At 56.4% G+C, this 56,307-nt stretch carries 56 protein-coding genes (2 of these 56 running past the window's edge); 36 read left to right on the forward strand and 20 right to left on the reverse strand.

Going from position 1 to position 56,307, the window contains the following annotated elements; genetic code table 11:
* Nucleotides 1-189: the start of a TetR family transcriptional regulator gene (locus AC0L7R_RS07475; RefSeq protein WP_473659987.1), read on the reverse strand. 351 nt of this gene lie to the left of the window's left edge; 189 of the gene's 540 nt are visible here — the first part of the coding sequence; the start codon lies at nt 187-189; the stop codon falls past the left edge of the window.
* A 112-nt stretch (nt 190-301) separates the two neighbouring features.
* Here AC0L7R_RS07475 and AC0L7R_RS07480 point away from each other — a divergent pair, with 112 nt between their 5' ends.
* From AC0L7R_RS07480 to AC0L7R_RS07490, 3 genes are all read left to right on the forward strand, one after another.
* Nucleotides 302-1,318, forward strand: a complete 1,017-nt coding sequence (locus AC0L7R_RS07480; RefSeq protein WP_473659989.1) for an NAD-dependent epimerase/dehydratase family protein — start codon at nt 302-304, stop codon at nt 1,316-1,318.
* A gap of 330 nt (nt 1,319-1,648) precedes the next feature.
* A complete protein-coding gene (locus AC0L7R_RS07485) occupies nt 1,649-2,467 on the forward strand; it encodes a hypothetical protein (protein WP_473659991.1) in 819 nt (272 codons plus the stop codon).
* A gap of 54 nt (nt 2,468-2,521) precedes the next feature.
* The gene (locus AC0L7R_RS07490) at nt 2,522-3,058 is read left to right on the forward strand and encodes a hypothetical protein (protein ID WP_473659992.1); all 537 of its coding nucleotides are present in this window, start codon (nt 2,522-2,524) and stop codon (nt 3,056-3,058) included.
* 3 nt (nt 3,059-3,061) lie between these two features.
* On the opposite strand, the gene AC0L7R_RS07495 is transcribed toward AC0L7R_RS07490, so the two are convergent.
* The gene (locus tag AC0L7R_RS07495; RefSeq protein ID WP_247128187.1) at nt 3,062-4,066 is read right to left on the reverse strand and encodes a Hint domain-containing protein; all 1,005 of its coding nucleotides are present in this window, start codon (nt 4,064-4,066) and stop codon (nt 3,062-3,064) included.
* A gap of 151 nt (nt 4,067-4,217) precedes the next feature.
* Here AC0L7R_RS07495 and AC0L7R_RS07500 point away from each other — a divergent pair, with 151 nt between their 5' ends.
* The 3 genes from AC0L7R_RS07500 (at nt 4,218) to AC0L7R_RS07510 (ending at nt 7,261) form a co-directional block, all read left to right on the forward strand.
* The gene (locus AC0L7R_RS07500) at nt 4,218-4,997 is read left to right on the forward strand and encodes an SDR family oxidoreductase (RefSeq protein WP_473659995.1); all 780 of its coding nucleotides are present in this window, start codon (nt 4,218-4,220) and stop codon (nt 4,995-4,997) included.
* 1 nt (nt 4,998) lies between these two features.
* Complete coding sequence (locus tag AC0L7R_RS07505; RefSeq protein ID WP_473659997.1) at nt 4,999-6,117, forward strand: hypothetical protein; 1,119 nt, start codon at nt 4,999-5,001, stop codon at nt 6,115-6,117.
* 67 nt (nt 6,118-6,184) lie between these two features.
* Entirely contained in the window at nt 6,185-7,261 is a 1,077-nt protein-coding gene (locus AC0L7R_RS07510) for an ATP-binding cassette domain-containing protein (RefSeq protein ID WP_473659999.1), read from the forward strand.
* On the opposite strand, the gene AC0L7R_RS07515 is transcribed toward AC0L7R_RS07510, so the two are convergent.
* The 3 genes from AC0L7R_RS07515 to ccmI are packed head-to-tail and all read right to left on the reverse strand — an operon-like array spanning nt 7,258 to nt 9,154.
* Nucleotides 7,258-7,491, reverse strand: coding sequence for a DUF1289 domain-containing protein (locus AC0L7R_RS07515; protein WP_247128183.1), 234 nt, complete (start codon nt 7,489-7,491; stop codon nt 7,258-7,260). The genes AC0L7R_RS07510 and AC0L7R_RS07515 overlap by 4 nt on opposite strands.
* The gene (ruvX, locus tag AC0L7R_RS07520) at nt 7,488-7,964 is read right to left on the reverse strand and encodes a Holliday junction resolvase RuvX (RefSeq protein ID WP_247128182.1); all 477 of its coding nucleotides are present in this window, start codon (nt 7,962-7,964) and stop codon (nt 7,488-7,490) included. Before ruvX ends, AC0L7R_RS07515 begins: the two co-directional genes overlap by 4 nt.
* Entirely contained in the window at nt 7,961-9,154 is a 1,194-nt protein-coding gene (ccmI, locus tag AC0L7R_RS07525) for a c-type cytochrome biogenesis protein CcmI (RefSeq protein WP_473660001.1), read from the reverse strand. The genes ruvX and ccmI overlap by 4 nt, the downstream gene beginning before the upstream one ends.
* Nucleotides 9,155-9,359: 205 nt before the next feature.
* Between ccmI and AC0L7R_RS07530 the strand changes: the two genes are divergently transcribed.
* The 7 genes from AC0L7R_RS07530 to AC0L7R_RS07560 all read left to right on the forward strand — a co-directional run bounded on the left by AC0L7R_RS07530 (nt 9,360) and on the right by AC0L7R_RS07560 (nt 15,966).
* Nucleotides 9,360-10,604 (forward strand): sarcosine oxidase subunit beta family protein, encoded by a 1,245-nt coding sequence (locus AC0L7R_RS07530; protein WP_473660003.1) that lies wholly within the window; start codon nt 9,360-9,362, stop codon nt 10,602-10,604.
* 163 nt (nt 10,605-10,767) lie between these two features.
* Entirely contained in the window at nt 10,768-10,947 is a 180-nt protein-coding gene (locus AC0L7R_RS07535; protein WP_473660005.1) for a hypothetical protein, read from the forward strand.
* 144 nt (nt 10,948-11,091) lie between these two features.
* Entirely contained in the window at nt 11,092-11,421 is a 330-nt protein-coding gene (locus AC0L7R_RS07540) for a sarcosine oxidase subunit delta (RefSeq protein ID WP_348108583.1), read from the forward strand.
* Complete coding sequence (locus tag AC0L7R_RS07545) at nt 11,418-14,423, forward strand: sarcosine oxidase subunit alpha family protein (RefSeq protein ID WP_473660007.1); 3,006 nt, start codon at nt 11,418-11,420, stop codon at nt 14,421-14,423. Before AC0L7R_RS07540 ends, AC0L7R_RS07545 begins: the two co-directional genes overlap by 4 nt.
* Nucleotides 14,416-14,982: a sarcosine oxidase subunit gamma family protein gene (locus tag AC0L7R_RS07550; RefSeq protein ID WP_473660009.1), complete on the forward strand. Its 567-nt coding sequence runs from the start codon at nt 14,416-14,418 to the stop codon at nt 14,980-14,982. The genes AC0L7R_RS07545 and AC0L7R_RS07550 overlap by 8 nt, the downstream gene beginning before the upstream one ends.
* Nucleotides 14,983-15,072: 90 nt before the next feature.
* A complete protein-coding gene (locus AC0L7R_RS07555) occupies nt 15,073-15,672 on the forward strand; it encodes a superoxide dismutase (RefSeq protein WP_348108580.1) in 600 nt (199 codons plus the stop codon).
* Between the two features lie 114 nt (nt 15,673-15,786).
* Complete coding sequence (locus AC0L7R_RS07560; protein ID WP_348108579.1) at nt 15,787-15,966, forward strand: hypothetical protein; 180 nt, start codon at nt 15,787-15,789, stop codon at nt 15,964-15,966.
* 42 nt (nt 15,967-16,008) lie between these two features.
* Here AC0L7R_RS07560 and AC0L7R_RS07565 read toward each other — a convergent pair whose 3' ends face one another.
* Nucleotides 16,009-16,569, reverse strand: a complete 561-nt coding sequence (locus AC0L7R_RS07565) for a TIGR00730 family Rossman fold protein (protein ID WP_473660012.1) — start codon at nt 16,567-16,569, stop codon at nt 16,009-16,011.
* A 111-nt stretch (nt 16,570-16,680) separates the two neighbouring features.
* On the opposite strand from AC0L7R_RS07565, the gene AC0L7R_RS07570 reads away from it, so the two are divergent.
* From AC0L7R_RS07570 to AC0L7R_RS07580, 3 genes are read left to right on the forward strand one after another with little or no spacing between them, the layout of a single operon-like run.
* The gene (locus AC0L7R_RS07570; protein WP_473660014.1) at nt 16,681-17,937 is read left to right on the forward strand and encodes a LysM peptidoglycan-binding domain-containing protein; all 1,257 of its coding nucleotides are present in this window, start codon (nt 16,681-16,683) and stop codon (nt 17,935-17,937) included.
* Between the two features lie 57 nt (nt 17,938-17,994).
* Nucleotides 17,995-19,818: an ABCB family ABC transporter ATP-binding protein/permease gene (locus AC0L7R_RS07575; protein WP_473660016.1), complete on the forward strand. Its 1,824-nt coding sequence runs from the start codon at nt 17,995-17,997 to the stop codon at nt 19,816-19,818.
* 24 nt (nt 19,819-19,842) lie between these two features.
* Nucleotides 19,843-20,442 (forward strand): exopolysaccharide biosynthesis protein, encoded by a 600-nt coding sequence (locus AC0L7R_RS07580; RefSeq protein WP_473660017.1) that lies wholly within the window; start codon nt 19,843-19,845, stop codon nt 20,440-20,442.
* A 35-nt stretch (nt 20,443-20,477) separates the two neighbouring features.
* Here AC0L7R_RS07580 and AC0L7R_RS07585 read toward each other — a convergent pair whose 3' ends face one another.
* Both AC0L7R_RS07585 and AC0L7R_RS07590 read right to left on the reverse strand, forming a co-directional pair.
* The gene (locus AC0L7R_RS07585; RefSeq protein ID WP_473660019.1) at nt 20,478-24,263 is read right to left on the reverse strand and encodes an efflux RND transporter permease subunit; all 3,786 of its coding nucleotides are present in this window, start codon (nt 24,261-24,263) and stop codon (nt 20,478-20,480) included.
* Nucleotides 24,260-25,510, reverse strand: a complete 1,251-nt coding sequence (locus AC0L7R_RS07590) for an efflux RND transporter periplasmic adaptor subunit (protein ID WP_473660020.1) — start codon at nt 25,508-25,510, stop codon at nt 24,260-24,262. The genes AC0L7R_RS07585 and AC0L7R_RS07590 overlap by 4 nt, the downstream gene beginning before the upstream one ends.
* Before the next feature lie 291 nt (nt 25,511-25,801).
* On the opposite strand from AC0L7R_RS07590, the gene AC0L7R_RS07595 reads away from it, so the two are divergent.
* The 3 genes from AC0L7R_RS07595 to der are packed head-to-tail and all read left to right on the forward strand — an operon-like array spanning nt 25,802 to nt 29,320.
* Nucleotides 25,802-26,464 (forward strand): hypothetical protein, encoded by a 663-nt coding sequence (locus tag AC0L7R_RS07595; protein ID WP_473660021.1) that lies wholly within the window; start codon nt 25,802-25,804, stop codon nt 26,462-26,464.
* Between the two features lie 42 nt (nt 26,465-26,506).
* Nucleotides 26,507-27,805 (forward strand): outer membrane protein assembly factor BamB family protein, encoded by a 1,299-nt coding sequence (locus AC0L7R_RS07600; protein ID WP_473660023.1) that lies wholly within the window; start codon nt 26,507-26,509, stop codon nt 27,803-27,805.
* 36 nt (nt 27,806-27,841) lie between these two features.
* Nucleotides 27,842-29,320 (forward strand): ribosome biogenesis GTPase Der, encoded by a 1,479-nt coding sequence (der, locus tag AC0L7R_RS07605; RefSeq protein ID WP_247128166.1) that lies wholly within the window; start codon nt 27,842-27,844, stop codon nt 29,318-29,320.
* Here the strand turns inward: der and AC0L7R_RS07610 are convergent.
* The gene (locus AC0L7R_RS07610) at nt 29,265-29,987 is read right to left on the reverse strand and encodes a hypothetical protein (protein ID WP_473660025.1); all 723 of its coding nucleotides are present in this window, start codon (nt 29,985-29,987) and stop codon (nt 29,265-29,267) included. The two genes, der and AC0L7R_RS07610, sit on opposite strands and share 56 nt — an antisense overlap.
* 108 nt (nt 29,988-30,095) lie before the next feature.
* Here AC0L7R_RS07610 and AC0L7R_RS07615 point away from each other — a divergent pair, with 108 nt between their 5' ends.
* Nucleotides 30,096-31,286: a phospholipase effector Tle1 domain-containing protein gene (locus AC0L7R_RS07615; protein ID WP_473660027.1), complete on the forward strand. Its 1,191-nt coding sequence runs from the start codon at nt 30,096-30,098 to the stop codon at nt 31,284-31,286.
* Here AC0L7R_RS07615 and serS read toward each other — a convergent pair.
* Entirely contained in the window at nt 31,283-32,572 is a 1,290-nt protein-coding gene (serS, locus tag AC0L7R_RS07620) for a serine--tRNA ligase (RefSeq protein ID WP_473660029.1), read from the reverse strand. The two genes, AC0L7R_RS07615 and serS, sit on opposite strands and share 4 nt — an antisense overlap.
* A 212-nt stretch (nt 32,573-32,784) precedes the next feature.
* On the opposite strand from serS, the gene yajC reads away from it, so the two are divergent.
* The 8 genes from yajC to AC0L7R_RS07660 are packed head-to-tail and all read left to right on the forward strand — an operon-like array spanning nt 32,785 to nt 38,838.
* The gene (yajC, locus tag AC0L7R_RS07625; protein WP_247128162.1) at nt 32,785-33,066 is read left to right on the forward strand and encodes a preprotein translocase subunit YajC; all 282 of its coding nucleotides are present in this window, start codon (nt 32,785-32,787) and stop codon (nt 33,064-33,066) included.
* A gap of 51 nt (nt 33,067-33,117) precedes the next feature.
* Nucleotides 33,118-35,751 carry a protein translocase subunit SecD gene (gene secD / locus AC0L7R_RS07630; RefSeq protein ID WP_473660031.1) on the forward strand — a complete coding sequence of 878 codons (2,634 nt, stop codon included), beginning with the start codon at nt 33,118-33,120 and terminating at the stop codon, nt 35,749-35,751.
* Between the two features lie 12 nt (nt 35,752-35,763).
* Entirely contained in the window at nt 35,764-36,117 is a 354-nt protein-coding gene (locus AC0L7R_RS07635) for an MTH938/NDUFAF3 family protein (RefSeq protein ID WP_473660033.1), read from the forward strand.
* Nucleotides 36,117-36,734 (forward strand): heme ABC exporter ATP-binding protein CcmA, encoded by a 618-nt coding sequence (gene ccmA, locus AC0L7R_RS07640; RefSeq protein ID WP_473660035.1) that lies wholly within the window; start codon nt 36,117-36,119, stop codon nt 36,732-36,734. The genes AC0L7R_RS07635 and ccmA overlap by 1 nt, the downstream gene beginning before the upstream one ends.
* Before the next feature lie 10 nt (nt 36,735-36,744).
* Nucleotides 36,745-37,401 carry a heme exporter protein CcmB gene (ccmB, locus tag AC0L7R_RS07645; protein ID WP_473660037.1) on the forward strand — a complete coding sequence of 219 codons (657 nt, stop codon included), beginning with the start codon at nt 36,745-36,747 and terminating at the stop codon, nt 37,399-37,401.
* A gap of 33 nt (nt 37,402-37,434) precedes the next feature.
* Complete coding sequence (locus AC0L7R_RS07650; RefSeq protein WP_247128416.1) at nt 37,435-38,163, forward strand: heme ABC transporter permease; 729 nt, start codon at nt 37,435-37,437, stop codon at nt 38,161-38,163.
* A complete protein-coding gene (gene ccmD, locus AC0L7R_RS07655) occupies nt 38,160-38,306 on the forward strand; it encodes a heme exporter protein CcmD (RefSeq protein ID WP_473660039.1) in 147 nt (48 codons plus the stop codon). The genes AC0L7R_RS07650 and ccmD overlap by 4 nt, the downstream gene beginning before the upstream one ends.
* Nucleotides 38,299-38,838: a DsbE family thiol:disulfide interchange protein gene (locus tag AC0L7R_RS07660; RefSeq protein WP_473660041.1), complete on the forward strand. Its 540-nt coding sequence runs from the start codon at nt 38,299-38,301 to the stop codon at nt 38,836-38,838. The genes ccmD and AC0L7R_RS07660 overlap by 8 nt, the downstream gene beginning before the upstream one ends.
* Before the next feature lie 192 nt (nt 38,839-39,030).
* Here AC0L7R_RS07660 and acnA read toward each other — a convergent pair whose 3' ends face one another.
* Nucleotides 39,031-41,721 carry an aconitate hydratase AcnA gene (gene acnA / locus AC0L7R_RS07665; protein WP_473660043.1) on the reverse strand — a complete coding sequence of 897 codons (2,691 nt, stop codon included), beginning with the start codon at nt 41,719-41,721 and terminating at the stop codon, nt 39,031-39,033.
* A gap of 233 nt (nt 41,722-41,954) precedes the next feature.
* On the opposite strand from acnA, the gene AC0L7R_RS07670 reads away from it, so the two are divergent.
* Nucleotides 41,955-42,659 carry a DUF1223 domain-containing protein gene (locus tag AC0L7R_RS07670; RefSeq protein WP_473660045.1) on the forward strand — a complete coding sequence of 235 codons (705 nt, stop codon included), beginning with the start codon at nt 41,955-41,957 and terminating at the stop codon, nt 42,657-42,659.
* Here AC0L7R_RS07670 and AC0L7R_RS07675 read toward each other — a convergent pair.
* Genes AC0L7R_RS07675 through AC0L7R_RS07700 form a run of 6 tightly spaced genes read right to left on the reverse strand, consistent with a single transcriptional unit; the run spans nt 42,652 to nt 46,472 of the window.
* Nucleotides 42,652-43,545 (reverse strand): LpxL/LpxP family acyltransferase, encoded by an 894-nt coding sequence (locus AC0L7R_RS07675; RefSeq protein WP_473660047.1) that lies wholly within the window; start codon nt 43,543-43,545, stop codon nt 42,652-42,654. The genes AC0L7R_RS07670 and AC0L7R_RS07675 overlap by 8 nt on opposite strands.
* A 5-nt stretch (nt 43,546-43,550) precedes the next feature.
* Entirely contained in the window at nt 43,551-44,195 is a 645-nt protein-coding gene (nthA, locus tag AC0L7R_RS07680) for a nitrile hydratase subunit alpha (protein ID WP_473660049.1), read from the reverse strand.
* Nucleotides 44,185-44,478: an SH3-like domain-containing protein gene (locus AC0L7R_RS07685; protein WP_348109162.1), complete on the reverse strand. Its 294-nt coding sequence runs from the start codon at nt 44,476-44,478 to the stop codon at nt 44,185-44,187. The genes nthA and AC0L7R_RS07685 overlap by 11 nt, the downstream gene beginning before the upstream one ends.
* Complete coding sequence (locus AC0L7R_RS07690) at nt 44,471-44,818, reverse strand: ScnB-like protein (protein WP_473660051.1); 348 nt, start codon at nt 44,816-44,818, stop codon at nt 44,471-44,473. The genes AC0L7R_RS07685 and AC0L7R_RS07690 overlap by 8 nt, the downstream gene beginning before the upstream one ends.
* A 57-nt stretch (nt 44,819-44,875) precedes the next feature.
* A complete protein-coding gene (locus AC0L7R_RS07695) occupies nt 44,876-45,934 on the reverse strand; it encodes a FliG C-terminal domain-containing protein (RefSeq protein WP_473660053.1) in 1,059 nt (352 codons plus the stop codon).
* A gap of 43 nt (nt 45,935-45,977) precedes the next feature.
* Complete coding sequence (locus AC0L7R_RS07700; protein WP_473660055.1) at nt 45,978-46,472, reverse strand: autoinducer binding domain-containing protein; 495 nt, start codon at nt 46,470-46,472, stop codon at nt 45,978-45,980.
* A gap of 137 nt (nt 46,473-46,609) precedes the next feature.
* On the opposite strand from AC0L7R_RS07700, the gene AC0L7R_RS07705 reads away from it, so the two are divergent.
* Together AC0L7R_RS07705 and AC0L7R_RS07710 are read left to right on the forward strand one after the other, a co-directional pair.
* The gene (locus tag AC0L7R_RS07705) at nt 46,610-47,221 is read left to right on the forward strand and encodes a helix-turn-helix transcriptional regulator (protein WP_247128149.1); all 612 of its coding nucleotides are present in this window, start codon (nt 46,610-46,612) and stop codon (nt 47,219-47,221) included.
* A 142-nt stretch (nt 47,222-47,363) separates the two neighbouring features.
* Nucleotides 47,364-48,017: an acyl-homoserine-lactone synthase gene (locus tag AC0L7R_RS07710; RefSeq protein WP_348109167.1), complete on the forward strand. Its 654-nt coding sequence runs from the start codon at nt 47,364-47,366 to the stop codon at nt 48,015-48,017.
* A 336-nt stretch (nt 48,018-48,353) separates the two neighbouring features.
* Here AC0L7R_RS07710 and purB read toward each other — a convergent pair whose 3' ends face one another.
* Nucleotides 48,354-49,655 (reverse strand): adenylosuccinate lyase, encoded by a 1,302-nt coding sequence (gene purB / locus AC0L7R_RS07715; RefSeq protein WP_348109168.1) that lies wholly within the window; start codon nt 49,653-49,655, stop codon nt 48,354-48,356.
* Nucleotides 49,656-49,763: 108 nt separating this feature from the next.
* Here purB and AC0L7R_RS07720 point away from each other — a divergent pair, with 108 nt between their 5' ends.
* Together AC0L7R_RS07720 and AC0L7R_RS07725 are read left to right on the forward strand one after the other, a co-directional pair.
* Nucleotides 49,764-50,174: a DUF6314 family protein gene (locus tag AC0L7R_RS07720; protein WP_473660058.1), complete on the forward strand. Its 411-nt coding sequence runs from the start codon at nt 49,764-49,766 to the stop codon at nt 50,172-50,174.
* An 81-nt stretch (nt 50,175-50,255) separates the two neighbouring features.
* Nucleotides 50,256-50,861, forward strand: a complete 606-nt coding sequence (locus AC0L7R_RS07725) for a biotin transporter BioY (RefSeq protein WP_473660060.1) — start codon at nt 50,256-50,258, stop codon at nt 50,859-50,861.
* A 159-nt stretch (nt 50,862-51,020) separates the two neighbouring features.
* Here AC0L7R_RS07725 and AC0L7R_RS07730 read toward each other — a convergent pair whose 3' ends face one another.
* On the reverse strand, nt 51,021-52,223 hold the full coding sequence (locus AC0L7R_RS07730) for an alpha/beta fold hydrolase (RefSeq protein WP_473660062.1): 1,203 nt from the start codon (nt 52,221-52,223) through the stop codon (nt 51,021-51,023).
* Between the two features lie 147 nt (nt 52,224-52,370).
* Between AC0L7R_RS07730 and AC0L7R_RS07735 the strand changes: the two genes are divergently transcribed.
* The 3 genes from AC0L7R_RS07735 to AC0L7R_RS07745 all read left to right on the forward strand — a co-directional run bounded on the left by AC0L7R_RS07735 (nt 52,371) and on the right by AC0L7R_RS07745 (nt 55,013).
* Nucleotides 52,371-53,096 (forward strand): heme-dependent oxidative N-demethylase subunit alpha family protein, encoded by a 726-nt coding sequence (locus tag AC0L7R_RS07735; protein WP_473660064.1) that lies wholly within the window; start codon nt 52,371-52,373, stop codon nt 53,094-53,096.
* A gap of 62 nt (nt 53,097-53,158) precedes the next feature.
* Complete coding sequence (locus AC0L7R_RS07740; RefSeq protein WP_473660066.1) at nt 53,159-54,361, forward strand: threonine ammonia-lyase; 1,203 nt, start codon at nt 53,159-53,161, stop codon at nt 54,359-54,361.
* Nucleotides 54,362-54,443: 82 nt separating this feature from the next.
* Nucleotides 54,444-55,013 carry a hypothetical protein gene (locus AC0L7R_RS07745; RefSeq protein ID WP_473660068.1) on the forward strand — a complete coding sequence of 190 codons (570 nt, stop codon included), beginning with the start codon at nt 54,444-54,446 and terminating at the stop codon, nt 55,011-55,013.
* A gap of 133 nt (nt 55,014-55,146) precedes the next feature.
* On the opposite strand, the gene glnA is transcribed toward AC0L7R_RS07745, so the two are convergent.
* Nucleotides 55,147-56,307 carry the 3' portion of a type I glutamate--ammonia ligase gene (glnA, locus tag AC0L7R_RS07750; protein WP_348394438.1) on the reverse strand. The gene runs 246 nt beyond the window's last position, so the window shows 1,161 of its 1,407 coding nt (coding positions 247-1,407); its start codon lies beyond the right edge, outside the window — the gene reads right to left on this strand; it ends in the stop codon at nt 55,147-55,149.

Here is a 56,307-nt window from a genome sequence, read left to right on the forward strand (position 1 = left end):
TAATTCATCCAAGATGGATGCAACAACTGCCTGAAAAACCGCGTTCTTATCCTTGTAACGGCTGTACAGGGTCGGCTTGGCGATACCGGCGGCATCCGAAATGGCAGCCATCGTCGTCGCACGCAGCCCCCGTTCAAAGAACAGGGCCCTCGCGGCGTTAAGTATCTGGTTTTGTCGTTCATCTTTCATAGGGGCAACATCGGTTTCTCTTGGGCTGGCGTCAATTGCAGAAAATAGACTGCAACGGGTTGAATTTACGATATGAACGAATACTGTTCAAATCGTAAGTTTGGAGAGAGCAATGAAAACAGTACTTCTTACGGGCGTCACAGGATTTCTGGGCGGTCATATCGCGGTGGCCTTACTGCGCGCTGGCTATAAGGTTCGCGGCAGCTTGCGGACGCCCTCGCGCAGCGGTGAGACAAAAGAAGCCATCAAAGCTGCAGGCGTCGATGTCAGTCATCTTGAGTTTGTCGAGCTTGACCTGACTAAAGATGCAGGCTGGGCCGAGGCCTGCAATGGCGTGGATTATCTGGTTCACGCGGCATCGCCATTCGTGACGTCCATGCCCAAGGACAAGGCCGAGCTGATCACCCCAGCGGTTGAGGGTACGAAGCGCGCGCTATCCGCAGCCCGTGATGCGGGTGTTGCACGGATCGTATTGACGTCATCGATTGCGGCGATTGTGCCGGGGCGGGGTAAATCAGGGCCAAGCCATTTGGATGCCTCTGACTGGGCTGATCCGGACGGGGACGTGAATGCATATGTGGAAAGCAAAATTCGCGCTGAACAAAAGGCATGGGAGATCCTTAAACCAGGCGCGGGTAAGACAGAGTTGGCCGTGATCAATCCGGCCTTTATCGTCGGGCCATTGCTGGATTCTGATCCGGGAACGTCGGGTGCGTTGTTTCAGCGTTTTTTGCGCGGCAAAGCGCCAGTCGCGCCGCATCTATATTTGCACTCCGTTGATGTGCGTGATTTGGCGGATATGCATGTCGCAGCACTTACTGACCCTGCGGCCGCCGGCGCGCGCACGATTGCCAGCTTTGACTCGTATTCGATACTGCAGATGGCGAACTGCCTGAAAGAGCCGTTCCCTGCCTACAGCAAAAAGATGCCAAAGTTTCAGGCACCCGATTGGTTCATCCGGCTTGTCGCTTTGTTTGATGCAGACATGCGCGCAGGCCTTAAAGAGCTGGGCTATAACCCAACTTTGGACGAAGCACCCGGCCGCGCGCTATTGGGCCGCACGCCAATCCCTATTGCGGACAGCTACGTCGCGACTGCGCAAAGTTTGATTGAGCGGAATTTGGTTTGATACGCCAAGTTTGAGAATTGGGGTGTGGCCCATATAGGTGTGCCACACCTCAAGTCTTCGTTGAAAAGTATCTGTAGTTGAACGACCGAAACCGGTCATTGGTGTGGCCGCAGCAAAAGACCGCTTTGTCCGCGAAGCTGACATCTCCAACAAAAAAATCCACATCCACTTGCTTTCGCGCCAGTATTTAGCGCGCCCTAATGTGTCGCATTCCTTCCATCGCATTTTCAGCCCCGACAGGCGTGGAAACGACGCGTGGCGTTGCGATGGCGCTTGCCACAGGCGTACGATTCCGAAATGCTGATTGGCAGTAATCTAACGAGGTATCAGATGTTCACAAAACTCCGTCTCTTTTTGCAGGCGTTCAAAGCTGTCCGTAGCGGCGATCCCAACCAAATCGACGCCGTCACCCGTGCAGCCATGGCAGGTCCAAAATCGTCGCTAAGCGAGGCTGCACAAGACACGCTGTTTTCGCCGTCCTCAGACCTTTTGTACCCGGTCGCACCTCAATTGACGGACGACCACATCGCAATGATCCGCCGGATGCGACTGGATTGGAACGGCACGGAATCCGGTGCGCCGCAATGCGTGCCATCGCAAAGCTTTACGGGGGGCAAAGCGCCTGACCTGATCCGGACCTTGATCGGTGACGCAGACGACATCGCGATCGCGCACTTTATGGTGGCTTTGCGACCGGCTTTGTCGATCTTCATGGACAAGGCAGAGCTGAAACCGGGGACATATCCATTGTCCAATATGGATGCAGATGGGCTTGCAAGCACCCAACGCGGACTGGATGATGCCGACACGCTTTTTGCGATTGCGCCTGACATGACGATGACCGTCACGGACGCTGACATCGCGCTTGCGAAAGCCGCCCAATGGGAATGGCCGGACGAAGACGATATGTATAGCGCGTTTGAAGCGGGGGACATCGCAGGGCCAACCGTTGATCCCAAACGGCCCTATGGCGACATGACTTATATCGCGCTGGATATGCACCGCGTGCTTGGGTGGCCAATCGAGGAACGCACCGAAAGTGGCCACATCGGTATCTCTGACGCACAAGAGGCCGAAGCAACACGGCTTCACTTCCGTCAACTGGGAACAATGCAAGCATTCTTGGAACATGCGACGGTGACGGATTGATGGGGCGTCGTCACAACGTAAGGATTTGTTAACCAAAATACCCGACCAAGAGGTATGCGGTATCTGACACTTCCTCTCATCCTTCTCTTAACAGCCTGCAGCGGCGGCGGTGGCAATTCGGTCGTTGATCCGATCGACGAACTGCCGAAGGTCATTGAACCCGAACCTGATCCGACACCCACTGGGACCGCCTCTTATCGGGGCCCCACCACGCTGGCCTTTGTGCCCGTATTATCGACTGCCGTAAATTTAACTGGCACCATGTCGCTCGACGTCGACTTCGATGGGGGGGCAGAGCCGGTCACGGGTTTCGCATCAGGTTTTGAAACGGCATCGGGGGCGGCGGTCACAGGGCAACTTTTTCTGAGCGGGGGCAGCCTAAACGACACCGATACGGCCCTTTTGATGTCCAGCCAGTTGTCAGGATCACTTCGGTCCGGAACCGATAGCTATCTTATTTCGGGCCAGATGACCGGTGAAGTTTTAGAAGACAACCAAAGCGCTATCGCAGGACGCATTACCGGCATTGCACAGCAACTTGGTCGCAACGCGCCATTGTCGGGCAGTTTTCAAGCGGGGCGGGTGCCCTGAACGCTAGTCCGAGGACGCCTTGCGCAATAATTCGACGGCATCCGGTTGCGATAGCAAGCCTTCCTGCACTTCGTAATCCAGATGCGGGCGATGCGCGTGACCAGCACCAGACGGGTTCACACCTTCCGGTAAAGCAGCCCGTGTTCTGGGATCAATCAACAGGGATTCCGCAGCAATCCCTTCGGCATAAATGATCTGGTGATTTTCGAACAACAGCTGGAAATAGTCCACAAAACCATCGTCTTTTTGATATACGGTCTCGCCGTTGATTAAATGACGGACCTTCACCAGCACCTCTGACCGACCAGCGCCCAGACGATCCTGACGTTGATACACAAACAGCCGATGGTCAGGGCTGACAATCAGATCGTTTTCGTTGTGCAAAACGCCCTTCTTGATCACGACAGGGGCGTAGCGGCCAATGGCACGCAATGTGGTCTGGCTGATCCACTGAATTTCTTGCGGGCCATCGTCACGAGTTAGAACCTTGTCGCCGGCCTTCAGGTCTTCGATCGGAGTCTGTCTGCCGGACGCCATCGTAATATGCGTGCCCCGTGTGAAGGACACACAAGCGACTTCGGCAAATCGGGTCACGGCGGATTGGCGGTCAATGCCGACCAAACGGTAATCCGTATCGGTCTGAATATTAGCAAGCGGCAAGAAGTAGATATCTTCGACGCCATCCGCTTCGATTTCAACGAAGATCAACCCTTCAAAGGTTGTGCCGTCGGGGGCCATGACGGTGATGCAGGAATCCAGAATGACTTGGTTGCCCGAGGTCCCGAATTGGCTGTCTTCCATAAGCAAAAAACCGGGGCCATCTTCGTTGACGGCCATCGTCAACCGACCGCGCCGCGCTGACCTGTGCAGCTGATAGGTGTCGTCCATGACCAATTCATCTGCAAACGAAAGCGTGTCGCCTTCGGCAACGCCCTCTGTCACCAACAGATCAGCCGCCCGATAAACGATAATTGTTTGTTTTGTCAGTGGGTTAGTCGATTGGGACATTCAGAATGCTCGGGAAGATGGGTTACTCAAACTTTAATCGATAGGTTACGTGCGCGGCAGGATAAGGTCAACGCGACCGTAACACATTCGCGGCATTGCTGGACGGGTGCGACGGTGTTAGCCATTCATCAAGCAGATTGGGAGACTTCACATGGAACTAGGAATTTCTGGGAAACGTGCATTGGTATGCGCATCGTCAAAGGGCTTGGGGCGTGGTTGCGCGGAAGCGCTCGCCGCCGCAGGGGTGAACCTTGTGATGAACGCACGTGGGGCTGAGGTGCTGGAAGCAACGGCTGACGCGATCCGGTCGGAACATGGTGTTGACGTCGTAACAGTTGCTGCTGACGTCACAACCGAAGAAGGCCGCGCCGCCGTTCTGGAAGCTGCAGGCGACATCGACATTCTGGTCACGAACGCAGGTGGCCCACCGCCGGGCCTGTGGTCCGACTGGAACCGCGACGACTTCATCGCAGCTGCGGACGCGAACATGCTGACGCCGATTGCGCTGATGCAGGCGGCCTTGCCCGGCATGATCGCAAAGGGATGGGGACGGATCGTCAACATCACCTCGGTTTCCGTCAAATCGCCGATTCCGCAGCTTGGTTTATCCAACACAGCCCGCGCAGGACTGACCGGCTTTGTTGCTGGCACATCACGGCAGGTCGCCGAACACGGTGTCACGATCAACAACCTGCTGCCGGGTATCCACGCGACAGACCGCGCGGCCAGCCTTGATGAAGGCGTAATGAAAGCGCAAGGCATCGACCTCGCCACGGCACAAGCGCAACGCGAAGCAACAATTCCGGTCCGTCGTTACGGCACATCCGCCGAATTCGGCGCGACCTGCGCGTTCATGTGTTCGCAGCATGCGGGCTTTATGGTCGGCCAGAACATCCTGCTGGATGGCGGCGCCGTGAACGCGACGCTGTAAAATGGCAGCGGGGTACAGCCTAAAGGACGACCTGTTCAACACGGACACGGTCACGCGACTGGCGAACGGTTTTGCCGACGCGGGCGTGTTCAAAGCGCAGCCGTTTGTCGATCAGGTCATGGCTGGCCTCGCGCCGTTGGAGTTAAAAGCGCGGATCGCATGGATCGCAGAGGTGCTCGCCGATCATCTTCCCAAAGATTTTCAGGCGGCGGCTGACGCGATCCAAGCCGGAATGCCACCGCCATTAAGCACAGACAAAACCGACGATGACTTCGGCCATTTCATCTACGCGCCCTTGGGTGTTTATGTTGAAAATCATGGTCTTGATGGTCACCTTTCGACCTCTTTGGATCTTCTGGAAGACATCACAAAACGCTTCTCGATGGAATTTTCGATCCGCGCCTTTCTCAACACACACGAAGCTGCGGTGTTAGAGCGCATGCAGGATTGGGCCGTTGATCCGAATTACCACGTGCGCAGGCTTGTCAGCGAAGGCACGCGGCCAAAACTGCCGTGGGGCCAAAGCGTTGGGTTGACGCACAGCCAGACGTTGCCGCTGCTTGATAGGCTGCACAACGATCCCACACGTTATGTGACAAGATCGGTCGCTAACCATCTGAATGATATCACGAAAAAGGAACCGGATGTCGTTCTGAATCAATTGTCTGACTGGCGCGATACCGGCGCACAAACCACGGCAGAACTGAACTGGATGGCCAAACATGCCCTGCGTGGCCTGATCAAGGCGGGTCATCCCGGGGCAATGGCGCATCTGGGTTACGCACCCGATGCACCGATTGACGTGGTCGATTTCGCGATTTCGTCTGACACCGTGGCACGTGGTGATGGATTGGACATTACAACAACACTGTCGAGCAAAACAGACGCGCCAATTATCGTCGACTACGTGATAGATTTCGTAAAATCAAACGGGACGACGGCACCAAAAGTATCCAAGTTCAAGGTGTTAGACCTCAAAGAAAATGTGTCCGCGACGCTCAAGAAGAAGCACACATTTAAGGATAACGCGACGACATTCACCCTGTATCCCGGTGCGCATCGTATCCATTTACAGGTGAACGGTCGCATTCGCGCCAGCCTACCTTTCGCACTCACCTGACTTGCCCCCGCGAACGCCTATTGTTAGGGACGCAAAGACCAATCGTTTCACTAGGGATTAGCCCCACATGACCACCCCGCGTCTTGAAATCCGGAACCTGCGCAAGGCGTTTGCAGGCCGTGAGGTCGTGAACGATGTGTCGCTCAGCGTGATGCCGGGGCAGGTCACCTGTTTGCTGGGGCCGTCCGGCTGCGGTAAATCGACGACGTTGCGGATGATCGCGGGCGTCGAAACCCAAGATAGCGGCAGCATCTACGTCGATGGTCAACTGGTCTGCGATGGCACCATGTCGATCCCGCCAGAAGGGCGGTCAATCGGGCTGATGTTCCAAGACTTCGCGCTTTTCCCACACCTTAGCGTGACGCAAAACGTCGCTTTTGGTTTGCGCGCGCCCAAGGCAGAAGTGGCTGATCGCGTGACCAAATTGCTCGCCAAAGTTGGGATGTCGCGCCACGCCGATGCCTATCCCCACGAACTGTCGGGCGGCGAACAACAACGTATCGCGCTCGCGCGTGCGCTCGCACCAAGCCCGCGTGTGATGTTGATGGACGAACCGTTTTCCGGCCTTGACGACCGCCTGCGCGATGACATTCGCGACGAAACGCTTGAGGTTCTGAAAGAAGAAGGGACCGCCGTTCTGCTTGTCACGCACGAACCGGGTGAAGCGATGCGCATGGCCGATGAAATTGCGCTGATGCGGGGCGGCGTTGTCGTGCAGCGCGGCGCACCTTACAACATCTACAACGCGCCCGCAGATCGCGAAGCTGCGGCTTTCTTCAGCGATATCAACGTGATCCCCAGCAAAGTTCAAGGGGCGCTAACAGATACACCGTTCGGCCAATTCTTGGCGCCGGGCTTTGTTGACGGCACCAAAGTGGACATCGTCATTCGCCCGCAACACCTGAAAATCGACTTTGATCGCGGCGGACGCGGGCCCAACCCCACGCCATCCGAAGGCACACCAGCACGCGGCATCGTCCGCCGTGCGCGTTTCATGGGGGCGGACAGTCTGGTCGAGTTCGTGATGGACTACGACGGGTCGGTGCTCAAGGCGCGCGTGCCATCCGTGTTTCTACCAAAAGCAGGCACGCCGTTGTGGATCATGATCCGCCGCGACCGCTGCTTTGTCTTCCCGCACGCTTAATCGCGCGCAAGCCTTGCTGCACGTCCGCCACGCCGTTTCGTGATCAGACCAGCCCGATCAGGCAGGGCATCCATCACAAGTTTACGGGCCTCAGGTGTCATGCCGGACCATGCGCCAATCTCGTCAATCGACCGCAAACATCCCGTGCACAGCCGCGTCTCGGGATGAATCACACAGACCTTCACGCAAGGGCTGTCAATTTCGGCGCGTTTCCAGATCTCGTCGCTCATGTTGATCTCTTCATGTAGGACAGGCGGTCCAACAACCCCTGCAGGATGAATCCGGCGGCCACGTGATCAATGACGTCCGCGCGGCGTTTGCGTGATGTATCTGCGGCGATCAACACGCGTTCGGCTTCAACGGTCGATAGGCGTTCATCCCAGTAGGCGATAGGGAGGTCGGTCAATTTTTCAAGATTGCGAGCGAACGCGCGGGTCGCCTGACAGCGCGGACCTTCCGATCCGTCCATGTTCATCGGCAGGCCAAGAACGAGACCTTTGATGTCCCGCTTGGCGCAAATCTCGAGCAATTTCGCAGCGTCGAGCCCGAATTTCTTCCGCCGGATCGTTTCAAGCGGGGTGCCGACCTGACGCATGCCATCCGACACCGCGACACCGATCGTGACGGTCCCAAGGTCCAGCCCTGCAACCGCGCCGAAATCGGGCAAAGCGGCCAGAAAATCCTCAGATGTTTCACAAATCATTCGGCAACTCCTGCGCGCGTCGCGGCTTGATCCAACAGCCCCATCGCTTCATCGGATGCCCCGAATACATCGCGGGCCTCCGCGAGAATGTCGCGCGCATCGTCCATTTGCCCCAACACACCGTAAGCCACGATCAGGCGGGCCCATTGGTCGACAGGGCCGCCCTGTGTCGCCAATCGGTCCGCAAGGCGGCTGACCATGCCAGCGATCATCTCGGATTGGTCGTCTTCGGACAGGTCTTCGTTACCAATGACGTCTTCGAGGGCGACTTCGGTCGCGGGCGGCGGGGTGTAGTCCGTACCGGCCCGCGCCGCCGCATCGCCCACAAAGCGACGCGCAAGCGCAAGGTGGAAGGTCTCGGCTGCACCACGATCCAGAATGCTACGCCACAGCTGCAGCGCGCGATCCGGGCGGTCCGTTTGGTCGTACATCGCACCAAGATAATAGCGGCCCGCGATATTGTTCGGATCAAGCTGCAAGATGCGCCGCGCAATCGTTTCTGTCTGTGGCGAAACATATCCATCCGCGGCAGCCGCCAGCAAATCGGCCAATACGGTCAGCTCATCAACGGTGGCATCATCACCCTTCAGCGCGATCACCTGACCTTGCGCTGTCGCAGCCGCTGGATAATTCCGCATTTGGCTTTCGTGATAGGCAAGCAATTCCCAGCCCTGAACTTCATCAGGGCGCAGCGGCACGAGTTCGCGCAACTTATCAATTGATTCGACGTATTCAGCAGGAAAATCAGGGGTCTCCAGGGCAGGGGCATTCGCCTCTGCCTCGGCCTGACTTGGTCGGTTCGCGCGGAATTCATCGCCATTGGCAATGCGGGTCTTCAACGGCAGATCAGGATATCCCGGCGCGCCTAACTGCGTATAAATGCCACCGGATAGCGCCAGCAGAACAATTCCTGTTCCGATAGCGGCCGGCTTGCCAAACCGGCTTATCGTTGTCGTATGATCCTCGCCTGACGCCGCAATCAATCGCCGCGCAATTTCGGTTTTGGCCCGTTCTGCGTCTTCAGGTGCGATCACTTCGCGGGCGACGTCGCGGTCAACTTCTTCCAGTTGCGCCTTGTACAACGCGACCTGCGGGTCTTCCACGGTCTCTTTGGGGGGGCGGACCAGCGGCGTGATGACAATCACACCAACCACACATGTCAGCACAAAGCAGATGATCCAAAACAGCATGATATGAGGCCCTTCAATTTCACCCTACCTAACGCCCTAAAGGCGGCACGAAAAGGGGCTGCGACATCACGGTTCCAACAGCATGCAAGCAGTAACAAAAGCGATGTCGTAAAATGACGTCGAATTGCCGCGTGGAGTATCCTTTTGTTTCGGCCAAAGTCCCACTAACACTTTTAAGACCGCTATTCAGGATGAGGCTGCACCGATGAAACGCTATTCTGCTTTTGCTATCGCGCGCGAAGCGATGCGCCAACACACTGGCTGGGATCGGGCGTGGGCAAAACGTCCGCCGAAAAAGCATTACGATGTGATCATCGTGGGCGCTGGCGGGCATGGTCTGGCGACGGCCTACTACCTTGGCAAGAACTTTGGCATCACCAATGTGGCGATCATTGAAAAAGGGTGGCTTGGCGGCGGCAACACCGGACGAAACACAACCATCATCCGGTCCAATTACCTGCAAGACCCATCAGCTGCGATCTACGAAAAGGCGCGCAGCCTTTATGAAGGGCTGTCTCAGGACCTGAACTACAACATCATGTTCAGCCCACGCGGCGTGATCATGCTGGCGCAAACCCAGCACGAAATTAGGGGCTACCAGCGCACGGCACACGCCAATTCGCTGCAAGGGGTCACAACCGAATGGATCGGGCCGGACCGCGTCAAGGAACTTTGCCCGATCATCAATATCGGCGGTCCACGTTATCCGGTTCTGGGCGGGCTATGGCAGGCACGCGGCGGCACAGCGCGGCACGACGCGGTCGCATGGGGCTACGCACGGGCCTGTTCCGACATGGGCATGGACATCATCCAGCAATGCGAAGTCACAGGCGTCAAACGCGAAAACGGCAAAGTCACCGGCGTCGAAACGACGCAAGGCGACATTGGCTGCAACAAACTTGGCATGGTGGTGGCTGGCCACGCATCGGTGCTGGCTGAAAAGGCAGGGTTCCGTCTGCCCATCGAATCGGTGGCGCTGCAGGCGTTGGTATCCGAGCCGATCAAACCCTGCATGGACGTCGTGATCATGGCCAACACTGTGCACGGCTACCTGTCGCAATCCGACAAAGGCGAAATGGTCATTGGCGGCGGCACCGACGGCTACAACAACTACACCCAACGCGGATCATTCCACCACATCGAAGAAACGGTGCGGGCGCTTGTCGAAACCTTCCCGATGATCTCAAGGCTCAAGATGCTCCGACAATGGGGCGGAATCGTAGACGTGACAGGGGATCGGTCGCCGATCCTGTCCGCAACGCCCGTTGAGGGTATCTTTGTGAACTGCGGCTGGGGGACTGGTGGATTCAAGGCGATTCCGGGGTCCGGCTGGGCCATGGCAGAATTGATGGCAAAGGGCGCATCGCCGCTGACCGACGAATTTTCCATGTACCGTTTCCGCGAGGGCAAATTCATTGATGAATCTGTCGCAGCAGGGGTGGCTCACTGATGCGCATTCAATCCAACCGAAATGTCGCTATCTCGGCAGCGCGCCGCGCACGTTTTTATAATCGATCGGCTGAAAGGTGCCGCAATACGCGTTTTGCGAATACGCAGTTGATTACGACAGTGAATACAGCGCAAGGTGTTACTCAGGTAGAGGAGCGCACGTCATGGTTGATTTTAGCACACCCAAGAATCGACCTAGCAAAGGCCGTACCAACAGCCTTTTCATCATCGCTCTGTCTATCGTTGGATTGGTTGGCTACGCGTTTGTCGAAAACACGATCCGACCACCCCATGGTGACCGTGCCTCCGCGCCCCAATCGCAGATCGCACAAGCCCCAGACTAGGGTTCGCCCTACGACCACTCACGTCACCTTACCTCTGAAGGGCGGATGCAATTACGCATCCGCTCTTTTTCGCGCGACCACGCGGTGCACGCCTTGTGCACGTATTGTGCACGCAAATCACACCCCACATCTTGAGGTCTCGCCATGCTGACTCTGCATTGCCCATATTGCGGCGTTGATGCCGATGAAACAGATCTGCACGGCGGCGGCGAAGCGCATTTGAAGCGCTACGGACCAGAATCGTCCGACGAGGATTTCGAAGGCTACCTGTTCGTGCGCCAGAACCCCAAAGGCGTGCATTTTGAACGCTGGCGGCATGTCTACGGCTGCGGCAAATGGTTTTTGGCCGCACGCTGCACAGCAACGCTTGAAGTGTTCGGGACCTATTCCGCCCAAACCACAGAACCACCCGCTGATATCCGCGCCGCGATCACAGCCAAACGACCCGGTTGGTCATGGGGAGACTTATCATGAGCACACGTCTGGCAACTGCTGGCCGCCTTGTTGATACATCCAAGGCGCTGTCTTTTACGTTTAACGGCAAGCACTTAAAGGGTTTCGAGGGCGACACGCTCGCCTCTGCCTTGCTCGCCAACGACCAAATGCTGGTCGGTCGGTCGTTCAAATATCACCGTCCACGCGGCATCGTCGCAGCGGGCGCTGAAGAACCGAACGCGTTGATGAATATGGGCGACGGAGCGCATTTTGAACCCAACCAACGCGCCACAACGACGCTGTTGTTTGAAGGCCTGAAAGCACAATCGCAGAACCATTGGCCGTCTCTGGAATTTGACGTGGGCGCGATCAACACCAAGCTGTCGCGCTTCTTGCCAGCTGGTTTCTACTACAAAATGTTCATCTATCCGCGTCCATTCTGGAAGCACGTTTATGAACCGATCATCCGCAAATCAGCGGGTCTGGGCAAAGCGCCCATCGGCAAAGATGGTGACACCTACGAACACTTCCACGCCCATGCGGATGTCATGGTCATCGGTGGCGGAATCGCGGGTCTTTCCAGTGCTTTAGCTGCCGCGCGCAAAGGTGCGCGGGTGCTGGTGATGGAACAAACCGCCGCTTGGGGCGGACGCGCTGCAGTGGACGAACCGCAGATCGAAGGCATGGCTGCAACGGCTTGGATTGACCAGATCGTGGCTGAATTGTCCGCGATGCCAAACGTCACAATGCGCCTGAATTGTATGGGCGCAGGGGTCTACGATCACGGCTATATTCTGGGATACGAACACCTGAACGAAGGTGGGACCGATGCGCCGCGGCATCGGTTGTGGCGGGTACGGGCCAAGCAGGTTGTCACGGCAACTGGTGCGATTGAGCGGCCTTTGTCGTTTGCAGGTAATGACTTACCGGGCGTTCTTCTTGCAGGGGCCGTGCGCGATTACGTCGTGAACTTTGGCGTCTCCATCGGGGATCGCACGATCATCGTGACGAACAACGATGACGCGTACCGGACAGCGCTCGTGTTGAAAGACGCAGGTCTGGACGTGCCCGCGATCATCGACGCGCGACCCGACGCCGATGGCCCATTGGCCCGTGCGGCACGCGACGCAGGCATCCGCGTCGAGACGGGCAAGGGCATCGCAAAGGTTAAAGGCGGCAAGCGCGTCACCGGCGTTGCGATCTGCGGTCAAGCGGGCGAAGGCGCTGTTCTGGAAGAGATCGACTGCGATTGCGTGGCGATGTCGGGCGGCTGGTCGCCAGTTGTGCATCTGTGGTCGCATTGCGGTGGCAAACTGACATGGGACGCGGATAACGCGATGTTCCGTCCGGATGCAGATCGTCCGCCAACCGACGGAAATGGTTCAGGTTTTGTGACGCCAGCAGGTGTGGCGAACGGGCATTTGTTCACGGCAGAGGTGCTGGCCGATGGTTTTGCCGCAGGACGTGCCGCTGCGTTGGCGGCGGGCGCTGAGGGGCGCGCAGGCCAAGCACCTGAAGGCTACGACGAAGCGCAGGAGCCGATCTTGCCTGTTTGGTTGATGCCGCAAGGGGCCAGCCACGCGTTGCGGTCAAAAGCGTGGTTGGATTTCCAGAACGATGTGAAGGTCTCAGACGTGCAATTGGCGGCACAAGAAGGGTTCGAAAGCGTCGAACATGCAAAGCGTTACACGACGCTGGGTATGGCGACGGATCAAGGTAAATTGAGCAATATCAACGGTCTCGCCGTGCTTTCTAAAGCGCTGAATAGCGACATCCCCGATGTCGGCACGACCACATTCCGCCCGCCGTATACACCGATTTCGATGGGATCTATTGCTGGTGTCGCAAGGGACGAGCTGTTCCAGCCGATCCGTAAAACACCGATGTATGATTGGCACGCCGAAAATGGCGCGGATTTTGAGCCGGTCGGCCAATGGCAGCGTCCTTACGCCTATGTGCGGGACGGCGAAACTGTGCATGACGCGGTGAACCGCGAGGTCACGCAAACACGCGAAAGCCTTGGCCTGTTGGACGCATCCACGCTCGGAAAGCTGGTTGTCAGTGGTCCAGATGCCGGAAAATTCCTTGATATGATGTACACAAACCTGATGTCGTCTCTGCCCCTGGGCAAATGTCGCTATGGCCTGATGTGTACGGAAAACGGGTTCCTATCCGACGACGGCGTGGTCGCGCGGATCGATGAACAGACATGGCTGTGCCACACTACGACGGGCGGGGCCGAACGCATTCACGCGTGGATGGAAGACTGGCTGCAGTGCGAATGGTGGGACTGGCAGGTCTATGTGTCCAACGTGACCGAGCAATTGGCGCAAGTCGCTGTTGTAGGTCCAAACGCGCGGAAGGTTCTCGAAAAGTTCGGCGGCATGGACGTGTCCAAAGACGCGCTGCCATTTATGCAATGGAAAGACGGCACGCTGGGTGACTTTAAGGTTCGCATCTATCGCATTAGTTTCTCAGGAGAATTGTCCTACGAGATCGCGGTCGATGCAGGGCAGGGTCGCGCGTTCTGGGATGCGCTGTTAGATGCCGGTGCTGAATTCAACGTCATGCCTTACGGGACAGAGGCGTTGCACATCATGCGGGCCGAAAAAGGCTTTATCATGATCGGGGATGAAACCGACGGGACGGTGATCCCGCAGGATCTGAACCTGCAATGGGCGTTGTCGAAAAAGAAAACCGACTACCTTGGCAAGCGCGCGCAGCAGCGGTCGCACATGGCTGATCCGAACCGGTGGAAATTGGTTGGATTGGAAACGCTCGACGGGTCTGTGCTGCCTGATGGGGCCTACGCGATTGCGGATGGTACGAATGAAAACGGCCAGCAAAACACCGAAGGGCGTGTCACATCGACCTATTATTCGCCGACGCTGAAACGCGGTATCGCGATGGGCTTGGTGCACAAGGGGCCGGACCGGATGGGTGAGACCATCAAGTTTACCAACATCGGCGGCGAACCGATCGCTGCGAAAATCGTCGATCAGGTCTTCTATGACAAAGCGGGGGAAAAGCAGGATGTCTAATGCAATCAGCGCTTTGAATGGCCGCAGGGCCGATGGGGCCGTGACGGTCAAGGATGCGGGCCTGCAGGGGATGATCTCCGTCCGTGGTGATCTTGCGGACAAGGCATTAATCAAGGCCTGCAAATCGTTGACCGGATCAGACGCACCTGTGAAAGGTCAGATGGCCGTCAAAGGGGCCAATGGTTTCGGCTGGATGTCACCGGATGAGGCGTTGTTGTTGGTGCCGTATTTGCATGTGGAAGAAGGGCTGGAAACGCTGAACAAGGCCATGGCAGGAAAGCATTTTCTGGCCTCAAACGTATCCGACGCACGCGCGCGGATCGTGGTGTCAGGGACTTACGCCGACGAGGTGATTGCGAAGCTCGCGCCGGTGGACATGCATCCCGACACTTTCGCGGTTGGTGATTTCCGTCGTTCGCGACTGGGGCAGGTGGCCGCGGCTTTTTGGAAGGCAGACGATACCACGATCCACGTCATCTGTTTCAGGTCAGTCGCCGATTACGCGTTTGACCTGCTCGCGGCATCCGCAGCGGCAGGCCCTGTCGGTTATCTACGCTAAGTTTGGCTGATTACGGTGCGACGGGTTGACGCCGCGCCGTTTTGCGCTTTGTTACGGGGTAACGAAAATCTAGCTTAATGAGGCTCCAATATGGCTTTCGAACTTCCTGATCTTCCTTACGCACACGACGCTTTGGCTGACCTTGGCATGTCCAAAGAGACGCTCGAGTATCACCACGACCTGCACCACAACGCTTATGTCACCAACGGTAACAAGGCGATTGAAGGCACAGAATGGGCTGACAAATCTCTCGAAGAGATCATCAAAGGCACATACGACGCGAACGCAGTTGCCCAAAACGGCATCTTCAACAACATCTCCCAGCTTTGGAACCACAACCAGTTCTGGGAAATGATGGGGCCGGGTAAATCCGCGATGCCATCCGAACTGGAAGCCGCGTTGAAAGACAGCTTCGGGTCCGTTGATGAATTTAAATCCCAGTTCTCTGCAGCTGGCGCTGGTCAATTCGGGTCCGGTTGGGCGTGGTTGGTCAAGGACGCCGACGGCGGCCTGAAAATCACGAAGACAGAAAACGGTGTGAACCCGCTTTGCTTCAACCAGACAGCGCTTTTGGGCTGTGATGTGTGGGAACATTCCTACTACATCGACTTCCGCAACGCGCGTCCGAAGTACCTGACAAACTTCCTCGATAACCTCGTGAACTGGGAAAACGTCGCATCCCGCATGTGATCTGATCCACAGTGACAATCGGAACCCGTCGCAGCAATGCGGCGGGTTTTTTTGTGGAACGGAATGCGGGCAAAGCCGTTGTTCATGCAACGCTAATGAATAAAGGAGCCTGATATGTCCGATACACAGAAATCGCCAATCACACGTGCCGATGTCGATGCCGATGAAAAAGGCAATGTCGCGGGTGCCCATGGCAACGCCGACAATGATCACACGGGTGCGACAGGCGCCTCTGCGACGCGCCGTGGTCCGGAACGGATCAATCCAAGCGAAGATGTCGATAAAGACAAATAAGATCAAAAGGCTGGCCGCACCGTTGCGCGCCAGCCTTTTCTGTTAGCCGAGGAACGCGGTCTTTAGTTGGTTTTCCAAGCTTGGCACATCATCAACGATGGACACGAAGTCGAGAATACTGCTTTCCGCAAACCCCTGACCCACGACATTGTCCAACAACGCCCTGAGCGGGTTCCAGAACCCGTTGATATTCAACAGGTAGATCGGTTTTTCGTGCAGCCCGAGCTGCCGCCAAGTCAGCGCTTCAAAGAATTCGTCCAGCGATCCGGCACCACCTGGCAAGACAACTACCGCGTCGCAGTTCATGAACATCACCTTTTTGCGTTCGTGCATCGTCTCAGTAATGATGAACGTGTCCAGATCGCGTTTGCCGACTTCCCAGTCCAGCAGATGCGTCGGGATCACCCCGAACGTCCGTCCACCGGACGCCTGCGTTGCATTGGCCACGCGCCCCATCAGCCCGACGTCACCCGCACCGTAAACCAGCCGCCAATCGTTTGCGGCGAGCATTGCGCCCGTGTCTTCCGCCGCAGTTGCATACGCGGTGTCGGCGCCGTCGCGAGAGCCGCAGTAAACGCAAACGGAATGTGAGTTCGATGTCATAATTCAAGCTTTCGTCATGTCAGGGCCTTTGACCGGTCATAACTCTGTTGCTAGGCTCTCTCAACCAATCAGACGTCATGGGGGGCGTTTGGGGTGAAAAGGAACAAAGACTTGGCTGCTGGATCATCAAACGCATTTGCAATCGCAGGCGGCGTCGTTGCCGCAGGTGCTATCGGGGCCGCTGCCGTTTGGTTTGCGCCACCCGTGCGGCCATCCGGAAATGAACCTCAGGCTGCAGCTATTGTCGCCGAACCGGACGCGACCGCGCCGACTGACGCCGCGCCGGAAACGGCTGCCGCATTGGACCCCGCTATCGTGATGGCCCCGACGATCGACACGTTCTTCCGCAGTCCTGACGATACCGCCGTCGTGGCGGGGCAGGCGGAGCCGAACCAAGTTGTCGCGATCATGCTTGGCAACGACGTGGTTGAGACAGTGACAGCAGGCGCTGACGGGGCATTTGGTGCGGTGCTGCTGATCGCCGCATCTGATCAACCCCGCAGATTACGGCTTGTCGCTGATCCAGAAGGTGCCGCGACGCCGTCGGCGGAAAGCATCATCGTGCCGCCCGCCGAAATCGCGGTTGCAGCCGGCGTGTCCGAAGAGAATACGGTTGTTGCTGCGGATCAAGTCGCCACGTTGGATCAAAATGATACCTCTGACACGGCCCCTGAAATTGCGTCCTCGACAAACGATCAGATCGCGATTGGGTCTGCGGTTGTTGCAGGTGTGACGCCTGACGCTGGGGTGGCCCCTGCGATTTCGGCGGTGGCAGAGGAACCGCGAGGTGCGATCATAGCACCGCCAACACTGATCGCCGACGCCGAAGGTGTTCGGGTTCTGCCATCCGATGTCGGAGCGTCGCCAGCCCAACCAAACCTGACGGAAAACATCGCCCTCGACACAATCACTTATGACCCCGAAGGCGAGGTACTGCTGGCAGGGCGCGGTGCTTCTGCTGGTGGTTTTGTCCGCATCTATCTGGATAACCAGCCCGTCACGGTGTCGCGCATTTCGGTTGAAGGTGATTGGCGGACGGATTTGCCCGAAGTCGACACAGGCATCTACACATTGCGGGTGGACGAAGTGGATGCTGACGGCGTTGTGCAGTCTCGGATTGAAACGCCGTTCAAGAAAGAAGAACCGGCAGCCGTCGCAGCCATCTTGGCCGAGGAAACATCAGCTGACGGTTTTGATATTGCGGTCAAAACGGTGCAGCCGGGTGCCACGCTGTGGGCGATTGCCGAAGAACAATGGGGCGACGGGATCCTTTATGTGTCGGTGTTTGAAGCCAACCGCGACCTGATCCGCGATCCTGATCTTATTTATCCCGGACAAGTGTTCCGCATTCCCGAAAGCGCCGAGTAAGCACTGGTCATTCCCGCCCTGCCTGTTAAGTCTTGGTAGCTATTCGGAGACCAGCTTATGCGCCAATTGACGAAGACAGACGCCAACTTGAATAACGCCAAGATTCAAGGTTGGAACGTGATCAAACGGGTTGTCCCGTATCTTTGGCCAGCTGGAAACACCGAAGTGAAGGTCCGCGTTGTGGCCGCGATGGTGGCATTGTTCGCCTCCCAGATCATTGCCGTTCTCACCCCGCAGTTTTTCAGCCAAGCCGTGGATGTCATGGCCCCTGAAGACCCCGGTGTCGCCACCTATTTGGGATTAGGCGCAGTCGGGCTGACACTGGCGTACGGTCTGTCGCGGCTCTTGAGCGTTGGTTTTCAGCAGTTGCGCGACGTGATTTTCACACGTGTCGGTCAACGGGCGTTGCGTCAATTGGCGCTGGAAACATTTACACATATCCACCGTCTCTCCATGCGGTATCACATCACCCGCAAAACCGGCGGGTTGAGCCGGATTATCGAACGCGGTGTGAAGGGCGTCGAATTCCTGCTGCGGTTCCTGCTGTTCTCTGTCGGGCCGTTGGTGTTGCAATTGCTGATGATTGCGGGCGTTTTGTTTGTGACATTCGATGTGTGGTATTTGGTGGTCGTAGTCGTCACAATTGGCCTGTACGTCTGGTTCACTTTCGCCGTCACTGAATGGCGCGTCAAAATCCGCAAGGTGATGAATGACCAAGACACGGACGCGAACCAAAAAGCCATCGACAGCCTGTTGAACTTTGAAACCGTCAAATATTTTGGCGCGGAGCAGTGGGAAGCGGCGCGTTACGACAGCGCGATGCGCAAATACGCCGAAGCGGCAGTGAAAACAAACTACACACTCGCGTTTTTGAACTTTGGCCAATCGTTGATCATCACGGGTGGCCTTGTCGGCGTGATGGTGATGGCGGCGATCGGGGTCGAAAACGGGACGCTGACGGTCGGTGATTTTGTGCTGGTGAACGCCTACATGATCCAGATTACGATGCCGCTGAACTTCCTCGGCACTGTGTATCGCGAGATCCGCCAAGCCTTGATCGACATGGGCGACATGTTTGACCTTCTTGAACAGCCAGCCGAAGTGAATGACAAACCCGATGCCAAACCACTGGTCGTGACAGGTGGGGCGATCAGTCTTGATGCGGTTGAATTCGGATACGACGCTGAACGACCGATCTTGAAAGGCGTCAGCCTTGACGTTGAACCGGGCCAGACGATTGCGATTGTCGGGTCGTCCGGATCCGGAAAATCCACCATTGGCCGTTTGTTGTTCCGGTTTTACGACGTTAACGCAGGCGCGTTCAAAATCGACGGGCAAGACGTGCGCGATGTGACGCAGACCAGTCTGCACGCACAGATTGGCGTGGTCCCGCAAGATACCGTCCTGTTCAACGACACAGTGCATTACAACATCGCGTACGGGCGGCCAGACGCATCCGAGGACGACATCATTGCGGCTGCGAAGGCGGCGAAGATTCACGATTTCATCATGTCGTTGCCAGACGGCTACGAGACGACGGTCGGCGAACGGGGGCTGAAGCTGTCGGGCGGTGAAAAGCAACGTGTCGGAATTGCGCGAACGTTGCTCAAGAACCCGCCGATCCTTTTGTTGGATGAAGCCACGTCCGCGCTTGATACGGAAACCGAAATGGAAATTCAGGCTGAACTGAAGGCCATGTCGCACGGGCGCACTGTTGTGACGATTGCCCACCGCCTTTCGACAATTGCGGATGCGGATCAGATTGTCGTGCTGGAAAACGGCGTGATTGTTGAACGGGGCACACATGATGCATTGCTGGCGACCGATGGCCGTTATGCACATCTTTGGAACCGACAGGCCGATGAAGAAGTTCCTGCATAAAGCAGACTTCATTAGAGGCATTCCATGGCAAATGACGCCGCCGCACATCCAATCGACGACATCGCGTCCCAACTTGACGAAGTGACGCAGAACGGTGACGCGACCTTCGGGGACGTCATATCAAAGTTCGGGCGCACCGCGTTTTCGACCGTGCTGCTGATGTCGGCGCTTGTGCTTGCGTCACCGCTCAGCGGAGTGCCTTTTGCATCGACTGTGTTTGGTATGCTGATTTTCGTGATCGCCGGACAGGCCGCCATTGGGACCCAGACTGTTTGGTTGCCAGATTTTCTAATGCGGAAAACTGTGACCGCAGATCGCGTCGCAAAGCTGCAATCGACGTTGCACCGATTTGGTACTTTCTTTGACAAATTCCGTCGGGCTCGTCTGCGCGGTGTTGTGGGCAGGGCGGGGCAGCACGTCTTGTTCGGGATCTGTGCTGTCGCGGGCGTCTTTCTGCCCGTGCTCGAATTCGTACCGTTTTCGTCAAGCATCGCAGGTGCGGGGATCGCCCTGACAATGCTGGGCGTTATCGGCCGCGATGGGCTGTTTGTGCTGTTCGGATTGCCCTTGGTTGGCGGGGCTCTGTCGATGCCGTTCTTCGTCTATTCCAGCATCTTTGGATAGCAAAAGGGCCGCGTGATGCGGCCCATTTGATTTATTCATTCAGCGGCTTGAACCGGCGCCAACACAACGTTCGGCTTTTCGTCCGGCATTTCAGGTTCTTGTTCCGGCGCAACGACGTCTTCATCTTCGGTCCAGATAACCTCTGGCGCTTTGATGCGCTTTGCCTCGCGGCGCAGCGCCCAGTCACGTGCGTAGCTGCTGCCACGGCCCATCGACAGACGGGCCAATAGGCGTGCGAACCACAGCGCGTAGGTCGTGGCCCAAACTCGCAAGGCCAACATGGACGGCGTGAAGACCAGCGTCAGGATGGTTGCAATTCCAAGGCCAAAGACCACGGCCGTTGCCAGCTGTTTCCACCACAACGCCGTCGGACTATCGACCGAATAGCCGCCGTTCATGAAGTCGAGGCTGAGCCCGAACATCATCGGTGCCAGACCCGCCATCGTCGTGATGGTGGTCAGCAGAACCGGACGAATACGATCTTCGGCGGTGCGTGTGATCGCCTCAGAACGCGGCATGTATTGGCTGTATTCTTGATAGGTATCGATCAAAATGATGTTGTTATTCACCACGATCCCCGCCAAGGCGACGATCCCCGTACCAGTCATGATGATCGAAAACGCCTGATCCATGACCAACATCCCGATCAACGTGCCAGCAGTGGACATGACTACGGCCAATAGCACGAGGATCGAGTTATAGATCGAATTGAACTGCGCGAGCAGAATGATGAACATCAGACCCAGCGCACCCATGAAAGCGTTCATAAGGAATGCACCGGATTCGGCTTGGTCTTCTTGGTCGCCGGTCCATTCCCAATCGACGCCCGCGGGCAGGGGATTGGTGTCCAGCCATTCGGTTAGCCCCGCGATCCGTTCGTTCGCGGTGATTGGTGTTGCTTTAATCGCGCCGTCGTAGGCCAACATGTTTTCGCGTTCTTCGCCATTGACTACTGTTATCATCACTAGATCGCTAAGATTTTGCGAAACGCCTGGAGAAAGCGATATGATCTCATAATGTTCATCATCAACTAAGACCGTTGTATTAGTGCTCGTTTCAACTTTTTGAAGAACCGCAATCGGATCGCCTGAAGTCGTATCAGTAACTTGTGTCAAGCCAGACTCAACGCCTGCTTTCAGGTCAAAATACCGTTTCTGATCCACACGGTCGATTTGCGCCAGCTTCGCGACGGGCGTCCGTGTGATGAAGTTTGACAGCGGAACAAGTCCTGCATTGGTGCGCACGCGCAAGCTATCAAGCGTGGACAAGACGCGGTCGTTTTCCGGCAGACGGACGCGGATTTCGATTTCCTCATCCGAGCTATCCACGCGCATCGTATCAAGCAGGATACCCCGCGTGACCATCTGCACCATCGCACCAACCGACGCCACATCAGCCCCGTAACGGCCTGCTTTTTCGACATCCACGTCGATCTGCCAGTCGATGCCGGGCAGGGGCAGTGTGTCTTCGATCTGGGTCAGACCCGGTGTCCCTTCAAACTGCGCACGGGCAAGGGCCGTGGCGGTTTTTAGGTCATCAAGATTTTCGCCTTTGATCCGCAGGTGCACTGGCTTGCCAGCGGCAGGGCCACGGGCTTGGGCCAGAATTTCGGTTTGGATGCCCGGGATCAGGTCCAGTTCTTCTTGCAGTTCCGCCAGCACGATGTCGCCGTCCAGATCAGGACGGTCAGCGCGGTCTTCCCACGGGATCGTTTCCAGCTGGATCTGGCCAATCGTGTCACGCGGGCCTTCAGCACCACCCGTATTCGAATTCAGCCCGCCTTCGCCCGCAAATGAAAACGCGTTCAGCACACCGGGGTGGCCCAGAACAACGGCTTCCGCTTGTTGGACAAGGTGATCTTTTTCTTCCAGCGACAGGTTACCCCGTGCGCGGACGTAGACGATGGCCTGTTCCGGTTCGGATTCAACAAAGAATTCAACGCCATTATTGTTGGCCCCAAAGTACGTGAAGGTCGACATCACAAAGAAACCAACAGCCCCGACAGCCACAATCGGCATGATCGGATTGCCCGCGATGAAATGGATGAAACGCCCGAACAGCGACCGGCGATAGCCAGCTTTAATCATCCGCTGTTTGCGGGTGATCGTGGCAGAACCGAGCGTGATGGATGTTAGGATTGCACCAAGGATGAACAGTAACATGCCGGGTAAGGACGCGAAAAAGCCTGAGGTTTGCACAGATTCGCCAGACAAATACGCGGGGTTCAGTGTTAGCATTGCGCCGGTAAAAGTGACCATCATTGCGACAGGCACAAGGGCTGCACGCACGACCCACCACAGATGCGCCCGCATCCAGTCAGATGCCCAGCCGAACATGCGGCTCATCCGGCCTGTGACCCCGCCCATGACAGGCAAGTAGATCAGCGCCACGACAAGGGACGCGCAGAGAACGAAGATCAGTGTGACGGGCAACATGCCCATGAACTGCCCCGGAACACCCGGCCAGAACAACATCGGCAGGAACGCACAAAGCGTCGTCGCAGTGGATGAAACGATGGGCCAGAACATCCGCTTTGCGGCCTCTGTGTAGGCGTCCATCGGGCCTGCACCGTCACGCATCCGTTTGTCTGCGTATTCCACAACAACGATCGCCCCATCGACAAGCATCCCGACGGCCAAGATCAGACCGAACATCACGATGTTGGAAATGGTGATCCCCATCACGGCCAATAGGGCGAAACACAATAGGAAAGAGGTCGGGATCGCAAAGCCAACGAGCATGGCAGGGCGGGTACCCAAAGCCGCCAGAACCACGATCATCACCAGCGCGATGGCGGTCAGAACCGACCCTTCGAGCTGGCTGACCATGGACGCAACAGCGCGGGACTGATCGTTGGATGTGCCGACGTCGATGGCCGCTTGCAGCTCAGGGGTCCAGCTTGCGCGTTCTTCTTCAACAACCACGGCGACTTCTGCTGCCGTGTCGATCAGGTTGAACCCTTTGCGTTTCACAACCTGCAACGCAACTGTGTTCACGCCGTTAAAGCGGGCGGTGCCTGCGCGGTCTTCAAAGGTCAGGCGGATCAGCGCCAGATCACCAAGCGTGATGACGCGGTCGCCATTCGTCTTGACGGGCAGGTTATAGACATCCTGCGGGTCATCAAACGACGATGGGATTTTGACCGCAAACGTGCCTTGGGCCGTTTCAACTTCACCCGCGGCGATCAGCAGGTTGTTGTTGGACACCACGTTGATCAGTTCGCCCGCGGTGACGTTGTAGGCTTCTAGACGCAGCGGATCGATCACGACTTCCAGCATTTCGTCGCGCTGGCCAGCAAGCCCGGCTTCTAACACGCCGTCCATGCTTTCAAGACGGTCTTGAAGGTCTTTGGCGACCCTCAGCAGCGTCCGTTCGGGGACGTCGCCCGTCAGGTTCACGATGACAATGGGGAATTCAGAGAAGTTGATTTCGTTGATTGAATAGTTGTCAGCACCAGTCGGAAAAGCGCTTTCGGCTTTGTTCATCGCGTCGCGGATGTCCGCCAAAACCTTAGTCTTGTCCCAGCCGAATTCAAATTCAAGTGCGACACCCGCGTAGCCTTCAGAGGCGGTGCCGGACATGGATTTCAATCCGTCCAGATCGGACAGTTCGGTTTCCATCGGTTTGACCAGCAGCGTTTCCGAATCTGCAGCCGAAATGCCGGGGAAGGGGACGGAGACAAAGATCGCGGGGATCTCAATGTCGGGTTCACCTTCTTTGGGTAGACCCACATATGCAAAACCCCCCGCCAAAAGCGAGAGGGCAATGAAGGCAAGAACCATGCGGGCGCGGGATGCAGCCCAATCGACTAATCCGTTCATCCTTCAACCTCCGCAAAAGTGGGGTCGACGGTCACGCCGTCGATGACAAATTCTTGACCGACGGTGATGATATTCACAGTGTCAGGCAGGTCGGTGACCCAGACGCCTTCGGCCGTATCGCGCAGCAAGGTCACGGGCATAAACAGCGCCTTGTTGTCTTCGGCGATGGTTCTCACACCAAGGGCACCGTCATCGTTCAAAGTTAAGGACGACTGCGGCACAAGATGGGCCTGACGCCCGTCCGAGGCCACGACGATTTCGACGGTTTGGCCTGCACTGATGGCATTGTCTGTATTGGGCACTTCAACCTCTACGCGGAACGTGCGGGTCGTTTCATCGGCAGAGCGGGACAGGAACGTCACCTCACCCGCGACATCAGCGCCCGTCGCGATCTTTGCACCGGCTCGCGCACCAACGGTGACTTTGGTCACATCAATTTCGGGGACAAAACCGACCAGTTTGATCGGATCAAGTTGCACGATAGTCGCGCAGGCAGCACCGGGCTGCATCAATGTGCCAAGCTCTGCGGTATCGGTTTCCAACAACCCGCTGAACGGGGCCACAATCGTCAAGCGATCAATTTCGGCCTCTGCGGACGCGACACTCGCTTGGGCGGCTTCGATACCTGCTTGTGCAGATGCGATACCGGATTGGGCGCGTTGCAGGCCTGCGGTCGCGGCTTCTGCTGCGGCTTCGGCGCTGATCAATTGGGTTTCGGAACTGACACCGCGTTCATTCAAACGGCGTGCGTTTTCGACGTTCAGGTTGGCCTCGCGCACGCGCGCCTCTGCTTCGGCGATTGATGCTTGTGCTTCGGGAACACGACCACGTGCCTCTGCGAGGCGGGCTTCTGCTTCGGCAAGACTGGCGCTGCGTGTGCCCGGATCAAGTTCGCACAAAACGTCGCCCATGTTGACATAGCCGCCCTTATTTAGGGGTTCGGATACCACAAGACCGGATGTTTCGGCAGCCACGTTGACCTGCCGTGCGGCTTCGGTCCGGCCACGCAAAATCACGGCGCTGTCGATGTTTTGGGCTTCAGACGCTAAGGCCACAACACGGACAATTTGATCGCGGGGCGCATCTGCGACCGGTTCTTCCTCAGTCGCTTCCTGCGCGGTCTCCACGACCTGAGGTGTTTCAGTTGCTGGCCCTTGGGCAAATGCGATGACACGGTCCCGTTCAAGGATGAGCAATCCAAGGATGCCCGCCACCAGAATTGCGGTGATGAATGGAATGATCTTCATAGTCGGGCTTTCGTAATTTTGGACGCAACTGTGTGTATTGCCGGATCTAATTAACTCTACGTAAGTAGGGGCGTTTTGGTTTCATAAAAGAGCACTAAACTAATTAGTTCAGTTTTAGGGTGTTTGGCAGGTTGCCGCAAGGTTGTTTTCTGCGCCGCCGCAACCCTTTGTGTCGTCACAAATTCGCCGATGGGTCTGTGGGGCCTTGGCAATCCGCCAGCCTTCGCGATATGTACCCCGCACAAGGCAGTTTGCGCCCGCGCAAAGATGCGGCGCACTGAGGGGGATACCGTGAGCGATACCGATAGTTTTATCAACGAAGTTTCGGAAGAAGTCCGTAACGACCAGTTGTTTGGATACGTCAAAAAATACGGGTGGATCGCGATTGCGCTGATCCTCGTTTTGGTTGGCGGGGCCGCTTATTCTGAATGGACAAAAGCGCAGGATCGTGCGGCTGCACAAGCGGCAGGTGATGCGCTGATCGCAGCACTTGCAAATGACGATGTCGCTGAACGGGCAACAGCACTGGCTGCGGTCACGACAGATGGACCAGCAGAAGCAGTCACAGGATTGCTAACGGCTGCGGCGCAGCAAAGTTCCGGTGATCTGGTTGCGGCCAAGGCCACGCTTGATGCGTTGGCGGCAAGCGACGTGATCCCGCAGGCTTACCGCGATGTAGCAACGTTTAAATCCGCCACGATTGCGATCGAAGGCGAAGATTCAGCAGCGCGTCGCCAAATGCTGCAATCCCTCGCAACACCCGGTATGCCATATCGTTTGCTCGCGCTGGAGCAAATCGCGATGATGGATGTCGCGGCAGGCGACACCGACGCTGCGGCCAACGGATTGCGTGCGATTTTGGAAGACGCGGCAGTGTCTCGGGGCTTGCGTGATCGTGCGCAAACCTTGATGGTGGCGCTTGGCGAAGAAGTAGAACCAGCCGCCGCTGAATAAGCTGCGGGTGACTAAGAATAAGATCGCGAAGGGGCAATCGTCGTGACAGGGTATTTCCGATTTAGCGCGGTGTGCGCCTTTGCAGTTCTGCTTGGCTGTGGTGAAACAGACGTGATCCTTCCGGGGGAACGTTTCGACATTCGCCCGCAGCAGAACATCGTCAATCAGGCCTTGCCGATTTCGCTGCCGGGCCAAGTCGCGAATGCGTCATGGACACATCGCAACGGTAACGCTTCGCATCAGCTCACCCATCCCGCTTTGTCAGGCACGCCGCGTCAAGTCTTCGCGACCTCCATCGGCGAAGGCGACAGCCGGCGGGCCCGCATTACAGCGGACCCTGTTGTCTCTAACGGTGTGATCTACACGCTTGATGCGCGTGCAAATGTGACAGCGACCGCGACCAGCGGGACGCGGCTTTGGTCAGTGAACCTGACACCGGGCAGCGACGGGGCGCGTGATGCGTCTGGCGGTGGTGTGGCGATTGCGGCAGGCCGTGTGTTCGTGACCACGGGCTTTGGCGAAGTTGTGATGCTGGATGCTGCCACTGGTGGCGAAGTTTGGACGCAAGACCTTGACGCACCCGGCGTATCTGCACCGACCGTCTTTGGTGATCTGGCCTATATCGTAGGACGCGACGGGACTGGCTGGGCGTTGGAAGTGGACAGCGGCCGCATCCGTTGGCAGCTTTCGGCGACACCGGCGCTTGGCGTGTTTGGTGGCGGTGCAGGCGTTGCAGTTGATAGCGGCATTGCCGTGTTCCCGTTCCCGTCTGGCGAAGTCGTCGCGACATTCCCCGAAGGCGGTTTGCGTCGGTGGTCAACTGTTGTCAGCGGTGCGCGGACGGGCAGTGCTGCGGCGACGATCAGCGATATTGCGGGTGATCCCGTGATCAAAGGCAATGACGTTTACGTCGGCAACTTTGCGGGTCAGATCGTGAAACTGGACGTGTCCAACGGCGACCGGATCTGGACGGCGCAAGAAGGGGCGGTCAGCCCTGTCTGGCCTGTTGGCAATGCGGTCTTTGCGGTCAACGACCTGAACGAACTTGTCCGTTTGAACGACAGCGACGGGACACCTGTCTGGAAAGTCCAACTGCCCGGATTGCTAGAGGCTGGCACTTTCGGCAGTTCCAACGAAGTTGTGGCGCATTACGGCCCCGTTCTGGCGGGCGGTCGTCTGATCGTCGCGTCGTCTGACGGGGTGATTCGGCAGTTTGATCCGGTGTCTGGCGCGCTCGTCGGGGCCATCCCGCTTGAAGGTGGTGCTGCGTCAAACCCGGTTGTTGCAGGACAGACCCTTTACGTCGTCTCGAAAACAGGGCAATTGCACGCTTTCCGGTAAGCGACATCTGTTGCCGCTCCGGCTAGGAGAAATGAAATGAGCTTTACCCTCGCGATCGTGGGCCGTCCCAATGTTGGGAAATCCACTCTTTTCAACCGCTTGGTTGGGAAAAAACTGGCTTTGGTCGATGACCAACCCGGGGTAACGCGTGATTTGCGTGAAGGGGCGGGGCGGATTGCCGACCTCAAATTCACCGTGATTGATTCTGCCGGATTGGAAGATGCGACCGATGACAGCCTTCAGGGACGTATGCGTCGCCTGACAGAACGCGCTGTTGAAATGGCCGATGTGTGTCTTTTCATGATCGACGCACGGGCAGGGGTTTTGCCTGCCGATATGGTTTTCGCCGAAATCCTGCGCAAGAAAAACGCCAACGTTATTCTGGCCGCGAACAAGGGCGAAGGCAAAGCCGCTGACGCGACGATCCTCGAGGCCTATTCGCTCGGTCTTGGCGAACCGATCCGGATGTCTGCCGAACACGGTGAAGGCATGGGCGAACTGATGGACGTGTTGCGTCCGATCCATGATGCGAACGCCGAACGGGCCGCTGCTGATGCGCCGGATGTTGATGTGGATGTGTCTGATGACGACGATGACGAAGTCCGCATCCCAACCCGCGAAAAACCATTGCAGATTGCCGTTGTCGGTCGTCCCAACGCCGGCAAGTCCACGCTGATCAACCAGATCATCGGTGAAGAACGTCTTTTGACTGGTCCCGAAGCAGGTATCACGCGCGACGCGATTTCCGTCCAGCAGGATTGGGACGGCGTGCCGATGCGGATTTTTGACACCGCTGGGATGCGCAAAAAGGCGAAAGTCCAAGAGAAGATCGAAAAGCTGTCTGTCTCCGACGGGCTGCGCGCCGTAAAATTTGCCGAAGTCGTTGTGGTTCTGCTCGACGCCGACATCCCGTTTGAACAACAGGATTTGCGGATCGCCGATTTGGCGGAACGCGAAGGCCGCGCCGTCGTGATCGCTGTCAACAAGTGGGACATCGAGGCGAACAAGCAAGAAAAGCTGAAAGAGCTGAAAGAAGAATTTGCACGCCTGCTGCCGCAGCTCAAGGGCGCGCCTTTGGTGACGGTCTCTGCGAAGACGGGCAAAGGGCTGGATCGTCTCCAGCAGGCGATCATGCGTGCTCATGAAGTGTGGAACCGCCGCGCGACCACCGCGCAGTTGAACCGCTGGCTGACGGGTATGCTCGAACAGCACCCGCCGCCCGCACCGGGTGGTCGTCGTATCAAGATGCGCTATGCGACACAGGTGAAGACACGTCCGCCTGCATTTGTGGTCATGTCGTCGTTCCCCGACCTCGTGCCCGAAAGCTATCGTCGGTATCTGGTCAACGGGCTGCGGAATGATTTCGACATGCCCGGTACGCCGATCCGGCTGTACCTGCGTGATCAGGGCGACAAGAACCCGTATAAGGACAAGAAGTCCTACCAGCCGTCACGCCTGTCTAAGCATATGGCGACGCCCGGGACGACCGAGCGGAAAGGCCGCTCCAAATCATAACGATCACCAAGGCGGCGATCCCGCCTTGGGCCAACCACAGCACAGTTTGTTCACCACCTTGGTTGGCAACGATGATCCCGACCAGCGCCCAAACGATGGTCAGCAAGTATTCTAGCGCGGGGCGTTGACTGTAAACAGTCAGCCCCACGACCAACGCACCGATAATCCCGATGTACGCCCAGCCAAGGCTGCCGAACACAACACCATTACCGGCCATGGTGCTGCCGATGGACACAAAACTCGCTGCTGTCAGCCAGCCTGCATAGATGCCTACAGGCACGCGGAACCACCACTGATCAAACGCGGGCGCACGCAGCAAGGCCATGATCGCTGTGACCGCCATCGCGATAATCATCAGCGTCGCCAAAATCGCGCTTTGCGTCGCCACAAATAACCACGGCGTCCCGATAACGAGCGACGCGATCAGATAGGGGCGTGCCTTGTCCCACGCGGGATCATCGCTGCGTTTCCAGACGCCAAAAACGGCCGACACAATCAACCACGCGTAAATCAGGCCCCAGATGCTGAACGCATAACCGGCAGGCTGGATCGGTGGGTTGATCTGCGGGATCGGCAGTTGGTTGGATTCAAACCCTGTGAAGGTTGTGAAAGCAGGCGAGATCACGAAACTCGCGGTGAAAAGAACTGTGAGGATTGCATATATCATACCCTAGATACTCTCCGCCCGCTGTTTGGTTCACTTAAAGTCAGGAAATTCGGACTTGTTGACTTAAAGGTAATCGCAGATCGTTGACGCAACCAGAGGGAGCGTATCATGAAACGGATTGCGATTTTTTGTGACGGCACGTGGAATACGCATGATGCGCCACATCCCACGAACGTGGTGCGTATGGCGCAGGCGGTGCGGCTCACGGCCGAAGACGGAATGACCCAGCATGTGATCTATCAGATCGGTGTGGGGTCGGGGCGTGGCGGCAATAAGATCGCAAAAACGCTGGATAAATTCGGTGGCGGGGCGCTGGGTTGGGGGCTGACCGAGAATATCGAAGAGGTCTATCGCGCCTTGGTCTTCTGCTATGAACCGGGGGACGAAGTTTACATCTTCGGCTTTTCACGGGGCGCATATACGGCGCGGTCGCTGGCGGGGATGATCCGGTCTTGTGGCATTCCGCCGCGCGATGCGGTCGGGCGGATACCAGAAGCGTTGGCGCGATACCGATCCCGCGATCCTGAAACCAAGCCGGACGATCCCGAAAGCTTTCTCTTCCGCCGTGATTTTTCACCCTTCACCGCCACCAGTGATGCAGAATTCAACTGGCGTGTTCAGACCAAAGCGGGACTTTGTGTGAAGCTGAACCTTGCTTACCTCGGCGTGTGGGACACTGTGGGCGCCTTGGGAGTCCCCGGATTTTTAGCGGCGGCAAAGCTGTTCAACAAGAAATACCAGTTCCACGATACCGATCTGTCGCGCAGCGTCGCGTCTGCCCGTCACGCGGTTGCCATTGATGAACGCCGCCGGACGTTCCCGCCATCGCTGTGGGATAATCTGGACCGCCTGAACAAACTTGCGTTGGCTGGCGAGGATGACGTGACGCTGGATCCCGCAACCGTCAGCGATTGGCCGTATCGTCAGGAGTGGTTTCCGGGCGATCACGGAACGATTGGCGGCGGCGTCGCAAAGGGTGGTTTGGCAGCGGCCAGTTTTGGTTGGATCGCGGAAGGTGCACGGACGGCCGGATTGGATATGCGGACCGAGGTCATCGAAAAAATCGCCGCAGGCTATAACGTGCGTGAATCCGTGATGAGTAAGAAAGCAGGCATGCTCAGCGGTATGTTAGGATTCTTGTCCCAAGACAGGGCAGGACCGTCAGACCCGATTACAGTGGCTGAGGTGACGAAGGCGCGGATTGCCTGTGACGCCAATTATCGGCCCAGTACGTTGGCGAAGGTCATGGATGCGGTGCAGCGAACCCTTGGAAAGGACCCGCTGCTACCACCTGATTAAACGAGCGTGCCGTCGGCTGTGATTGCCGTTTTGCCACGCAGGTACGGGTGCAGGGCCGTAGGCAGATTGATTGAACCGTCTTCCTGCTGTCCGTTTTCGAGCACCGCAATCAACGCACGCCCAACTGCAAGGCCAGAGCCGTTTAGTGTATGGACGAATTCCGGCTTGCCGCCACCTTCGGGCTTGAACCGTGCATTCATGCGCCGTGCCTGGAAATCACCCGTGGTCGAGACACTTGATATTTCGCGGTAGGTGTTCTGACCGGGCAACCATGCTTCAATATCGTAAGTACGACGCGCGCCAAAGCCCATGTCGCCGGTGCATAGCAGAACGGTACGGTAAGGAACTTCGAGGCGTTCAAGAATATCCTCGGCGCAGCGCAGCATCCGTTTTTGTTCGTCGTCGGATGTGTCGGGGTGACAAACTGTCACCATCTCGACTTTTTCGAACTGGTGCTGACGCAACATGCCAGACGTATCACGGCCCGCTGAACCAGCTTCAGACCGGAAGCACAACGTGTGGGCGGTCATGCGGCGGGGCAGGTCGTCAGCTTCCAGCACGTCACCAGCGACGGAATATGTTAGGGTCACTTCGGACGTCGGGATCAACCACCAGCCATTGGTCGTCTGGTAGCTGTCGTCACCAAATTTCGGCAGTTTGTCGGTGCCATACATGGCTTCGTCACGGACCAGAACCGGCGTAGAAATTTCTTCCAAGCCGTTTTCTTCGACATGCACATCGATCATGAATTGACCCAAGGCGCGGTGAACGCGGGCGACAGCGCCTTTCATGTTCACGAAGCGGGAACCGGACAATTTGCCAGCCGTCGCGAAATCAAGACCCGGAATTGCTGCTGGAATTTCAAAGTGTTCCTTCGCAAAGCTCATCTCGCGCGGTTCGCCCCATTTCTTGACTTCGACGTTGTCATCTTCGTCTGCGCCTTCAGGCACGTCGTCATACGGCAGGTTCGGGATCGTCGCCAAAAGGTCAGTCAAACGCTGGTCTTCGGCTTTGGCTTCGTCGTTCAGCGTGGCGATCTGTGCCTTCTTTTCAGACACAAGCGCACGCAGGCGCTGGAATTCATCCTCGTCGCCACGGCCCTTGGCGGCACCGACTTCTTTGGCAGCTTTGTTCGCGTCAGCTTGCGCCGTTTCAGCGGCCTGAATTTTCTCGCGACGCGCTGTATCAATCGCCAGAATCTCGGACGACAAAGGCGCATCTCCACGGCGAGACAGGGCCGCATCGAAAGCGGCGGGATTGTCACGGATCATGCGGATATCATGCATTTGTTCTGTCCTTGTCTGGAAGATTTGAAATCGTGCCCCCATATGCCTCAAACAAAGGGGGCTGTGAACCGTGAAAAGCGTTAAGAAAACCAAGCGATCCGCGTTGCCATTCCTAGCCCCCCAACCTAATGTGCCGCGACTTCGGGCAATGTGTGTCCGGACAACAGATAAACAGACGACCGCTGCGGCGGCTCAACAGACTGGGGACCTCCATGCAGGGTATTGAATCACTCGTTCCATTGCTTCTCATTTTCGGGATCATGTACTTCCTTTTGATCCGGCCTCAGCAAAAGAAGCTGAAGGAACATCAGGCAATGGTTTCTGCATTGCGTCGTGGCGATCAGGTGATCACCCAAGGTGGCGTGATGGGCAAAGTGACAAAGGTCAAAGACGACAGCAACGAAGTTGAAGTTGAAATCGCACAAGGCGTGAACGTGCGCGTTGTACGGTCCACAATCGCGACTGTTGTGAACAAGACCGAACCAGCTAAATAAGCCTGACTATACGACCGACGACGATACGTTTGGCCGGGGAGGCCACCTGACATGCTCCAGATTTCTGCATTCAAGCAAACCATGATCTGGCTGACCTGCGCGGTTGGCCTTTTGCTGGCTTTGCCCAACGGCTTCTACACGAACGTGGAAAAGCACAATGATGCGGCGGTCTTGATCGATGGTGGTCAAACAAACGAAGCGCTAGAGGCTGACTACGGCCTTTGGCCTGATTTCTTGCCGTCTGGTCTGGTCAATCTTGGTCTTGATCTGCGCGGCGGTGCGCATCTGCTTGCCGAAGTGCAGGTGGAACAGGTTTATGCGTCCGTGATGGACGGCATGTGGCCAGAAGTCCGCGATACGTTGGTTGCTGAACGTGACGCGATTGGGTTTGTCCAACGTGATCTGGATGCACCCGAAGATGTGCTGCGGTTCTCGATCTCCGAAGAAACGGGCGTTGCCCGTGCTTTGGAACTGGTCCGCGGTTTGGCCCAGCCAATTGTCAGCCTGACAGGTGCGGGTGCAAGCAACATCGAAGTGACAGCCAACGGTAATATCTTCACCGTAACCCTGTCCGAGGCCGAAAAGCAGGCGGTAGACGAACGCACGATCCTGCAATCGCTTGAGATTATTCGCCGCCGGATTGACGAAGTGGGCACACGCGAACCGACAATTCAGCGTCAGGGTACATCGCGTATTCTGATCCAAGTCCCGGGCATCGGGTCCGCCGAAGAAGTCAAAGAACTGATCGGCACAACGGCGCAACTGACATTCCAGCCTGTCGTAGGCCGTGTCAGCGATCCCGGCGAAGCGCCGGGTTCAGGCAACGAAATCGTGCCGTCTTTGGATGAACCGGGTGTGTATTACATCCTCGAACGGACACCTGTGGTGACCGGTGAGGAACTCACCGACGCGCAGCCTGCGTTCGACCAAAACAGCCGTCCTGCCGTGAATTTCCGGTTCAACCCGACGGGTGCCCGTAAATTCGGTGACTATACGCTAGAAAACATTGGCGCGCCTTTTGCGATTGTTCTGGATAACGAAGTGATCAGCGCCCCAACGATCCAAAGCCACATTCCAGGCGGGTCCGGCATCATCACAGGCGACTTCAGCGTCGCCGAATCCACAAACCTTGCCGTTCTTTTGCGGGCAGGGGCATTGCCTGCGGAACTGACGTTCCTCGAAGAACGGACGATCGGGCCAGAGCTGGGCCAAGACAGCATCGATGCAGGTAAAATCGCCTGTATCATCGCGGGCTTGGGCATTCTGATCTACATGGCGCTGTCCTACGGGTTGTTCGGCATCTTTGCGAACGTCGCCTTGATCATCAACGTCGGCCTGATCTTTGGCCTGTTGTCGATGATTGGTGCCACGCTGACCTTGCCAGGTATCGCGGGGATCGTGTTGACTATCGGTATGGCGGTGGATGCGAACGTCATCATCTTTGAGCGGATCAAAGAAGAAATGAAAACCGCCAAAGGATCGGCCCGCGCGATTGAGCTGGGCTATGAAAAGGCGCTGTCTTCCATTCTGGATGCGAACGTCACGACCTTCATCACGGCGTTGATCCTTTTCCTTGCAGGGTCCGGCCCTGTCCGGGGCTTTGCGATCACCTTGGGGCTGGGGATCATCACATCCGTCTTCACCGCAATCTTTGTGACCCGTGCGATCATCGTGATCTGGTATGGCCGCAAGAAACCGAAGGTTCTGCCGATCAAGGGCTTCTTGAAGTTGGTCAAAGACAACACTGCCTTCGACTTCTTTAGCCGTGCTAAATTGTGGCTGGGAATGTCGGCGGTTCTGGTTGTCGTGGCCTTTGGGTCCTTCATGTATCAGGGCCTGAACTACGGCATTGATTTCCAAGGCGGGACATCCATCCGGACTCAATCAGAGCAAACAATCGACGTCGGTGAATACCGTGCAGCGATTGCGCCGCTGGACCTTGGCGATGTGTCGATTACCGAAGTCTTCGATCCGAACTTTGCCGATGACCAGAACGTCGCAATGATCCGCATCCAAGCCCAAGACGGTCAGGAAAGTGTCGCGGTCGAAACCATTGATGCGGTCAAAGGAGCGTTGCTGGCGATTGATAGCTCTGTGACATTCCCGTCAGTCGAATCCGTTGGTCCAAAGGTGTCTGGCGAATTGATCAAGACCGCGTTCATCGCCGTGGCGATGGCTGTAGGCGCGATCCTGCTCTACATTTGGCTGCGGTTCGAATGGCAGTTCGCGGTGGGTGCCGTTCTGGCACTTGTCCACGATGTGGTGCTGACTATTGGGATTTTCTCGGAACTGCAGATCAAGTTCGATCTGGCCATTATCGCGGCGCTTTTGACCATTGTCGGCTATTCGATCAACGATACGGTGATTGTGTTTGACCGCGTGCGTGAAAACCTGCGCAAGTACAAACAAAAGCCGCTGAAAGAGGTGCTGAACATCTCGATCAACGAAACGCTGAGCCGGACCTTGATGACCTCTGTCACCACGATGCTGGCGCTTCTTGCGTTGTTCATCCTTGGCGGTGACGTAATCCGTGGCTTTGTCTTTGCGATGATGTGGGGCGTGTTTATCGGGACATATTCATCCGTGTTCGTGGCGACCGCAGCCCTGTTGATGCTTGGCGTTAAGCGGGACTGGTCCAAGAAGGCGCCAACCGTCGGCAATCAATACGCCAACATCGACGCTTAAGGGGGATCACTGATGCGCCTGAACGAAATCCAGTACGATGATAGCAAACCGGTCGATAGCTACGGACCGGGTTTCTTTCGGATCGGCGGACAGATGTTCGAAGGAGCAATCTGTGCGTTCTCTGGTGGCGTGGCCCCGTGGGGCGGATACGACGACGTTGAAACGATCCTGACCCGTAAGGACGACATCGATGTGGTGTTCGTCGGGACAGGGGCGGAAATTGCGCATCTGCCCGCAGATTTCCGCGACGCATTGGAAGTGGCTGGATTGGGTGTCGAAGCGATGGCATCACCTGCAGCCTGCCGGACCTATAACGTCTTGTTGTCCGAAGGGCGCCGTATCGCGGTGGCCCTTATTCCGGTATAATGCTGGAGGTCCGTGAACTGACTTGTACGCGCGGCGGTGTCGCTGTGCTTGCAAACGTGGGATTTGCGGTGAAGGCGGGCGAGGCACTGGTGCTGCGCGGACCCAACGGTATTGGAAAGACGACGTTACTGCGGACGATCGCGGGACTGCAACCCGCGCTAAAAGGCGACGTAATCGCTGACCCCGAAACAACGGCCTACGCAAGCCACGCCGACGGCGTGAAAGATGCGCTGACTGTCCGCGAAAACCTCGCGTTCTGGGCAGAAGTCCACGGCGGAAAGTTGGACGACGCAGCCTTCGACCACTTTGAAATCGCAGACCTGAAAGACCGGATCGCGGGGACATTATCGGCGGGGCAAAAGCGCCGGTTGGGCCTGTCGCGTTTGGCCGTGGTCGGGCGACCCGTTTTGTTGCTCGACGAACCAACGGTGTCGCTGGACGGGTTTTCCGTCAAGATGTTCGCGAAATTCTTGGCGGAGCAGCATTTGGCACAAGGCGGTGCGGCCGTGATCGCCACCCACATCGACCTCGGGCTGGACCTGCCGGAACTGGACCTGACACCGTTTAAAGCCGTTGAGACCGACAACGACGGGGCGTCGGACGAGGCGTTTTTATGAGGTCGGGCTTGTGATCGCGCTTCTGATGCGAGACCTGCGACTGGCCATTCGAGCAGGCGGTGGCTTTGGTCTTGGGCTCGCGTTTTTTCTGATCGTGGTGGTGCTCGTGCCATTTGGGGTTGGACCAGAGTCGGGGCTGCTGAGCAAGATCGCACCGGGCATTCTATGGGTCGCGGCATTGCTCGCGGCACTTTTGTCGCTCGACCGGATTTTCGCGCTCGATTTCGAAGACGGTTCACTGGCGCTGCTGGCGACATCACCGCTGCCATTGGAAGGTGTGAGCTTGATCAAGGCGCTGGCGCATTGGATCACCACGGGACTGCCACTCTGCTTTGCTGCACCCGTGTTGGGGTTTCTGTTGCACCTGCCGACAGATGCCTATTGGTTCCTCGTGATTTCGCTGCTGATCGGCACCCCCGGTCTGTCGATGATCGGCACCTTTGGGGCGGCGCTGACCGTGGGACTGCGACGCGGTGGCCTGTTGCTATCATTGCTGGTTTTGCCACTTTATGTCCCGACACTGATCATGGGAGCGGATGCGGTCAGACGCGGGGCGGACGGGATGGCGGCGACAACGCCGCTGATGTTGCTCGGCGTAATCACATTAGGGTCAATTGCAGTGCTACCCTTCGCCACGGCTGCTGCATTGCGGGTTAATCTGCGTTAGACAGGCCCATGGCCTAGGGAGTTGATGGTACTGATGTCATTGTGGGAATACGCAAATCCAAAGAAGTTCATGGATTGGACACGACCTGTGCTGCCGTGGGTGGCAGGGGCGGCAGCGCTCTGTCTGGCGGTTGGATTGATCTGGGGGTTCTTTTTCACGCCTGATGATTTCCGTCAGGGATCGACGGTCAAGATCATCTATTTGCATGTCCCCGCAGCGCTAATGGCGATTAACGCGTGGTTGATGATGCTGGTGGCGTCACTGATCTGGATCGTGCGGCGGCATCACGTGTCGGCACTGGCAGCCAAGGCAGCGGCACCTGTCGGGATCACGATGACGCTGATCGCCTTGGTTACGGGTGCACTGTGGGGATCGCCGATTTGGGGAACATATTGGGAATGGGATCCGCGACTGACGTCATTCCTGATCCTGTTTCTGTTCTACCTCGGCTACATGGCACTGTGGTCCGCGATCGAGGATTCGGACACGGCGGCAGATCTGACATCGATCCTGTGCCTTGTGGGTTCAATTTTTGCGATCCTGTCACGCTACGCCGCGCAATTCTGGAGCCAAGGCCTGCACCAAGGCGCGTCACTGTCGTTGGATAAAGAAGAGAACGTGTCGGACGTGTTCTGGCAACCGCTGGTGATCACGATGATCGGCTTCGGGCTGCTGTTTGTGGCCTTAGTATTGCTGCGGACACGCATGGAGGTGCGGTTGCGCCGGATCAAAGCGCTAGAAGCGCGGGCAAGGAGAGCATGATGCCGGATTTAGGTGCCTATGCGTTCGAGATTTTGGCGTCCTACGGGATTTCGCTGGGCTTGTTAGGGGGGCTGATCGGCCTATCTATATGGCAAGGCCGCCGCGTGAAGGCGGCGTTGGAACGGATTGAAAAGAATGGCTAAAGTGTCACCTATGCTCGTTTTACCGCCTGTGATTTTTGCAGGGCTGGCAGGGTTGTTTCTTAGCGGGATGTTCCGCGAAAATCCAGGTCAATTGCCGTCGCAATTTGTCGGGCAAACGGCGCCCGCATTACCGGCAGAGGCGATCAACGGCGAGCCATTGTTGACGGTAGACGACCTGCAATCGGGCGAGGTCACAATCGTGAATTTCTGGGCCAGTTGGTGCCCGCCTTGCCGTGCTGAACACCCGTATTTGCTGGAACTCGATGCCGCAGGCTACCGCGTCGCCGGCATAAATTTCCGGGATTTGCAGGATCAAGCGACCGAATATTTGGAAGACGATGGTAATCCGTTCTTTGCCACGGGCTTTGATCCGCGTGGTCGGTCCGCGATTGATTGGGGCGTCACAGCACCGCCCGAGACATTCATCATCGGTGGCGATGGAACGGTCCTGCATCGGCACGTTGGGCCACTGGTAGGGTCGGTTGTTGAACAGCAGTTCTTGCCAGCGCTAGAGGCCGCGCTGGCCGAATAGGTTTGACCTGAATGACCTCAGCAGGGCTGAGGATTTCATGATTATGACGCGCGGGTCGCAGTGGTGCGGTCTGCAGTAGATTGCGTCGTTTGCCGCAGCGTTTCATGCCTCCGGCGGGGATATTTAGGACCAAAAGAAATGCAAAAGGCCCGCGTCAGACGCGGGCCTTTTCGTTTTTCCAGAGAGCGGGTTTTAGGCCGCTTTGGCGAGGTTACGCAGCACGTAGTGCAGCACACCGCCGTTTTCGATGTACTCAATCTCGACCGCTGTATCGATGCGGCAATTGACTGTGATCTCTTTCACGGTGCCGTCGCCCATCGTGATGGTCGCCGGTACGTTTTGCAAAGGCTCGATTGTGTCGAGGCCAGAGATCGCAACTGTTTCGTCACCTGTCAGGCCCAGCGATTTACGTGTATCGCCGCCAGTGAATTCGAACGGGATGACACCCATGCCAACGAGGTTGGACCGGTGGATACGTTCAAAGTTTTCAGCGATCACCGCTTTTACGCCCAGCAGGGCTGTGCCTTTAGCCGCCCAGTCACGTGAAGAGCCTGCACCGTATTGTTCGCCTGCGAAGACGACCAGCGGCGTGCCTGCTTCTTGATGCGCCATTGCCGCGTCAAAGATCGCTGCTTGGTTGCCATCTGGACCTTTTGTGTAGCCGCCTTCAACACCATCGAGCATTTCGTTCTTGATGCGGATGTTGGCGAAGGTGCCCCGCATCATGACCTCGTGGTTCCCGCGACGTGAGCCGTAGGAGTTGAATTCACGCACAGGCACCTGACGTTCGATCAGGTACTGCCCCGCAGGTGTTGTGTCCTTGAAAGACCCAGCAGGAGAGATGTGGTCGGTTGTGACCATGTCACCCAAGATCGCCATGACTTTCGCGCCGGACAGGTTGCTGATTTTGCCTGGATCCTTGGACATACCTTGGAAATAGGGCGGGTTTTGGATGTAGGTTGACGCAGCTGGCCAGTCGTATGTTTCAGAATCCGGTGTCTGAACGGCCTGCCATTTTTCGTCGCCTTTGAAGACGTCCGCGTATTTCTTGATAAACGCTTCGCGGGTCACTGTCTGTTCAACCAGATCGTTGATCTCTTGGTTGGTTGGCCAGATGTCTTTCAGGAAAACGTCGTTGCCGTCTTTATCCTGACCGATGGCATCAGTGGACAGGTTGATGTCCATGGTGCCAGCCAAGGCGTATGCGACGACCAGAGGCGGGGACGCGAGATAGTTCGCGCGTACGTCTGGTGAAATCCGGCCTTCGAAGTTCCGGTTACCGGACAGAACAGATGTCGCGACCAGATCGCCTTCGGCAATTGCGTCGGACAGTTCTTTCTGGATCGGGCCAGAGTTACCGATACACGTGGTGCAACCGTAGCCAACCAAGTTGAACCCGATTTTGTCGAGATCTTCTTGCAGGCCAGCGGCCTCAAGATATTCGGACACAACCTGTGAACCGGGTGCCAAAGACGTTTTGACCCAAGGTTTGCGATCCATGCCCAAAGCCGCCGCTTTACGTGCGACAAGGCCCGCGCCGATCATGACGTATGGGTTGGATGTGTTGGTGCAGGACGTGATGGAAGCGATGACAACTTTGCCTGATTCCATTGTGTAGTCTTCGCCAGCAACAGCCACTTCTTTGCCCATTGGACGTTTGAAGGTCTCTTCCATTTCTTTGGCGAATGCAGATTTCGCGCCAGTCAGTGCCACGTAATCTTGCGGACGCTTTGGACCTGAAATCGCAGGAACGATTGTGCCCATATCAAGCGACAATGTTGCTGTGTAGACGGGTGCGTAGTCCGCATCGCGCCAGAAACCGTTGGCTTTTGCGTATGCTTCGACCAAAGCGATCCGGTCTTCGTCACGGCCAGTATTGCGCAAGTAACGCAGTGTTTCGCCATCAATTGGGAAGAAGCCACACGTCGCACCGTATTCTGGTGCCATGTTTGCGATTGTTGCACGGTCTGCCAGTGGCAGACGGTCCAAACCTTCGCCGTAGAATTCAACGAATTTGCCGACAACGCCCATTTCGCGGAGCATTTCGACGACTTTCAGCACAAGGTCGGTGCCTGTTGTGCCTTCGACCATTTCGCCTGTCAGCTCAAAGCCAACAACTTCTGGGATCAGCATGGACACGGGCTGACCAAGCATCGCGGCTTCAGCTTCGATACCGCCAACGCCCCAACCAAGAACGGCCAAACCGTTGACCATGGTTGTGTGGGAATCAGTCCCGACGAGCGTGTCAGGGTAAGCCACTTCAACGCCGTTTTGGTCAGTGTCTGTCCAAACAGTCTGCGCGAGATATTCAAGGTTTACCTGGTGACAAATACCTGTGCCCGGAGGAACAACGCGGAAGTTGTTAAAGGCTTTCTGACCCCATTTCAGGAATGTGTAGCGTTCGAGGTTCCGTTCGTATTCACGGTCCACGTTCATCTGGAACGCACGTGGGTTGCCGAATTCGTCGATCATCACAGAGTGGTCGATGACCAGATCAACAGGGTTCAGCGGGTTGATCTGCTGGGCGTCACCGCCAAGCGCCACAATACCGTCGCGCATCGCTGCAAGGTCAACAACAGCTGGAACGCCGGTGAAATCCTGCATCAGTACGCGGGCAGGGCGGTACGCGATTTCAATCGGGTTCTTGCCGCCTTTGACAGCCCAATCAGAAAACGCCTTGATATCGTCTGTTGAAACGGAAAAACCGCCGTCTTCGAAACGCAGCAGGTTTTCAAGGACCACTTTCAACGCGGCTGGCAGCTTGGAAAAATCGCCAAGGCCTGCGGCTTCTGCAGCTTCGATAGAATAATAGTCGATGGACTTGCCACCAACGGTCAGGGTTTTACGGGTTTTGGCTGTATCTGTGCCAACGGTTACAGTCATGGCTGTCCCTTTCAAATGAGGAAGATTTGGCTTGATTGGCTTTTGCACCAAGGGGTGCGGAGGATCAAGGGTTAATTTGTATACCGTTGCACACAATGACGCGTGACGGTTGTAAAAACCGTGGCATTCGGGTCGCCACTGGCAAGTATGACATGTTGCTCGCGATTGGTTGATTGGCCTGTGTGCCAGTTAATCCTTAGATGTGTGTCCATAGCCAAAAGAAGAGAATCCCTATGCGCCACCTTTTGCGGACTGCCGCCTTGATGACGACCTGCTTTGCAGCACCGGCTTTGGCCGATATGTCGCCTGTTGTGGTTGAACTTTATACGTCGCAAGGCTGCTCCTCTTGTCCGCCGGCAGATGAGATGCTGACCGAATTGGCCGCACGTGACGACGTTATCGCATTGGCGTTACATGTTGATTACTGGGATTACATTGGTTGGGTCGATGAATTCGCGGATCCTGCATACACCCAACGCCAACAAGATTATGCCCGCGCGGCAGGTGAAACGACGATCTATACGCCGCAGTTCGTGATAGCAGGGCAGGACATCGTTATCGGCGCACGTGGCATGGATGTGGCTGATCTAATCGCCGCACGCCGAATCGAAGACCAGCCTGTTGATGTGGATCTGACGTGGACCGAAGACACGCTGAGCATTACAGCCCAGATGGACGATGCGCCGGCTCCAGATGGCTATGTTGTGCAACTGGCGCAGATTTTGCCGGTCCAATCTATCGACATTCAACGTGGTGAAAACGCTGGAAAAACAATCCAGTATTCCAACGTCGTGCAGTCGATCACTGTTCTTGGACAGTGGGACGGCGTGGAACCGATCAGTTTCGAAGCCGATGTGACCGACGCTGATCAAGTCGCAGTTATCGTGCAACGTGGCACAAACGGTCCGGTCGCAGGTGCGGCCAAACTGATCAACTAGTCGCAGGCTTACCCTTAGGCTGCTTCCAACGTCGGTGAACCCAGAACCATTGCGCGGGGGTCGCAGTAACCCGTGCTTCCAGTCGTTTGGTCATTTCCGTCATCATGACTTCTGGCGTGTCCGGCGCGATAGGCGCTTCGACATGAACGTCAAAGCTCAGGCCGTCGTCTTTGCGAATACCGAAATAGGGAATCACGATTGCCCCCAGCCGCAAGGCGAGGTCAGCGGCAGAGGTCGCAGTACGCGCAGGATGCCCCAGAAACGGCAGGTTGATGCCGCCGCTGTTGGCCACGTCGAACAATAGCGTCGCCATACCACCTGATTTCAGATGTTTGGCAAAGCCAATCGTGCCTTGGCGACCCTGCGCAAAGACAGGTCCCCCCCATGACGACATGGTTTTGGCATAGTGGGCGTTGAAGTAGGGGTTCGCCATCGGACGATAAAGCCCGCCAATGGTCAGGCCAGTTTGTGTCAGCACATGACGCGGCGCTTCGTGATTGCCGATATGGCCCGTGACAAAGATGACAGGTGTTTTGGATTCGCGGGCCCGTGCCAGCGCATCGAGACCTTCGCCGACCGGAACCGTATCCGACAGCCGTTGCCCGAATTCCCGCCAAGAATAGTTTTCAATCAACGTGCGGCCAAAGTTGTCGCAAACGGCGGTGGCCATCACCCGACGCTCTGCAGGTGACTGATCTGGATAAATTTTCGCAAGGTTCGTTTCAGCGCGAGTGCGGTAGCTGGTGAGCGGGCCAATCCCGTTCGCCATGATCCGGCCCATCGCACGAACGCGCTTTTCATACGGCAATTGCATGACCGTGCCCAACAGGCCGCGCAACACGCGATCTGTCAGCCAATCTGCATGGGAAGGGGCGCGGTCTGCCATCGGGATTAACGCGGGCTCCGCGCGATACCTGTACCGATCATGCTGTCACGGGTGACTAGTGCAGCAAGCGCCGCCTCAGACATGTCTTCTGTGCCAGCGGGGCGGGCAGGGATCACGACGTAGCGCATATCAGCGGTGCTATCGTGGACCCGAACTGTCACGTCATCCGGCAAGGTCACGCCAAATTCAGCCAAAACAGAACGCGGTTCGCGGACGGTGCGGGACCGGTATGCCCGCGATTTATACCAATCCGGAGGAAGGCCCAGCAGATTGCGTGGGTAACAAGAACACAGCGTGCAAACGACGATATTGTGGACGTCAGCAGTGTTCTCCACCGCGATCAATTTCATCGGCCCGATATCGAAGCCCATCTCGCTCGCGGCTTTCGATCCATCCGCAAGCAGCCTTTCACGAAAGGCGGGATCGACCCAAGCGCGGGCAACAACGGCCGCGCCGTCTGCCGGACTACGCGCATCCATTGCTTCGATTTGTGTGGCGATCTCTGCGGGTGTTGTCACACCCTTGTCGATCAAGATCTCACGGATCGCGATTTCCATCTGTTGCCAGTAGGTGAGCGTCGTGTCCTGATCTGGACGATAGGGATGACCTGAAGGCGATAGGTGGTCATGGTCGTGATGATCATGTGGCATCGTCAGTGATCCTTTCGAGCCAATGTGCGTAGATTTCTGCTTCAAGAATGTCTGTCGGGTTTTCGGCGGCGTCGCCCCAAACCTCGGCCATGTCAAAACGCACGCGCAACAATTGGCCCGGTTGCGCCGCGATCCCGTAGGCAAGGTCTTCGGGGTTTGCAAATGGCCCGAGTGTGCGTTCAACGACACCACTTTTGCCGCGCAGATAATAGGGTGTGCGAACGTGACCAGGTGGGATATCTGTCTTCACCCGCACGTGTTCGTGGGGGCTGAAACTATTCACTTGCTGCGTCCCCGTAGGTAGCGCCACGCGATGCAACTTCGGTCATCTTTTGCGCAAGTTCTGCTGTCGTATAAATACCGCCTTCGATCAAGTTCTGATTGATCGACATGATCCAACGCTCATAATACGTCATCTGATCAAAGCTTTCGACGGGCATGTCTTCAAGGACACGGCGCAGGCCGTCCACCGTGAAATGCCCCTTGGTCGAACACAAGACCATCAACGCATCAACGCGCTTTTCCCAGATTGCGAAGTCATGCGACGCATCCGGAACGGGACCAGCGGCGTCGCCGCCCATGTCGTGCCAACGTCTGCCGATTTGTGGTGTCTTATCTGTCATTTGGCAACGATACCTGAGGATAGCGCAGACTGTCCATCACCGATCCCGCGTCAGGGTCTATTCGTCGTCTTCATCGTCCGTGGATTGATAGGTGATCCCGCCGTCTTCGGCCAAGGTACGGATCGCGGTCGTGACGACATTCATCGCCGCTTCGCCAGTTTTACGTTTTACGGGGCCCATTTCGTCAACCGCTTCGCGAATTGATCCGGCCATTCGTTGCGACATATTCGCGAGAATGTATTCGGCCCCCGCGGCTTCGTCGTCGGATCCGGCAAGTGCTGCTGATATGGCGACGTTCAGTTCGTCCGCATCAACGGCGCGAATACAGACAGGGACATCGGTTCCTTTGATCCGTGTCGCGATGTCCGCGAATGTGAAAATGTTCTTGCGGACATCATCTGCAAATTTGGGGTCATCGCCATTCAACGACGTCAGCACGTCTTCGCGGGTGGCGGCAGGGCTGGTGTTCAAGATCGCGCCAAGGCGTGCATCCGGCCCACGATTGAACGCAATCGTCGATTTCTCACAATGATCGCGCATCAACGCCTTGCCAATCTTCAGGACTGCATCGGGAGAAACGGACGATGTTTGAGACATACCAAAACTGATCCGCCGCGCGCGTTCACCAGGCAGTTTTCCCAAAACTTCAGCGGCCTTTGCGACCGGCAGTTTAGATAGAACAATTGCGCCGATATGCGTGCTTTCGGCTTCCATCAGCGTAACAAGATCGTCTTCTGACAGGGCCGTCACCATTGGCCATGGATCACCATTTTGGGCAGCAATGATTTCTGCGCGCAGCCGTTCGGCCAGATCAGGGCTGATCTGGTCACCAAGCGCATCAAGCGCTTGCAGCGTGCTGCCGGGTGCGACAAGACCGATTGAATCCAGTTCTTCCAGAAACTCTGCCGCGACCTGTTCGACCGTTGATTTGTCGACAAGCCGAATAGCGCCAAGTTCGTGCGCCAACGCCGCTTGCAGCTTTTCCGGCATACGGGTCAGGGGAATCCCGTTCCCATCGCGGAAAAGCATTTGAACGATCAATGCAGCCTTGCGCCGACGCGTAAGGCCAGCGGGCGGGGTGGGGGATGCGGAGGATAATTGGCCAAGCTGTTGCATGGCCTTGTTGTCTCACTTCGTCCTAAACAAAGTGTAAAGACAATCAGTCATTTGCAGGGTGTGTATAAAGAATCGACATCTCTTTCAGCGCAGCCGCTGTTTCAGGCGAAAGCGCCTGTAGATTGTCTGTCAGCGCATGCATTTCGTGCAGATGGCCCATGATTTCATCAGTCTCGGCCTGCGTAAAGTCACGGTCAGGACGGGCAAACGCGCAGATGCTTGGGCTTGCGTCTTCGCCAACGGCGCATGCGATCCCGTATTTCAGGCCGTGCTCTGCAGCCGCTTTGAAGACGCCAGCAACATCCAAGTCAGCCAATTCGGCCCAAGTGCGGGATCCACGGTTTTCAAACCCCCAATGCACAGCCGGATCCGTCATGACGTAACCGTTCTGGGAATAGTGGTCCAACCACTTCTTTTCGTATGTCTGGAACAAGAAAGTCGGGGTCGTATAGCGGATGTGCAAGGCCAAAGCGTAGCCAGAAGGCGACAAGACCTTCAGCTCTGCTAATTTCGCTTTTATTTCAGCCTGTCCAGCCATAATATCGCACTCGCTTTATAGTTGCCTGTATGACGTTTCAGTATATACAGGCCCAAACCTACCTGTGTGGCGCATGTTACCCGAGATGTCGTGTTTGTGTTAGTGCTTTTTGAGGGTTCGGCTCAATAGGATAATTGATGGAACGGCTCCTTAGTTCTGATGACCTCAACCAGCTTGCGCCCGCAGGGTTCCATATTGCGTTGCGTATCGGTTTTGCTTTTCCGCTCGAAGAACAAAATGCTTTCCCGCCACCATGGGTCGAACACTACACAATGCAGCGGTTTATGCTGTTCGATCCGGTTATTAGATGGGTCTACAGCAGTTCAGCAGCCGCGATTCGCTGGAGCGAAATTGAACTAGAAGACCCGCGTAAGGTGCTCGCCCAAGCACAGACATTTGGGCTGCGATATGGGGCCACTGTATCGGTCACGGATAAGGTTCAAAAAGGTTTACGATCCTTCGGGTCGTTTGCACGAAATGATCGCGAATTTACAGACCTCGAGATCCGGCTTCTGAACGCATTTATCCAACGACGTCATGAGGAAACAGCACCTCCGTCAAACCTGACCCGCGCCGAACTTGAAGTGCTTCAAATGATTAAAAACGGCGAACGGATTAAGCAGATCGCACATGAATTAGGCGTCAGCGAAGGTGCCATCAAGCAGAGGTTGAAGAACGCGAAGCTGAAACTGGATGCCAAAACGGGGCCTCAGGCCGCAGCTTTGGCCAGTCAGTTTGGACTAATTTAGTTCCAAATTTAGTTGATTTTTGAAAACTGGGAATGTTTCTAACTGGTTAATAGTAATGGCTGTTAAGACCTATTAACTATAAAATTATTTATAAACTTTCCTAAAATGCTATGCGTTGACTCTCTAAAGTGGAGAGGGAACCATGGAAAATATTACGTTTAAACTTGCGGACATGCACCAACATGGTGCTGCTTTTTTTGAATTTCTTGCCCTGCGAAAGAAGTTCTTCGTCGATAATCTTGGGTGGGATATCCCCCATGACGAATCACATGAGATGGATCAATATGACAACCCACAGGCGAGTTATTCGCTTGTTTTGAAAGATGGAATGGTGATTGGTGGGGCGCGGGTGATGCCTACAACATCACAATGGGGCACGCATACATATATGCTGCGTGACGCAGTCCAGGGGAAATTGATCGATATTCCAGCCAACATCATGGGGCGCGATATTGTCGACGCGGACATGTGGGAATGTACCCGTCTTGTGATGTGCGACAGCGTCCGGACACATGCCGAACGCAGCACATGTTTGCGCATGATCGTGGATGGGCTGATTGATCTGGCCAACGAAAAAGGCGCGACCAAACTGATGTGTCTGTCCACCTTGGCGATGATGCGCGCACTGCGTCAGCTTGGCTATGATGCGGAACGTATGGGTGACACGTATCTCAATGATGGCGATGGCCGCCGTTACGCCGTTCTGGGCATGTCAGCCGCGCGTCAGACCGCCTTTGTGCCGAAAGCTACGCACCGCCCGCAGCCACAGCCACTACACGCGCCGTCAAAGGTGTAACGGTGCGAGGTTTAACGAGTTTTCGGTCATGTGCGCGGTATAACAAAAGAAACGGGAGGCAATCTGCTGCCCCCCGTTTATCTGTTTAACTTGTTGTTTCAGCGACGCAGGTGTTTGCGTCCGCGTCAAAAACCATACCTTCAGCGCATGATATTGCCGCTTGCTGATCTATCGCATGGGAGCCATGGCACCCTTGGGCGAAGGCCGCCACAGGCGAGATGGCAATGAAAAGGGCGGCGATAGTCAATTTGATCTTCATCGTTCACTCCTATTTGTTTCCGTAGGGGAATCTTAGCAGCAAATCCATAAAAGTCACGTTGACGTTTCGCCGACCGCTTAGCCGAAGACCCGTTTGAAGATCGTGTCGACGTGTTTAGTATGGTAGCCAAGGTCGAATTTCTCTTTGATCTCGTCTTCAGACAAGGCCGCAAGAACGTCGGCATCACCAAGCAATTCTGTTTGGAAATCTTTGCCTTCTTCCCAAACTTTCATCGCATTGCGCTGCACCAGTTTGTAGCTGTCTTCACGGCTGACACCAGCCTGTGTCAGAGCCAGTAGAACCCGCTGGGACATCACGAGGCCGCGGAATTTGTTCATGTTGGCCAGCATGTTGTCCGGGTAGATCACCAGCTTTTCGATCATGCCTGCCAGACGGTTCAGCGCAAAGTTCAGCGTAATCGTTGTGTCCGGACCAATCGCGCGTTCCACAGAGGAATGCGAAATATCGCGTTCGTGCCACAGCGTGACGTTTTCAAGGGCAGGGGTGACGGACATACGCACCAAACGCGCAAGACCCGTCAGGTTTTCAGTCAGCACAGGGTTACGCTTGTGCGGCATCGCAGAAGAACCTTTTTGGCCCTTCGAGAAGAACTCTTCAGCTTCAAGCACTTCAGTACGCTGCATGTGGCGGACTTCGGTCGCGATGTTTTCCATGGAAGACGCAATCACACCCAACGTGGCAAAGAACATCGCGTGACGGTCGCGTGGGATCACCTGTGTGGAAATCGGCTCAGGTTTCAGGCCCATCTTTTCGCAAACGTGCTCTTCGACGCTTGGATCAATGTTTGCAAACGTACCAACCGCACCAGACACAGCACCAGTCGCGATTTCTTCGCGGGCCAGTTTCAGACGGGCAAGGCCGCGATCCATTTCGGCGTAGAAGCGCGCGAATGTCAGACCCATTGTGGTTGGTTCCGCGTGGATACCGTGGGACCGACCGATGCGAACGGTTTCTTTATGCTCGATCGCACGGTCCTTCAGAGCTGCAAGAACACGTTCCATGTCCTTGATCAGAATGTCGGATGCGCGCACCAGCTGGACGTTGAATGTGGTGTCCAGAACGTCGGACGATGTCATGCCTTGGTGTACAAAACGGGCTTCGTCATTGCCGACGATATCCGCAAGGTGCGTCAAGAACGCGATGACGTCGTGCTTTGTCACCGCTTCAATCGCGTCAATCGCGGCCACGTCGAACTCAACATCCTTGGCTTTCCAGACCGCGTCCGCGTTTTCCTGCGGGATCACACCAATGGCAGCTTGGGCGTCACAAGCGTGGGCCTCGATCTCGTACCAGATGCGGAACTTGGTGGCTGGCTCCCAAATGGCAGTCATTTCGGGGCGAGAGTAACGTGGGATCATGGGATCATGGCCTTTTGTGAATGGGCAACAGCGTATCCGCGCGTCATAAAGGGCCGCGACCTAAGGCTCAAGTGCCGTTAGGTCAGAAGAACAAGGGCAGGGACGAAGATGTTAAAAGCGGCTGATTTCGCGGGCGATTGGCAGTTAGACCGCACGATCACGGATCGGCACGGCGGAATGGATGGCACTTTGCAGGGGCTAGTGACACTGTCAGGGCAGGGTGATGCACTGCGCTACGAAGAAACGGGGCGGCTGAAACTGCAAAGCGGACCGGTGATGCAAGCGACGCGGGCTTACCTTTGGACGTTTGAAGAGGCACGCGTGGTCGTGCGATTTGCGGATGGCGCTGATTTTCACAGCTTCATTCCGGAAGGAAAGGTGCCGGGGACGACGCATCTGTGCGGTGAAGATTTGTATGACGTGACCTATGATTTCCGCGCTTGGCCCGCCTGGACAGCGACGTGGTCGGTGCGCGGACCGCGTAAGGATTACACATCTGTGTCGCATTACAGCCGATAGGTTTCGACGCAAACATCTTGCAAGTGCAGCATCGCTCGGGCAATAAGTTCCGCAACGTATAACAAAGCGGGGGAAAGCCTGATGGCATTCGCACTCAACGACAAAGTTCTCATCGACACATTTGCCAATAACGAAGGCGCAATGCGCCGCGCCAAACAAGCGATCATGGTGATCCTTGGTGTGGCTGTGCTGGCCCTGACCGCAAAGATGCAGTTCTTCATCCCAGGCAATCCTGTGCCTGTGACACTGACAACATTCGCAGTGCTGACAATCGGCGCAGGCTATGGCGCACGTTTGGGCGCGCTGACCATCGCGGGCTACCTCGCAATCGGCGCGATGGGTTTTGACGTATTTGCTGGGTCTTCCGCTGAAAAAGCTGGCCTTGTTTACATGATGGGCGGCACTGGCGGTTACCTTGTTGGGTACATGCTGGCGGCACTGGCCCTGGGTGTTGCGGCGCGCAAAGGCTGGGACCGTAACGTTGTGACCATGGGTCTGGCGATGCTCGTGGGCTCTGCGCTGATTTACATCCCCGGCCTGCTGTGGCTGCACCAGTTCGCATCCGGTTGGGAGCAGACGCTGGCATGGGGTATCACACCATTCCTGATCGGTGACGCGCTGAAACTGGCACTGGCGGCATTGATCGTACCAGCGCTGTGGAAGCTGATCGGCAACGCACGCACATAAGCAAACCTTGGTTTGAAACAATTGAAAGGCGCAGCCGTTGGCTGCGCCTTATTTTATTCTGGTACCTGTTGCGACTGGACACGGGAATAACGTGGGCCAGTGGGCGTTTTCGAGTTCTGCATGCCTCCGGCGGGGATATTGGAAGCCAAAAGAAGTGGATTAACCCAGTTTTGTGACCACTTCATTGGTGCGTTCCAAGGTTTTGTGGACCGGACATTTATCTGCGATTTCCAACAGGCGGGCCTTTTGTTCTTCGTCCAGATCACCGGTGAGGTGGATCGTTCGTGTGAAGCAGTCGATCTTGTTGCCCGCTTTGCTGTCGCTTGCGTGGCATTTGCCGTGGTCGACATCGACTGAGATACCATCCACTGGCCAGCCTTTGCGTCGCGCATACATCCGGATCGTCATCGATGTGCACGCACCTAGCCCCGCAGAGACCAGACCGTAGGGCGTCGGTCCAGTGTTCGTGCCGCCGACTTTGACCGGTTCGTCCGCGACCATCGTGTGATCGCCGACTTGGATGGTCTGGGCGAAACTATCGGGGCTGGTTTCTGTGACGCGTAAGGTGCCCTCTGGCGCTTTGGCGGCCTGTGTTCCGACCGGAGCGGGCAGGTAGCGGCGTGACCACGTCGTGATGACATCAACCGCGTAGGCCGCGTCTGCGGGTTTGCTGAGCAGGTGATCGGCATCGTCGAGTGTCACGAAGCTTTTAGGGTGTTTAGCGCCAAGGAAAATCTCGCCGGCATTTTCAATACCTACGACGTGGTCGCGCGGGGCATGAAGCACCAGCAGGGCGGCGTTCAGTTTGGCCAAGGCAGGCTGCAGGTTTGCGGCAGCCACATCATCGACAAAACCCTGTCCGATATTCAGCGGACGCCCGCCAAGCTGCACTTCGGCGACACCGTGTTCTGCGATGCTTGCCAGTGCTGCCCCGAAGTTGTGGGTGACATGACCCGGATCGGCTGGGGCACCGATGGTCACAACGCCTTTGATCGACGGCATGTCAGGCGCTGCACGCAGGACAGCCGCACCGCCCAGTGAATGCCCGATCAACAGCGTCGGCGTCAGGCCGCGGCGATCCAGTTCGGCCGCGGCTGCATGCAGGTCCGCGACGTTAGAGCTGAACGTCGTAGTCTCGAACGCGCCTTCGGAATGGCCGAGCCCTGTGAAATCAAACCGCAGCACAGCGATGCCGTTATCCGCAAGCCCGCTCGCCAAACGACGCGCGGCTACGATTTCCTTGGAGCAGGTAAAGCAATGCGCGAAAAGCGCCACAGCCCGTGGCGTTCCATTTGGCATATCAAGCCGCGCGGCAAGCATATGGCCTGCGTGGCCGGCGAAAGTGAATTTTTCGGATGTCATATGTGTCTTTCCCGTTCCTTGGGGCCCGTTGCCGGGTCATCGTTCTGCGTTGGGTCATAGGTGGCGTTTGGACGCGGGCGGTGCAATCTTTGCGTGGGCTTGTCACGCAATGGTGACGTTTGTGTCTGTCTTGGGTAGATAGTTTCCATGACGATGATCCTTGGCCAAATCCCTGAAAACCAACGCCAAGCGGCGGCTGCGCGCCTGCCTGGGATACAGCCCGTTGCGGGGATGGATTGGATTACAACAGACGGTTCCTATGCGGATCAGATCGCATTGAAACAGACGTTACGCGCGGAACGGCCCACGGACGTCCTGCGCCAATTGCCGGAAGCAGACGACGCGGCGGCTGAACTACTGGTCGAGGTTTTGAAGCTGCTGAAACACCGCGCCGGTTTTGATGTCTTGGCGACAAAAGTCATCTGTCCGGACGGGCGGTATGTCGACACGTCCGGCGCGCCCTTGCAAGTGCTGTCGCAGCTCCTGCAAGAGGATTTGGTGATCCATCAGCCCATGGGTGACGTGCACGGAATGACCGCCGCATTGCTCTGTTTTCCGGCGTCTTGGACGCTGGCGCAGAAGATCGGCAAACCGCTGACCGCGATCCATAATCCGGTACCGGAATACGACGCTAACCTTGCGAAACGTGTGCAGCGGTTGTTTGACGGGATCCAGGTCGGGCGACCGCTCTGGCGTGCCAACCTGCTACGGTACGACGATCCGGCGTTGTATCAACCACGGACGGAAGGCAACCCACGCCCCGTCGGCACAGCGCAAAGCCTTTATGAACGCAGCGAACGTCAGACGTTGTTCCGGCTCCCGCAGACCCGCGCCGTGGTCTTTGCGATCCACACGGTCGTCGCCCTTGCGTGAAACGTGATGGACGGGGCGCGGCGGCTGTTCTACCTCTGGACCAACAGTTGAAGGAGCCCGAAATGGTCGTCACGCTTTCCCACATCCAAGCCGTTCATGCGGCGATCAAACCCTCGACGATTGAAACGCCTATGGTCAAGGCCACGCGGCTATCGCAGCATCTGGGCGTTGATCTGTACCTCAAGCTTGAAAACCTCCAGCACACGAACGCGTTCAAGGCGCGGGGGGCATTGGCGAAATTGCTGACGCTGTCGGACGCTGCGAAAAAGGCGGGTGTGATTGCCTGTTCGGCTGGGAACCACGCGCAAGGACTGGCCTATCACGCCAATCGTCTGGGCATTCCTGCGGTGATCGTGATGCCCGAAGGGACGCCGTTTAACAAAGTGAAGCGAACCAAAGACATGGGAGCCGAGGTCGTGATCCACGGCGTAGGTTTTGACGATTCCGTGCAGTTCACGCTGGATATGGCAGAGGAAAAAGGGATGACCTTTGTGCATCCATTTGATGATCCAGAGGTCGTGTCGGGGCAGGGCACCGTAGCGCTCGAAATGTTGGCGCAGGAACCTGATCTGGATGCGATTGTGGTGCCTATCGGCGGCGGTGGGCTAATTGCGGGGATGGCCACGGCGGCGAAGGGATTAAAGCCACAGATCGAAGTGATTGGGGCACAGGCGCATTTGTTTGACGCGGCTAAGGCAAACTTTGATCAATCCAGCACACATTTCGGTGGTGCGACTTTGGCCGAAGGGATCGCAGTGAAAGCACCTGCGGAGGCAAACCTCGCCGTGATCCGCGATCTGGTGGACCGCGTGGATGCGGCAACCGAGGTCGAGATCGAACAGGCCGTGTTTGACCTGCTGTCGGTGGAAAAACTCGTGGCCGAAGGGGCGGCGGGCGCGGGCCTTGCGGTGATTAAAAACAACCTCGACAAATTCGCGGGCAAGAAGGTCGGCCTGCTGATCTGTGGGGGCAACATCGACAGCCGTGTGCTGTCCACGCTGATCGTGCGGGGGCTGATGCGGGACGGTCGGATCACACGACTGGTGTTCGAAATCGCAGACACGCCGGGGCAACTGTCCAAGATTTCACAGATCATCGGGGACGCAGGGGCCAACGTGATCGAAGTGATCCACCAACGCATGATGCAATCGGTATCGCTGAAACAAGCGGAGCTGGAAGTGGTGATCGAAGCGCGGGACCAGTTCCATGTGGACGAGATATTGGGGGTGCTGGAGGGGGCCGGGTTAAGGGTGCGGGTGGTTTGAGCGGTGGCGGTGTGCTCGAACTCTCGAGTACCATTCTAGCAAGACTAGAGATTTTTTAGTACAGTAACGAGAAAGATTTTCTATGATTTTTAGAAGAATTGCTTTTGCACTTGCAACAGTATTGTTCGCTCCAACGATCGCGCTTGCTGATTGTAAGACGGCTGAAGAAATGCTGGACTTCCCAAAGTCCGCACTCAATGGGGTAGAGCCTTGCGACCGACTTAGCACGATCTTTTTGCGCTACAATGAGATATCATCCCGGGCTAGGTTTTCGATCGGGACGTTGGCACAAGCCGATTACATCTACTATGTCTTGTTCAAATCAAGTGTCCTCTCTGAGCCTTCCGTCATGGGCAAAGGCGTGATACTGATGAGCGCGCTCGCGGTCTTGCCGGAAAATGATACGGTAAGGTCAGCTGCCTATAAGTTTGCGATCCTACGAGAGTATGCTCGCCTTTCCCCCGATGAGGCGACGACACTAAGTAATCACGTCAACGCTTTGGCATTTGCCTTGAAATCAAGCTTCGAGAACTCAGGATTTGAAAATGTGGCTGCGTTAGATTGTTTCATTGATGCAGACATTCCAAATTTGAGCGTGGAAACAGTTCTCGGCTCCAAATTTTTCGAAGACTGTGTGACGCAGCACCATTAATGCATGGACCTGACGGGGACTTATTACGATTGGCCTTTTGAGCCGTTAGGCGAAAAGAAAGTGAATGCAACAAAGTCACTAAAAAAGGGCGCCCCGCTTGGGACGCCCTTCTTAATTTCAAGCCTCTGCCAAATTAGCAGGAGTAGTACAGCTTGTATTCCATTGGGTGTGGTGTGTGCTCGTAGGCGTACACTTCTTCCCATTTCAGGTCCATGTAGCCCTGCAGCTGGTCTTTGGTGAATACGTCACCAGCGATCAGGTAATCATGGTCTGCTTCGAGAGCTTCCAGCGCTTCGCGCAGGGACCCACAAACAGTTGGGATTTCAGCCAGCTCTTCTGGTGGCAGATCGTAAAGATCTTTGTCAGATGCTGCACCCGGGTCGATTTTGTTTTTGATGCCGTCAAGGCCAGCCATCATCAGTGCTGCGAAGCACAGGTATGGGTTGGCTGCTGGATCAGGGAAACGTGCTTCGACGCGTTTTGCCTTGGGGGATTCGGCCCAAGGAATACGGACACAACCGGACCGGTTAGACGCAGAGTAGGCGCGCAGAACTGGTGCCTCAAAGCCCGGGATCAAACGCTTGTAAGAGTTTGTGGACGGGTTTGTGATCGCGTTCAGAGATTTCGCGTGCTTCAGGATACCACCGATGAAGTACAGGGCTTCCTGTGACAGATCAGCGTATTTGTCGCCTGCGAACAATGGCTTGCCATCTTTCCAGATGGACATGTTCACGTGCATACCTGTGCCGTTATCGCCAGCGATTGGCTTTGGCATGAATGTCGCGGATTTGCCGTAGGCTTGGGCTACGTTGTGCACAACGTATTTGTACTTCTGGATCTCGTCAGCTTGGTGCGTCAGCGTACCAAAGATCAGGCCCAGTTCGTGCTGGCAAGACGCCACTTCGTGGTGGTGCTTGTCGACCTTCATGCCCATGCGCTTCATTGTAGAAAGCATCTCGCCGCGCATGTCTTGTGCGTCGTCGATTGGGTTCACAGGGAAGTAACCACCCTTAACGCCCGGACGGTGGCCAGTGTTGCCCATTTCGTATTCTGTGTCTGTGTTCCATGCACCGTCAAGCGCATCAACTTGGTAGGACACTTTGTTCATGGACACTTGGAAGCGCACGTCGTCGAAGACGAAGAATTCTGCTTCTGGGCCGAAGAATGCTTGGTCACCGATACCGGAAGAGATCAGGTAAGCTTCTGCTTTTGCAGCGGTGCCGCGTGGGTCACGTGTGTAGCTTTCGCCAGTGTCCGGCTCAACAACGTTACAGTGAATGCAAAGTGTTTTCTC

This window comes from Yoonia sp. D2-7 (assembly GCF_055809435.1).

Bases quoted from the DNA above. Each gene is read 5' to 3' on its own strand.
- AC0L7R_RS07480 (WP_473659989.1), top strand. From the start codon at position 302: ATGAAAACAGTACTTCTTACGGGCGTCACAGGATTTCTGGGCGGTCAT.
- AC0L7R_RS07485 (WP_473659991.1), top strand. From the start codon at position 1,649: ATGTTCACAAAACTCCGTCTCTTTTTGCAGGCGTTCAAAGCTGTCCGT.
- AC0L7R_RS07490 (WP_473659992.1), top strand. From the start codon at position 2,522: ATGCGGTATCTGACACTTCCTCTCATCCTTCTCTTAACAGCCTGCAGC.
- AC0L7R_RS07495 (WP_247128187.1), bottom strand. From the start codon at position 4,066: ATGTCCCAATCGACTAACCCACTGACAAAACAAACAATTATCGTTTAT.
- AC0L7R_RS07500 (WP_473659995.1), top strand. From the start codon at position 4,218: ATGGAACTAGGAATTTCTGGGAAACGTGCATTGGTATGCGCATCGTCA.
- AC0L7R_RS07505 (WP_473659997.1), top strand. From the start codon at position 4,999: ATGGCAGCGGGGTACAGCCTAAAGGACGACCTGTTCAACACGGACACG.
- AC0L7R_RS07510 (WP_473659999.1), top strand. From the start codon at position 6,185: ATGACCACCCCGCGTCTTGAAATCCGGAACCTGCGCAAGGCGTTTGCA.
- AC0L7R_RS07515 (WP_247128183.1), bottom strand. From the start codon at position 7,491: ATGAGCGACGAGATCTGGAAACGCGCCGAAATTGACAGCCCTTGCGTG.
- ruvX (WP_247128182.1), bottom strand. From the start codon at position 7,964: ATGATTTGTGAAACATCTGAGGATTTTCTGGCCGCTTTGCCCGATTTC.
- ccmI (WP_473660001.1), bottom strand. From the start codon at position 9,154: ATGCTGTTTTGGATCATCTGCTTTGTGCTGACATGTGTGGTTGGTGTG.
- AC0L7R_RS07530 (WP_473660003.1), top strand. From the start codon at position 9,360: ATGAAACGCTATTCTGCTTTTGCTATCGCGCGCGAAGCGATGCGCCAA.
- AC0L7R_RS07535 (WP_473660005.1), top strand. From the start codon at position 10,768: ATGGTTGATTTTAGCACACCCAAGAATCGACCTAGCAAAGGCCGTACC.
- AC0L7R_RS07540 (WP_348108583.1), top strand. From the start codon at position 11,092: ATGCTGACTCTGCATTGCCCATATTGCGGCGTTGATGCCGATGAAACA.
- AC0L7R_RS07545 (WP_473660007.1), top strand. From the start codon at position 11,418: ATGAGCACACGTCTGGCAACTGCTGGCCGCCTTGTTGATACATCCAAG.
- AC0L7R_RS07550 (WP_473660009.1), top strand. From the start codon at position 14,416: ATGTCTAATGCAATCAGCGCTTTGAATGGCCGCAGGGCCGATGGGGCC.
- AC0L7R_RS07555 (WP_348108580.1), top strand. From the start codon at position 15,073: ATGGCTTTCGAACTTCCTGATCTTCCTTACGCACACGACGCTTTGGCT.
- AC0L7R_RS07560 (WP_348108579.1), top strand. From the start codon at position 15,787: ATGTCCGATACACAGAAATCGCCAATCACACGTGCCGATGTCGATGCC.
- AC0L7R_RS07565 (WP_473660012.1), bottom strand. From the start codon at position 16,569: ATGACATCGAACTCACATTCCGTTTGCGTTTACTGCGGCTCTCGCGAC.
- AC0L7R_RS07575 (WP_473660016.1), top strand. From the start codon at position 17,995: ATGCGCCAATTGACGAAGACAGACGCCAACTTGAATAACGCCAAGATT.
- AC0L7R_RS07580 (WP_473660017.1), top strand. From the start codon at position 19,843: ATGGCAAATGACGCCGCCGCACATCCAATCGACGACATCGCGTCCCAA.
- AC0L7R_RS07585 (WP_473660019.1), bottom strand. From the start codon at position 24,263: ATGAACGGATTAGTCGATTGGGCTGCATCCCGCGCCCGCATGGTTCTT.
- AC0L7R_RS07590 (WP_473660020.1), bottom strand. From the start codon at position 25,510: ATGAAGATCATTCCATTCATCACCGCAATTCTGGTGGCGGGCATCCTT.
- der (WP_247128166.1), top strand. From the start codon at position 27,842: ATGAGCTTTACCCTCGCGATCGTGGGCCGTCCCAATGTTGGGAAATCC.
- AC0L7R_RS07610 (WP_473660025.1), bottom strand. From the start codon at position 29,987: ATGATATATGCAATCCTCACAGTTCTTTTCACCGCGAGTTTCGTGATC.
- AC0L7R_RS07615 (WP_473660027.1), top strand. From the start codon at position 30,096: ATGAAACGGATTGCGATTTTTTGTGACGGCACGTGGAATACGCATGAT.
- serS (WP_473660029.1), bottom strand. From the start codon at position 32,572: ATGCATGATATCCGCATGATCCGTGACAATCCCGCCGCTTTCGATGCG.
- yajC (WP_247128162.1), top strand. From the start codon at position 32,785: ATGCAGGGTATTGAATCACTCGTTCCATTGCTTCTCATTTTCGGGATC.
- secD (WP_473660031.1), top strand. From the start codon at position 33,118: ATGCTCCAGATTTCTGCATTCAAGCAAACCATGATCTGGCTGACCTGC.
- AC0L7R_RS07635 (WP_473660033.1), top strand. From the start codon at position 35,764: ATGCGCCTGAACGAAATCCAGTACGATGATAGCAAACCGGTCGATAGC.
- ccmA (WP_473660035.1), top strand. From the start codon at position 36,117: ATGCTGGAGGTCCGTGAACTGACTTGTACGCGCGGCGGTGTCGCTGTG.
- AC0L7R_RS07650 (WP_247128416.1), top strand. From the start codon at position 37,435: ATGTCATTGTGGGAATACGCAAATCCAAAGAAGTTCATGGATTGGACA.
- ccmD (WP_473660039.1), top strand. From the start codon at position 38,160: ATGATGCCGGATTTAGGTGCCTATGCGTTCGAGATTTTGGCGTCCTAC.
- AC0L7R_RS07660 (WP_473660041.1), top strand. From the start codon at position 38,299: ATGGCTAAAGTGTCACCTATGCTCGTTTTACCGCCTGTGATTTTTGCA.
- acnA (WP_473660043.1), bottom strand. From the start codon at position 41,721: ATGACTGTAACCGTTGGCACAGATACAGCCAAAACCCGTAAAACCCTG.
- AC0L7R_RS07670 (WP_473660045.1), top strand. From the start codon at position 41,955: ATGCGCCACCTTTTGCGGACTGCCGCCTTGATGACGACCTGCTTTGCA.
- AC0L7R_RS07675 (WP_473660047.1), bottom strand. From the start codon at position 43,545: ATGGCAGACCGCGCCCCTTCCCATGCAGATTGGCTGACAGATCGCGTG.
- nthA (WP_473660049.1), bottom strand. From the start codon at position 44,195: ATGCCACATGATCATCACGACCATGACCACCTATCGCCTTCAGGTCAT.
- AC0L7R_RS07690 (WP_473660051.1), bottom strand. From the start codon at position 44,818: ATGACAGATAAGACACCACAAATCGGCAGACGTTGGCACGACATGGGC.
- AC0L7R_RS07695 (WP_473660053.1), bottom strand. From the start codon at position 45,934: ATGCAACAGCTTGGCCAATTATCCTCCGCATCCCCCACCCCGCCCGCT.
- AC0L7R_RS07700 (WP_473660055.1), bottom strand. From the start codon at position 46,472: ATGGCTGGACAGGCTGAAATAAAAGCGAAATTAGCAGAGCTGAAGGTC.
- AC0L7R_RS07705 (WP_247128149.1), top strand. From the start codon at position 46,610: ATGGAACGGCTCCTTAGTTCTGATGACCTCAACCAGCTTGCGCCCGCA.
- AC0L7R_RS07710 (WP_348109167.1), top strand. From the start codon at position 47,364: ATGGAAAATATTACGTTTAAACTTGCGGACATGCACCAACATGGTGCT.
- purB (WP_348109168.1), bottom strand. From the start codon at position 49,655: ATGATCCCACGTTACTCTCGCCCCGAAATGACTGCCATTTGGGAGCCA.
- AC0L7R_RS07720 (WP_473660058.1), top strand. From the start codon at position 49,764: ATGTTAAAAGCGGCTGATTTCGCGGGCGATTGGCAGTTAGACCGCACG.
- AC0L7R_RS07725 (WP_473660060.1), top strand. From the start codon at position 50,256: ATGGCATTCGCACTCAACGACAAAGTTCTCATCGACACATTTGCCAAT.
- AC0L7R_RS07730 (WP_473660062.1), bottom strand. From the start codon at position 52,223: ATGACATCCGAAAAATTCACTTTCGCCGGCCACGCAGGCCATATGCTT.
- AC0L7R_RS07735 (WP_473660064.1), top strand. From the start codon at position 52,371: ATGACGATGATCCTTGGCCAAATCCCTGAAAACCAACGCCAAGCGGCG.
- AC0L7R_RS07740 (WP_473660066.1), top strand. From the start codon at position 53,159: ATGGTCGTCACGCTTTCCCACATCCAAGCCGTTCATGCGGCGATCAAA.
- AC0L7R_RS07745 (WP_473660068.1), top strand. From the start codon at position 54,444: ATGATTTTTAGAAGAATTGCTTTTGCACTTGCAACAGTATTGTTCGCT.